The 55,568-nt window shown below is 68.7% G+C and carries 44 protein-coding genes and 14 pseudogenes (2 of these 58 running past the window's edge); 36 read left to right on the top strand and 22 right to left on the bottom strand.

Going from position 1 to position 55,568, the window contains the following annotated elements:
- Together ABFB10_RS01810 and mazG are read right to left on the bottom strand one after the other, a co-directional pair.
- Positions 1–923, bottom strand: a pseudogene (locus ABFB10_RS01810) (Fe(3+) ABC transporter substrate-binding protein); it reaches 87 nt to the left of the window's first position.
- 120 nt (positions 924–1,043) lie between these two features.
- Positions 1,044–1,856 (bottom strand): nucleoside triphosphate pyrophosphohydrolase, encoded by an 813-nt coding sequence (mazG, locus tag ABFB10_RS01805; protein ID WP_347165082.1) that lies wholly within the window; start codon positions 1,854–1,856, stop codon positions 1,044–1,046.
- Between the two features lie 337 nt (positions 1,857–2,193).
- Here mazG and ABFB10_RS01800 point away from each other — a divergent pair.
- From ABFB10_RS01800 to ABFB10_RS01775, 6 genes and pseudogenes are all read left to right on the top strand, one after another.
- Positions 2,194–3,355 (top strand): annotated as a pseudogene (locus ABFB10_RS01800) (M20 aminoacylase family protein).
- An 86-nt stretch (positions 3,356–3,441) separates the two neighbouring features.
- A complete protein-coding gene (gene speB, locus ABFB10_RS01795; RefSeq protein ID WP_347165080.1) occupies positions 3,442–4,401 on the top strand; it encodes an agmatinase in 960 nt (319 codons plus the stop codon).
- Positions 4,402–4,672: 271 nt separating this feature from the next.
- Positions 4,673–5,095 carry a DUF1499 domain-containing protein gene (locus ABFB10_RS01790; RefSeq protein ID WP_347167909.1) on the top strand — a complete coding sequence of 141 codons (423 nt, stop codon included), beginning with the start codon at positions 4,673–4,675 and terminating at the stop codon, positions 5,093–5,095.
- Positions 5,096–5,125: 30 nt separating this feature from the next.
- Positions 5,126–6,175, top strand: coding sequence for a peptide chain release factor 1 (prfA, locus tag ABFB10_RS01785; protein ID WP_347165079.1), 1,050 nt, complete (start codon positions 5,126–5,128; stop codon positions 6,173–6,175).
- A 72-nt stretch (positions 6,176–6,247) separates the two neighbouring features.
- Positions 6,248–7,090: a peptide chain release factor N(5)-glutamine methyltransferase gene (gene prmC, locus ABFB10_RS01780; RefSeq protein WP_347165078.1), complete on the top strand. Its 843-nt coding sequence runs from the start codon at positions 6,248–6,250 to the stop codon at positions 7,088–7,090.
- A gap of 260 nt (positions 7,091–7,350) precedes the next feature.
- Complete coding sequence (locus tag ABFB10_RS01775) at positions 7,351–8,052, top strand: DUF4167 domain-containing protein (protein ID WP_347165077.1); 702 nt, start codon at positions 7,351–7,353, stop codon at positions 8,050–8,052.
- A gap of 77 nt (positions 8,053–8,129) precedes the next feature.
- Here the strand turns inward: ABFB10_RS01775 and rsmA are convergent.
- The 7 genes and pseudogenes from rsmA to lptF form a co-directional block, all read right to left on the bottom strand.
- Positions 8,130–8,964: pseudogene (gene rsmA, locus ABFB10_RS01770) on the bottom strand (16S rRNA (adenine(1518)-N(6)/adenine(1519)-N(6))-dimethyltransferase RsmA).
- On the bottom strand, positions 8,961–9,932 hold the full coding sequence (gene pdxA / locus ABFB10_RS01765; protein ID WP_347165076.1) for a 4-hydroxythreonine-4-phosphate dehydrogenase PdxA: 972 nt from the start codon (positions 9,930–9,932) through the stop codon (positions 8,961–8,963). The pseudogene rsmA and the gene pdxA overlap by 4 nt, the downstream one beginning before the upstream one ends.
- Positions 9,929–11,155, bottom strand: coding sequence for a peptidylprolyl isomerase (locus tag ABFB10_RS01760; RefSeq protein ID WP_347165075.1), 1,227 nt, complete (start codon positions 11,153–11,155; stop codon positions 9,929–9,931). Before ABFB10_RS01760 ends, pdxA begins: the two co-directional genes overlap by 4 nt.
- The gene (gene lptD, locus ABFB10_RS01755; RefSeq protein ID WP_347165074.1) at positions 11,143–11,718 is read right to left on the bottom strand and encodes an LPS assembly protein LptD; all 576 of its coding nucleotides are present in this window, start codon (positions 11,716–11,718) and stop codon (positions 11,143–11,145) included. Before lptD ends, ABFB10_RS01760 begins: the two co-directional genes overlap by 13 nt.
- The gene (locus ABFB10_RS01750) at positions 11,682–13,319 is read right to left on the bottom strand and encodes an LPS-assembly protein LptD (RefSeq protein WP_347165072.1); all 1,638 of its coding nucleotides are present in this window, start codon (positions 13,317–13,319) and stop codon (positions 11,682–11,684) included. The genes lptD and ABFB10_RS01750 overlap by 37 nt, the downstream gene beginning before the upstream one ends.
- Positions 13,316–14,409 (bottom strand): annotated as a pseudogene (gene lptG, locus ABFB10_RS01745) (LPS export ABC transporter permease LptG). The gene ABFB10_RS01750 and the pseudogene lptG overlap by 4 nt, the downstream one beginning before the upstream one ends.
- On the bottom strand, positions 14,406–15,542 hold the full coding sequence (gene lptF / locus ABFB10_RS01740) for an LPS export ABC transporter permease LptF (RefSeq protein WP_347165071.1): 1,137 nt from the start codon (positions 15,540–15,542) through the stop codon (positions 14,406–14,408). The pseudogene lptG and the gene lptF overlap by 4 nt, the downstream one beginning before the upstream one ends.
- Before the next feature lie 256 nt (positions 15,543–15,798).
- Here lptF and ABFB10_RS01735 point away from each other — a divergent pair, with 256 nt between their 5' ends.
- Together ABFB10_RS01735 and ABFB10_RS01730 are read left to right on the top strand one after the other, a co-directional pair.
- Positions 15,799–17,265 (top strand): leucyl aminopeptidase, encoded by a 1,467-nt coding sequence (locus ABFB10_RS01735; RefSeq protein ID WP_347165070.1) that lies wholly within the window; start codon positions 15,799–15,801, stop codon positions 17,263–17,265.
- 5 nt (positions 17,266–17,270) lie between these two features.
- Entirely contained in the window at positions 17,271–17,732 is a 462-nt protein-coding gene (locus ABFB10_RS01730; RefSeq protein ID WP_347165068.1) for a DNA polymerase III subunit chi, read from the top strand.
- Positions 17,733–17,794: 62 nt separating this feature from the next.
- Here the strand turns inward: ABFB10_RS01730 and ABFB10_RS01725 are convergent, their stop codons facing one another.
- From ABFB10_RS01725 to ABFB10_RS01715, 3 genes and pseudogenes are all read right to left on the bottom strand, one after another.
- Positions 17,795–18,376, bottom strand: a complete 582-nt coding sequence (locus tag ABFB10_RS01725; RefSeq protein WP_347165067.1) for a retropepsin-like aspartic protease family protein — start codon at positions 18,374–18,376, stop codon at positions 17,795–17,797.
- Positions 18,377–18,445: 69 nt separating this feature from the next.
- Positions 18,446–19,069 (bottom strand): MarC family protein, encoded by a 624-nt coding sequence (locus ABFB10_RS01720; RefSeq protein WP_347165065.1) that lies wholly within the window; start codon positions 19,067–19,069, stop codon positions 18,446–18,448.
- 267 nt (positions 19,070–19,336) lie between these two features.
- Positions 19,337–21,185, bottom strand: a pseudogene (locus tag ABFB10_RS01715) (ABC-F family ATP-binding cassette domain-containing protein).
- A gap of 390 nt (positions 21,186–21,575) precedes the next feature.
- Between ABFB10_RS01715 and ndk the strand changes: the two are divergent.
- Positions 21,576–21,998: a nucleoside-diphosphate kinase gene (ndk, locus tag ABFB10_RS01710; protein ID WP_347165064.1), complete on the top strand. Its 423-nt coding sequence runs from the start codon at positions 21,576–21,578 to the stop codon at positions 21,996–21,998.
- Positions 21,999–22,362: 364 nt separating this feature from the next.
- Here ndk and ABFB10_RS01705 read toward each other — a convergent pair whose 3' ends face one another.
- Positions 22,363–23,550 (bottom strand): pyridoxal phosphate-dependent aminotransferase, encoded by a 1,188-nt coding sequence (locus tag ABFB10_RS01705; protein ID WP_347165063.1) that lies wholly within the window; start codon positions 23,548–23,550, stop codon positions 22,363–22,365.
- A 271-nt stretch (positions 23,551–23,821) separates the two neighbouring features.
- Here ABFB10_RS01705 and ABFB10_RS01700 point away from each other — a divergent pair, with 271 nt between their 5' ends.
- The 19 genes and pseudogenes from ABFB10_RS01700 to ABFB10_RS01610 all read left to right on the top strand — a co-directional run bounded on the left by ABFB10_RS01700 (position 23,822) and on the right by ABFB10_RS01610 (position 40,568).
- A complete protein-coding gene (locus ABFB10_RS01700) occupies positions 23,822–24,187 on the top strand; it encodes a hypothetical protein (RefSeq protein ID WP_206564565.1) in 366 nt (121 codons plus the stop codon).
- A complete protein-coding gene (locus ABFB10_RS01695; RefSeq protein ID WP_347167908.1) occupies positions 24,090–25,469 on the top strand; it encodes a DNA-packaging protein in 1,380 nt (459 codons plus the stop codon). Before ABFB10_RS01700 ends, ABFB10_RS01695 begins: the two co-directional genes overlap by 98 nt.
- 167 nt (positions 25,470–25,636) lie before the next feature.
- Positions 25,637–26,840 (top strand): annotated as a pseudogene (locus tag ABFB10_RS01690) (phage portal protein).
- 1 nt (position 26,841) lies between these two features.
- Entirely contained in the window at positions 26,842–27,060 is a 219-nt protein-coding gene (locus tag ABFB10_RS01685) for a GTA head formation protein, RCAP_rcc01685 family (RefSeq protein ID WP_347167907.1), read from the top strand.
- A gap of 80 nt (positions 27,061–27,140) precedes the next feature.
- Positions 27,141–27,683, top strand: a complete 543-nt coding sequence (locus tag ABFB10_RS01680) for an HK97 family phage prohead protease (RefSeq protein ID WP_347165061.1) — start codon at positions 27,141–27,143, stop codon at positions 27,681–27,683.
- A gap of 30 nt (positions 27,684–27,713) precedes the next feature.
- The gene (locus ABFB10_RS01675; protein ID WP_347165059.1) at positions 27,714–28,892 is read left to right on the top strand and encodes a phage major capsid protein; all 1,179 of its coding nucleotides are present in this window, start codon (positions 27,714–27,716) and stop codon (positions 28,890–28,892) included.
- Positions 28,893–29,041: 149 nt separating this feature from the next.
- A pseudogene (locus ABFB10_RS01670) lies at positions 29,042–29,636 on the top strand (head-tail connector protein).
- Positions 29,633–29,971, top strand: coding sequence for a head-tail adaptor protein (locus ABFB10_RS01665; RefSeq protein WP_347165058.1), 339 nt, complete (start codon positions 29,633–29,635; stop codon positions 29,969–29,971). Before ABFB10_RS01670 ends, ABFB10_RS01665 begins: the two are co-directional and overlap by 4 nt.
- Positions 29,968–30,384, top strand: a complete 417-nt coding sequence (locus ABFB10_RS01660) for a DUF3168 domain-containing protein (RefSeq protein ID WP_347165057.1) — start codon at positions 29,968–29,970, stop codon at positions 30,382–30,384. Before ABFB10_RS01665 ends, ABFB10_RS01660 begins: the two co-directional genes overlap by 4 nt.
- Positions 30,385–30,453: 69 nt before the next feature.
- Positions 30,454–30,877: pseudogene (locus ABFB10_RS01655) on the top strand (phage major tail protein, TP901-1 family).
- On the top strand, positions 30,877–31,218 hold the full coding sequence (locus tag ABFB10_RS01650) for a gene transfer agent family protein (RefSeq protein ID WP_347167906.1): 342 nt from the start codon (positions 30,877–30,879) through the stop codon (positions 31,216–31,218). Before ABFB10_RS01655 ends, ABFB10_RS01650 begins: the two are co-directional and overlap by 1 nt.
- Positions 31,205–31,411, top strand: a complete 207-nt coding sequence (locus ABFB10_RS01645) for a rcc01693 family protein (protein ID WP_347165056.1) — start codon at positions 31,205–31,207, stop codon at positions 31,409–31,411. Before ABFB10_RS01650 ends, ABFB10_RS01645 begins: the two co-directional genes overlap by 14 nt.
- A pseudogene (locus ABFB10_RS01640) lies at positions 31,408–31,978 on the top strand (phage tail tape measure protein). Before ABFB10_RS01645 ends, ABFB10_RS01640 begins: the two are co-directional and overlap by 4 nt.
- A 13-nt stretch (positions 31,979–31,991) precedes the next feature.
- Positions 31,992–32,624, top strand: coding sequence for a phage distal tail protein, Rcc01695 family (locus ABFB10_RS01635; protein WP_347165055.1), 633 nt, complete (start codon positions 31,992–31,994; stop codon positions 32,622–32,624).
- On the top strand, positions 32,624–33,508 hold the full coding sequence (locus tag ABFB10_RS01630) for a DUF2163 domain-containing protein (RefSeq protein WP_347165054.1): 885 nt from the start codon (positions 32,624–32,626) through the stop codon (positions 33,506–33,508). Before ABFB10_RS01635 ends, ABFB10_RS01630 begins: the two co-directional genes overlap by 1 nt.
- Positions 33,505–33,936 (top strand): NlpC/P60 family protein, encoded by a 432-nt coding sequence (locus tag ABFB10_RS01625; protein WP_347165053.1) that lies wholly within the window; start codon positions 33,505–33,507, stop codon positions 33,934–33,936. The genes ABFB10_RS01630 and ABFB10_RS01625 overlap by 4 nt, the downstream gene beginning before the upstream one ends.
- A 3-nt stretch (positions 33,937–33,939) precedes the next feature.
- Positions 33,940–37,922, top strand: a pseudogene (locus ABFB10_RS01620) (baseplate multidomain protein megatron).
- Between the two features lie 362 nt (positions 37,923–38,284).
- Positions 38,285–39,094: a serine O-acetyltransferase gene (cysE, locus tag ABFB10_RS01615; protein ID WP_347165052.1), complete on the top strand. Its 810-nt coding sequence runs from the start codon at positions 38,285–38,287 to the stop codon at positions 39,092–39,094.
- A 67-nt stretch (positions 39,095–39,161) separates the two neighbouring features.
- Complete coding sequence (locus ABFB10_RS01610) at positions 39,162–40,568, top strand: hypothetical protein (RefSeq protein ID WP_347165051.1); 1,407 nt, start codon at positions 39,162–39,164, stop codon at positions 40,566–40,568.
- A gap of 43 nt (positions 40,569–40,611) precedes the next feature.
- On the opposite strand, the pseudogene ABFB10_RS01605 reads toward ABFB10_RS01610, so the two are convergent.
- The 4 genes and pseudogenes from ABFB10_RS01605 to pdhA form a co-directional block, all read right to left on the bottom strand.
- A pseudogene (locus ABFB10_RS01605) lies at positions 40,612–41,932 on the bottom strand (pyruvate dehydrogenase complex dihydrolipoamide acetyltransferase).
- Between the two features lie 321 nt (positions 41,933–42,253).
- A complete protein-coding gene (locus ABFB10_RS01600) occupies positions 42,254–42,505 on the bottom strand; it encodes a hypothetical protein (protein WP_347165050.1) in 252 nt (83 codons plus the stop codon).
- A pseudogene (locus ABFB10_RS01595) lies at positions 42,502–43,870 on the bottom strand (pyruvate dehydrogenase complex E1 component subunit beta). The gene ABFB10_RS01600 and the pseudogene ABFB10_RS01595 overlap by 4 nt, the downstream one beginning before the upstream one ends.
- Positions 43,871–44,102: 232 nt before the next feature.
- The gene (pdhA, locus tag ABFB10_RS01590; RefSeq protein ID WP_347165049.1) at positions 44,103–45,089 is read right to left on the bottom strand and encodes a pyruvate dehydrogenase (acetyl-transferring) E1 component subunit alpha; all 987 of its coding nucleotides are present in this window, start codon (positions 45,087–45,089) and stop codon (positions 44,103–44,105) included.
- A 209-nt stretch (positions 45,090–45,298) separates the two neighbouring features.
- Here pdhA and ABFB10_RS01585 point away from each other — a divergent pair, with 209 nt between their 5' ends.
- Complete coding sequence (locus tag ABFB10_RS01585) at positions 45,299–45,685, top strand: DUF6924 domain-containing protein (RefSeq protein WP_347165048.1); 387 nt, start codon at positions 45,299–45,301, stop codon at positions 45,683–45,685.
- Between the two features lie 34 nt (positions 45,686–45,719).
- Here ABFB10_RS01585 and ABFB10_RS01580 read toward each other — a convergent pair whose 3' ends face one another.
- Positions 45,720–46,022 carry an FtsB family cell division protein gene (locus ABFB10_RS01580; RefSeq protein WP_347165047.1) on the bottom strand — a complete coding sequence of 101 codons (303 nt, stop codon included), beginning with the start codon at positions 46,020–46,022 and terminating at the stop codon, positions 45,720–45,722.
- A 193-nt stretch (positions 46,023–46,215) separates the two neighbouring features.
- Here ABFB10_RS01580 and ABFB10_RS01575 point away from each other — a divergent pair, with 193 nt between their 5' ends.
- Both ABFB10_RS01575 and ABFB10_RS01570 read left to right on the top strand, forming a co-directional pair.
- Complete coding sequence (locus ABFB10_RS01575) at positions 46,216–46,551, top strand: hypothetical protein (protein ID WP_347165046.1); 336 nt, start codon at positions 46,216–46,218, stop codon at positions 46,549–46,551.
- Complete coding sequence (locus ABFB10_RS01570) at positions 46,523–47,233, top strand: alpha/beta hydrolase (protein WP_347165045.1); 711 nt, start codon at positions 46,523–46,525, stop codon at positions 47,231–47,233. The genes ABFB10_RS01575 and ABFB10_RS01570 overlap by 29 nt, the downstream gene beginning before the upstream one ends.
- Before the next feature lie 66 nt (positions 47,234–47,299).
- Here the strand turns inward: ABFB10_RS01570 and ABFB10_RS01565 are convergent, their stop codons facing one another.
- Both ABFB10_RS01565 and pgk read right to left on the bottom strand, forming a co-directional pair.
- Positions 47,300–48,292 (bottom strand): phosphoglycerate kinase, encoded by a 993-nt coding sequence (locus ABFB10_RS01565; protein ID WP_430523036.1) that lies wholly within the window; start codon positions 48,290–48,292, stop codon positions 47,300–47,302.
- Positions 48,265–48,521 (bottom strand): annotated as a pseudogene (gene pgk, locus ABFB10_RS23920) (phosphoglycerate kinase); the annotation flags it as partial. The pseudogene pgk and the gene ABFB10_RS01565, both read right to left, overlap by 28 nt.
- Before the next feature lie 123 nt (positions 48,522–48,644).
- Between pgk and ABFB10_RS01560 the strand changes: the two are divergent.
- The 3 genes from ABFB10_RS01560 to ABFB10_RS01550 all read left to right on the top strand — a co-directional run bounded on the left by ABFB10_RS01560 (position 48,645) and on the right by ABFB10_RS01550 (position 50,858).
- Positions 48,645–49,151, top strand: a complete 507-nt coding sequence (locus ABFB10_RS01560) for a peptidylprolyl isomerase (protein WP_347165044.1) — start codon at positions 48,645–48,647, stop codon at positions 49,149–49,151.
- On the top strand, positions 49,144–49,710 hold the full coding sequence (locus tag ABFB10_RS01555; protein WP_347165043.1) for a peptidylprolyl isomerase: 567 nt from the start codon (positions 49,144–49,146) through the stop codon (positions 49,708–49,710). The genes ABFB10_RS01560 and ABFB10_RS01555 overlap by 8 nt, the downstream gene beginning before the upstream one ends.
- Before the next feature lie 185 nt (positions 49,711–49,895).
- Positions 49,896–50,858 (top strand): DUF3179 domain-containing protein, encoded by a 963-nt coding sequence (locus tag ABFB10_RS01550; protein WP_347165042.1) that lies wholly within the window; start codon positions 49,896–49,898, stop codon positions 50,856–50,858.
- A gap of 449 nt (positions 50,859–51,307) precedes the next feature.
- Here ABFB10_RS01550 and tyrS read toward each other — a convergent pair.
- Positions 51,308–52,560 (bottom strand): annotated as a pseudogene (gene tyrS, locus ABFB10_RS01545) (tyrosine--tRNA ligase).
- 97 nt (positions 52,561–52,657) lie between these two features.
- Between tyrS and ABFB10_RS01540 the strand changes: the two are divergent.
- Positions 52,658–53,713 carry an anhydro-N-acetylmuramic acid kinase gene (locus tag ABFB10_RS01540; protein WP_347167905.1) on the top strand — a complete coding sequence of 352 codons (1,056 nt, stop codon included), beginning with the start codon at positions 52,658–52,660 and terminating at the stop codon, positions 53,711–53,713.
- 310 nt (positions 53,714–54,023) lie between these two features.
- Here the strand turns inward: ABFB10_RS01540 and moaA are convergent, their stop codons facing one another.
- Positions 54,024–55,031 carry a GTP 3',8-cyclase MoaA gene (moaA, locus tag ABFB10_RS01535; protein WP_347165041.1) on the bottom strand — a complete coding sequence of 336 codons (1,008 nt, stop codon included), beginning with the start codon at positions 55,029–55,031 and terminating at the stop codon, positions 54,024–54,026.
- A gap of 122 nt (positions 55,032–55,153) precedes the next feature.
- On the opposite strand from moaA, the gene ABFB10_RS01530 reads away from it, so the two are divergent.
- On the top strand, positions 55,154–55,568 hold the 5' portion of the coding sequence (locus ABFB10_RS01530) for a hypothetical protein (protein WP_347165040.1). Its footprint extends 83 nt past the window's final position; only the first 415 of its 498 coding nucleotides appear in the window; the start codon lies at positions 55,154–55,156; its stop codon lies beyond the right edge, outside the window.

Here is a 55,568-nt window from a genome sequence, read left to right as displayed (position 1 = left end):
CGAAGCTGCCCCAGCCCTTCACCAGGTCGATGGCCTCGGAGCCGGGCGCGATCGGGTATTCGTAGTTCGCTTCGGCGTAGATCTCCTGTGCCTCGGGCGAGGACAGGAATTCCATCATCTTCAGCGCGTTCTCGCGGTTCGGCGCATTCGCCGTCATCGCCACACCCGAGATGTTCACATGGGTGCCGCCCTCTTCGAAGGTCGGGAACAGGACGTTGACGCTGTCGGCCCATGCCTTCTGCTCCTCGTCCTCCAGCATCTTGCCCATGTAGTAGGTGTTGCCGAGCGAGATATCGCATTCGCCGGCCCAGATCGCCTTGACCTGCGCGCGGTCGTTGCCCTGCGGTTTGCGGGCGAGGTTGGACTTCACGCCTTCCAGCCATGCCTTGGTGGCTTCTTCGCCGTGGTGGTGCAGAACCGCCGAGACCAGTGCGACATTATAGGGATGCGTGCCCGAGCGGGTGCAGATGCGGCCCTGCCACTTCGGATCGGCGAGATCCTCGTAGGAGGTCACCTCGGCCGGGTCGACGCGCTCTTTCGAGGCATAGACGATGCGCGCGCGGGTGGTCAGGCCCCACCAGTGACCGTCGGGATCGTGGTACTGCGCGGGCACGTTTTCGCTGAGGGTTTCGCTTTCGACCGACTGGGTCAGCCCGGCGTCGACCACGGCGAAGAGGCGCGAGATATCGACGGTAAAGACCAGGTCGAGCCGGCGAGCGGCTGCCCTCGGCCTGAAGCCGCTCGACCATGCCGTCGTCGAGGTGGGCAACATTGACCGTGATGCCGGTCGCCTCGGTGAAGGCGTCGGTCAGCGGTGCCAGCAGCTCGGGCTGGCGGTAGGAGTACAGGTTGACCTCTCCTTCGGCCAGCGCCGGGGCGGCCAGGGCCGTCAGGGTAAGGGCGGTGGTAGCGCGCAGGAACATGGGATCTCCTCTCGTGTCCATGTGACTTCGCGCGCAATTAATCCGAGTAAAACACTCTGGTCAATGGCTGAGTAATTCTATCGGAAAAGGGGTGCCGCGCGGCCCGAAGATCAACTTACCCTAGCGGCGCTTCTCCAGGGCCTTGGCGGCGTCCCAAAGCGCATCCATCTCTGCCAGGGAACTGTCCTTCGGATGCTTGCCCACGGCATCGAGGGCGTCTTCTATATATCTGAACCGGCGCGTGAATTTTGCGTTCGCGGCGCGCAGCGCGGCCTCGGGGTCGATCTTCAGGTGACGGGCGAGGTTGGCCATGACAAAGAGCAGGTCGCCGAATTCCTCGAAGCGCTCATCCGCATCCGGAGCCTGCCGCAGCTCGTCCATTTCCTCGCGCAGCTTGTCCATGACCTCGTCGGTGCTTGGCCAGTCAAAGCCCACCCGCGCGGCGCGATTCTGCAGCTTGACGGCGCGCAGCAGCGCCGGCAGCCCCAGCGCCACGCCGTCCAGCACGCCGGTCTCGGCCTTGCGGGCGCGCTCGGCGGCCTTGATCGTTTCCCAGTCGCGGGTCTGCTGCTCCGGGGACTTGTCGCGGCTTTCTTCGCCGAAGACATGCGGGTGCCGCGCCACCATCTTGTCGGACATGGTGTCGGCCACATCCGCGATGTCGAAGAGCCCCCGTTCCGCCGCCATCTGGGCGTGAAAGACCGACTGGAACAGCAGGTCGCCCAATTCTCCCTTCAACTCGTCCCAGGCCTGCCGGTCGATGGCGTCGGCGACCTCGTAGGCCTCCTCGATGGTATAGGGGGCGACAGAGGCGAAATCCTGCTCGATGTCCCAGGGACAGCCGGTCTCGGGATCGCGCAGGCGGCGCATGATCTCGACCAGACGGGGCAGGCCGCCCCCGGGGTCGTGAACCAGTCGATCGGATTCGGTCATGGACATGTCCTCCTGCTTGGCGGTGCCACGGTCCTCTCCGATCCCGAGAGCGGAGTCCAGCAAAGGACCGGCCCGACCCGACGGAGGCGCGCAGCGAAAAGACCGTTCGAGCGCCACTGACCCTTCTTCTCTGGTCCAAAAATACCTCGGGGTTTGGGGCAGAGCCCCATCCGGGGGCGTCATTGTCGCGCCATTGGTCCGAGAGACAATGGCGACGGGCCTTGCCCCCAAGAGCAAATGAGCGCCGAAGGCGCTCTGCCGGGGCGGGCAGAGCGTGCGCCGGGGCTTGCGCAGGGGCGCTTATCCGCAGAGGCTGTACGCGACAAAGGAGATCCCCATGGCCATCGTGAATTCCATTGCCGCCAGCGCCGAAGAGATGACCGGCTGGCGCCACCACCTGCACCGCAATCCGGAACTGGGTCTCGACTGCTTCAAGACCGCGGCCTTTGTCGTCGACAGGCTGACGGACTTCGGCATCACCGAGATCCATCAGGGCATCGCGCGCTCGGGCGTGGTGGCGATCATCGAGGGGCGTGAGCCGGGGCGGACTATCGGCCTGCGCGCCGACATGGACGCGCTGCCGATGGAGGATCTTTCGGGCACCGACCATGCCTCGACCGTGCCCGGGCTGGCCCATACCTGCGGGCACGACGGCCATACCACGATGCTGCTGGGTGCCGCGAAATACCTGGCCGAGACGCGCAACTTCAAGGGTCGCGTGGCGCTGATCTTCCAGCCCGCCGAGGAAAACGAGGGCGGCGGGCGGATCATGGTCGAAGAGGGCATCATGGACCGTTTCGCCATCGAGGAGGTCTATGGCATCCACAATTCCCCGGGCCTGCCCGAGGGCACGCTGAACACCAACCCCGGCCCGCTGCTGGCGGGGGTGGACGAGTTCACCGTCACCATCACCGGCGTCGGCGGGCACGGTGCGCAGCCCCATGCGACCCGCGATCCGGTCGTGGCCGCGGCTTCGACCGTCATGGCGCTGCAGACGATCCTGTCGCGCAACGTCGATGCGCTCGACCGGGTGATCCTGAGCGTGACGCAGATCCACACCGGCAGCGCCATGAACATCGTGCCCGAGAGCGCCGTCCTGAACGGAACGGTGCGGTATTACGACAAGGCCGCGCAGCAGGGGGTCAAGGCCCGCATGGCCGAGGTCGTCGAGTTCCGAGGCCAAGAGCTTCGGCCAGAGCGCGGTGCTGGACTATGTCGAAGGCTATCCGCCGACGATCAACCATCCCGAACAGGCGGCCTTTGCCTGCGCGGTCGCGCGCGAGGTGCTGGGCGCCGACAAGGTGGATGCCGATACGCCGCCGATCATGCCGGGCGAGGATTTCGCCTATATGCTGCAGGCGCGCCCCGGCGCCTACCTGTTCCTCGGGCAGGGCGACACGCCGTCCTGCCATCATCCGCAATACGACTTCAACGACCGCATCGCGCCTATCGGCGCCAGCTTCTTCGCGCGGCTTGTCGAGAAGGCCCTGCCTTTGTAACGCTTGCGCCAGAGCACTGCCGGGCAGCGCCTTTTCCGGGCGCCGCCCGCCCACCCATCCCGGCACCCGGAAAAGGCCCCGCCCTCATGTCCCTCGAAGATGCCAAGCGCCAGATCGACCACGCCTTCACCCGCGACGACCTGAAGGGGCCGTCGTTCGAGAATGTCTTTGCCGGGGCCGCCTCTTTCCTCCGGCGCAGATACACCAAGGACCTGACCGGCGTGGATATCGCCGTGACCGGGCTGCCCTTCGACCAGGCGGTGACCAACCGGCCCGGCACGCGGCTGGGGCCGCGCGCGATCCGCGAGGCCTCGCTGTTGCAGACCATGGACAAGCCCTATGGCTGGGACTTCGACGTGCTGTCGGACTTCGCCATAGCCGATTACGGCGACATGGCCTTCGACTATGCCATGCCCGCAGAGGTGCCGGCGCGGATCGAGGCGCATGTGCGCGGCATTCTCGACGCGGGCGCGGCCTGCGTGGCGCTGGGGGGCGATCACTCGGTGACGCTCGGGGCGCTGAGGGCTCATGCCGCGGTCCACGGGCCGCTTTCGGTGATCCAGTTCGATGCCCATACCGACACATGGGCGGACGACGACCCGGGCCGCGTGGATCACGGCACCTTCCTGTACACGGCGGCGAAAGAGGGCATCGTGGTGCCCGAACGGTCGGTTCAGATCGGCATCCGCACCGACAACCCCGATACCATGGGCTTTCATATCCTCGACGCGCGGGAGGTCCATGCCGCCGGGCCCGAGCGGATCGCCGAGCAGGTGCATCGGATCGTCGGGCGCGCCGCCTGCTACATCACCTTCGACATCGACGCGCTGGACCCGGCCTTCGCGCCCGGCACCGGCACGCCGGTCTGGGGCGGGCTGACCAGCCATCAGGCGGCGGTGATGCTGCGGCGTCTGGCGGGGGTGAACATGGTCGGCGGCGACGTGGTCGAGGTCTCGCCGCCCTTCGACACCAGTGGCGCCACGGCCATCGCGGCGGCCCATGTCGCGACCGAGCTGCTGAGCATCTGGGCCTCGACCCGGCGCTGAGGCAGCCGCCGCAGGCCCGGGGTGCGCGGTGGCCTGCGCGGCGCGGATCGGCGAAATCCCGCCCGTCTGCCCGGGGTCCGGCGTCTCTGGCTCCGGCCCCTCCGGGATATGTCTTGAATAACCGGCTGATACCGCTCACCTCTCTGGGCATGCGCCTGCGGGGCGGGGCGGGACTCCCGCGCCCGCCTGCAAGGGTGCCTTTCACAATCGCGGCGATTCGTGGCATTCCTGCCCCGGAACCGCAGTCAGCCAGACAGGATATTCCGTGCGCATGGTCTTCTTCCTCATCCTCGCGATCGTCCTCGGCGGCCTGGCCCGGATCCGGCTTGCGCCCTCGGACCCCGCGGTCTGGAACGTCGATCCTCAGGTGACGGCGGATCAGGATCTGTCCAACGGCGTGCGGCGCCGGATCCCGGGCGGGACGGAGACGCTGCAGGCGCTGAACGCGATCATCCTTGCCACGCCGCGGACCGACGTGCTGGTGGGCAGGCCGGAGGATGCGCAGATCACCTATGTCACGCGGTCGAAGTGGATGGGCTTCCCCGACTACACGACCGTCAAGGCCGAGGATGGGGTCATCGAGCTTTATGCCCGGGCGCGCTTTGGCCAGTCGGACATGGGCGTGAACCACGAACGTGTCGAAAGCTGGCTGAAGGCCCTGCGCGCGCGCGAGGCTGCCGCCGAGGACGCTTGACGGCCCCGCGCCCATGCGCGATGGAACCTCATGATCCCGACAGACCGTTTGCAACAGATCAAGGAGCGCCTCGGATATGTCGAGGCGCGCATGTCCACAGGCGAGGGCGACATTGCCGCGCTGGGGCGTGAGTACGCCGAGCTGAAGCCCGTGGTGGCGCAGATCTCCGAGTGGGAGCGCCTGCGGGAGGATATCGCCGAGGCCGAGGCGATGCTGGCCGACCCCGAGATGAAGGCGCTGGCCGAGGAAGAGCTGCCGCAGCTGCGCGCCCGTCTGCCCGAGGCCGAACACGCGGTGCAGCTGGCGCTTCTGCCGAAGGACGCCGCCGACGCGCGCCCCGCGATGCTGGAGATCCGGCCCGGCACCGGCGGCGACGAGGCGGCGCTGTTCGCGTCGGATCTGGCGCGGATGTACCAGCGCTACGCCGAGGCGCGCGGCTGGCGCTGGGAGGTCGTGGAAGAGCAGCTGTCGGAACTGGGCGGCGTGCGCGACCTCGTGGTGCGGATCGTCGGAGAGAACGTCTTTGCCCGTCTGAAGTTCGAAAGCGGGGTGCACCGGGTCCAGCGGGTGCCCGAGACCGAAAGCGGCGGGCGCATCCACACCTCTGCCGCCACCGTGGCCGTGCTGCCCGAGGCCGAAGAACTCGATATCCGCATCGACCCGAACGAGATCCGCATCGACACCATGCGCTCCAGCGGCGCGGGCGGGCAGCATGTCAACACCACCGATTCCGCGGTGCGGATCACCCATATCCCCTCGGGGATCGTGGTGACCTCTTCCGAGAAGTCGCAGCACCGTAACCGCGAGATTGCCATGCAGGTGCTGCGCGCGCGTCTTTTCGACATGGAGCGGCAGAAGGCCGAGAGCGCGCGCTCTGCCGACCGCAAGGCGCAGGTCGGGTCCGGCGACCGGTCCGAGCGCATCCGCACCTATAACTTTCCGCAGGGGCGCATGACAGATCACCGCATCGGACTGACGCTCTACCGGCTGGAGCAGATCCTTCAGGGCGACCTCGACGAGATCGTCGATGCGCTGACGGCCGAACATCAGGCGGCACAGCTGGCGGAGATGCAGCTGTGACCCGGGCGGCGAAAATTTCTTCGAAGAAATTTGCCAAATTCCATGGATGGAATTTGCGCGGGGCAGGTGGCAATGCGGGGCTCTGACCTTCTGGCGCAAGGAACGGCGCGGCTGGCGGGCGAGGACATCCCCGATCCGGGCCGCGATGCCCGGCGGCTGCTGTCGCATGTGCTGAAGGTCCCGCCGGGACGCCTGACGCTGGTCCTTCCGGAACCGGTCGATCCCGAGCAGGAGCTTGTCTACCTGACCCTGATCGAGCGGCGCGCCGACCATGTGCCGGTCAGCCATCTGGTCGGACGGCGGATGTTCTACGGGCGCGACTTCCTCGTCACGCCCGAGGTTCTGGACCCGCGCCCCGAGACCGAGACGCTGATCGAGGTGGCACTGGCGCAACCCTTTTCCACGGTGCTGGACCCGGGCACCGGGTCGGGGTGCATCCTGCTGACGCTTTTGTCCGAGCGCGAGACGGCGGTGGGCATCGGTACGGACCTCAGCGCCGAGGCGCTGAACGTGGCCATGTGGAACCGCAACGCGCTGGGGCTGGAGTCGCGGGCCGCTCTGGAAGAGGGCAGCTGGTACGAGCCGCTGCGGGGCTCGACCGAGAGCTTCGACCTGATCGTGTCGAACCCGCCCTATATCGCGGTGAACGAGATGCCCTTCCTGACGCCGGAGGTGCGCGATCACGAGCCCCGGCTGGCCCTGACGGACGAGGCGGACGGGCTGACCGCCTATCACGCCATCCTCGAAGGCTATTCGTCCTGGCTGGCGCCGGGGGGCCGCCTGGTGGTCGAAATCGGCGCGGCGCAGGGCATGGCGGTGTCGCAGCTGTTTGCGCAGGCGGGCCTGCGCAAGGTGCGGGTGGTGCCCGATATCGACGGGCGCGATCGGGTTGTCACCGGGGTCGCGCCGCGCTGAGACCGCGCGCCGGGGCGAAAAAACCTGTGGGAAACTGGCGATTTCCCGCGTTAAATCGCCGGTTTCAACGGTTTCGACACGGATTTGGGCTTGTCTGAGGCATGTCCGTGTGCATATTCACTGTCAGTCGGGCAGTCGATGGGCAACACGCCGATCCGGCTCGACGCCAAGCCATACATCACGGTGACGGAACGAAATTTGGCGCCCCTGTGGCGCAGCCGCTCACCAAGCCGAAGAAAAAAGGCTGGATACCAGAAAACATGCGTTCATCCAAATCCCGCTCGCGGAACAAGAACAACCGTAACCGCAACTCACTGGGCAATGTCGTCAACCGCGTGTTCGACAGCAGCGGCCCCGAGGGCAAGGTGCGCGGTACGCCGCAGCAGATTATCGACAAGTACAACCAATTGGCCCGCGATGCCTCGCTGGGCAATGACAGGGTCGCGACCGAGAACTTCCAGCAGCATGCGGAGCATTACCTGCGCATGTTGAGCGAAGCACAGCGTGAGCAGGATCAGCGGCGCGAGCAGCAGGAGCGCGAGAACCGCGAGCGTCAGGCCCAGCGTGACCGCGATCGCAACCAGCGCGACCAGAACGACGGCGACCAGCGCCCGGACGAGGGTGATCAGCCCGAGGTCGGCACCAGCGCCCCCGAGGCGAAGGAAAAGGGCGAGCGCCAGCCTTCGCGCCGCCGCCAGCAACCCGCCGTGGACCCCTCGGATGCGCCGCAGCCGGACATCTTCGACATGGTTGGCGGGGACGACGACGGCTCTGGCCTTGTCGAAACGCCGGAGTCGCGGGCCGAGACCAAGCCCGCCGAAGAGACGAAGGACGAGGCGCCCAAGCCCGCGCCCAAGCCGCGCAAGCCGCGTGCCCCGCGCAAGCCGCGCCAGCCCAAGGCCGAGGCTTCGGAGGCGCCCGCCACCGAGACTCCTCAGAGCCCGGACGCCGCGGCAGAGTAACACCGCAGACCGAGATCGAAAGGCGCCGCCCGGGAAACCGTGGCGGCGCTTTGCGTTCTGGGAAACGGTCTATGGTGCTATTCGAAGGTCCGGGCGAGGGCGCAGAAGGCCTCCAGCGGGACGCGCTCGGCGCGCTCGGTGGGGGCGATGCCCGCCGTATGCAGCCGGTCCTCGATGTCGGGGGCGAGGCCCTTCAGCGCCGCCCGCAGCATCTTGCGCCGCTGGTTGAAGGCGGCGGCGACCACACGTTCCAGCAGCACTGGGCTGGGCGGGGAAGCGCGGCTCGGGCAGGGCAGTCAGGTGGACCACCGCCGAGGAGACCTTGGGTGGCGGGGTAAAGGCGCCGGGCGGCAGGGTCAGCGCGATGCGCGGGGTCGCGCGCCATTGCGACAGGATCGCGAGGCGGCCATAGGCCTTCGATCCCGGCTCGGCGGTGATGCGCTCTGCCACCTCTTTCTGGAACATCAGCGTGAGCGAGGACCAGAAGGGCGGCCATTCGGGCGGCGTCAGCCAGCGGATCAAGAGTTCGGTGCCGACGTTGTAGGGCAGGTTGGCGCAGATCGCGATGGGCGGCGTCAAATGTGCCAGCGCGTCGACCTCGAGCGCGTCGCCCTCGATGACCTGAAGGCGGCCCGGCGCGGCCTCGGCGATCTCGGCCAGCGCCGGCAGGCAGCGCGGGTCTTTCTCGATGGCCAGCACGCGGCGCGCGCCTTCCGACAGAAGCCCGCGCGTCAGGCCGCCGGGGCCGGGGCCGACTTCCAACACGTCCATGCCCGAGAGGTCGCCGGGAATGCGGGCGATGCGGGCGGTCAGGGTCAGATCCAGGAGGAAGTTCTGCCCTAGCGCCTTGCGCGCGGACAGCTGGTGCTTGGCGATGACCTCGCGCAGGGGCGGCAGGGTCTCGACGCTCATGACAGGCGCGCCGCCAGCCGCAGGGCGGCGATGGTCGAAGAGGGATTCGCCAGACCCTTGCCCGCGATGTCGAAGGCGGTGCCGTGGTCGGGCGAGGTGCGCACGAAAGGAAGGCCCAGCGTCACGTTCACCCCCTCGTCGAAATCCAGCGTCTTGATCGGGATCAGGGCCTGATCGTGGTACATGCAGACCGCCGCGTCGTATCCGGCGCGGGCGCGGTCGTGGAACATGGTGTCGGCGGGCAGGGGGCCGCGCAGGTCCATGCCCTCGGCGCGCAGGCGGTCGAGAACCGGGGCGATCACCGTCTCGTCCTCGTGGCCCATGCGCCCGCCTTCACCGGCGTGCGGGTTCAGCCCGGCCACCGCGATGCGGGGCGCGGCGATGCCGAACTGCTCTTGCAGGGCGCGGTGGGTGATGCGCAGGCGCTTTTCCAGCAGGGCGGGTGTCAGCGCGGCGGGGACGTCCGACAGCGGGATATGGATCGTGGCCGGCACCACCCGCAGCCGGTCGGAGGCCAGCATCATCACCACCTCCTCGGCGCCCGCGAGATGGGCGAGGTATTCCGTATGGCCCGGGTAGGCGAAGCCGCAGCCGTCCGCCAGCGCCTTCTTGTGGATCGGCAGGGTGCAGAGCGCCGCCGCCCGTCCCCCGGTCACCAGAGAGACGCCGCGCGCGATGGCCTCTACCACGCCCGCCGCATGGCTGGCGACCGGCGTGCCGGGCACGCGGGCGCCGGGCATGTCCAGCGGCAGGACGGGCAGGGCAGAGGCGGCCACCGTGACGGCCTCTTCCGGGTCGGTCAGGACCACATGCGGGACGGTGCCCGGCAGATGCGCCGGGTCGCCGATCCAGAAGAAGGGTACCGAGGCGCCCAGCCCCTGCCATGCGGCCTCGGCCAGTTCGGGGCCGATGCCTGCCGGTTCGCCGCAGCTGAGCGCGATGGCGCGGCGCGCGCCGGATGCCGTCATTGGTCGAGGATGCGGGCGTCGGCGCGCAGCTGCGCGAGGTAGCCGTCCGCCAGCGCGGTCAGGCGCTGGTTGCGCAGGCCCACGGTGATCCGCTCGCGGTCGGCTTCTTCGGCAATGGCACTGGTGCGCCCGCAGAGCATCAGGAAGACCAGTGTCTGGCCGTTCGCCCGTGTCAGCGCCGTGGAAACCTCGCCGGGGTCGAGCTTGGACAGTTCGTAGGCGATATCCGTGGGGATCTGGTCGATGGGCAGGGTGCCCCGGTCCAGAACGCTGGCCGGCTGGCCCTTGGCCACGCCATAGAGGTCGTCGCAGCGGTCGACCTTGCCCGCAAGCACCCGCGCCACGGCCAGTGTCTCTGCCGAACGCCCGCCCGCCATGTAGTAGGCGGCATATTCGATGGCCGAGACCTCGGGCGCGGTATAGGCGCCCTCCTCGATGTCGCGCAGCTGGAACAGCGCGATGGCGCCCTGCAGCGGGATCGGGTCGGTGACCTCTCCGGGGGCGAGACCCAGAACCAGCGGCTGCAGCGGCGGCGGCAGCTCTGTCAGGTCCTGCCGGGGCAGGCGCCCGCCGTTGCCGCGCGAGGCGGTGGCCGAGAAGCGCCGCGCCTGTTCCGAGAAGGCCGAGGTCGAGCGCAGCTGCGCGATGCGGTTGGCACGGTCGCGCACGGTGGTTTCCTGCTGCGGGGGCATCGGCATGATGATCTCGGACAGCAGAACGCGCACGCTGCTGCCGCCGCCCTGCCGGGAGATGGCGCGGTCGATCTCTGCCTCGTCGATGGAAGCCCGCGAGGCAAAGCGGGCGCGCACGACCTCGCGCCATGCCACGCCGGCGCTGACGAAGTCGCGGAAGGTTTCCTCGGCGACGCCGGAGGCGGCCAGCGCCTTCGTGAACTCGGCGCGTGTCAGGTTGGCGCGGCCTGCGAATTCCTCCATCCCGGCGGCGACGGCCTCTTCGTCGACGACCACGCCGTTGGCGCGGGCGGCCTGCATCCGCAGGCGGTCGTCGATCAACTGCTCGCGGGCCAGCTTGGTGACGTCGCCCGGCGCCCGCAGCACCGACAGCATGCGCTGCCGCTGCTCCAGTTCATAGCCTGTGATGACCTGATCGTTGACGATGATCGCGGGCGCGAAGAGGCCCTGCGCGGGCGCCGCCTGCGGCTGGGCGAGGACGGCGGCCATGGCCAGCGCGGCCGGGGCGAGGAGACGGGTCAGAAGGCGCATGTGCGTCGGTACTCCTTGGCACTGCCGCCGGTGCTAAAGCCTTTCAGCGCGACGGTCAGATCGAAATCGGTCGAGGGTTCGAGGTTCGAGGCGGACGCATAGTTGCGCCGCGCCGCGAACCCGACCTCGATGCATTCATTGCGGTATTGCAGGCCAAGGCCAAGGCGGTCAAGCCGCCGGTCGGCAAGGTCGTAGCGCGCCTCGGTCGAGGCCGCCCAGTGGCGGCTGACCTGATAGGTGCTGTCGAAGGTCCATTCCGACTGTCCGCTGGCGCGGTCCTCGTCGTTGTCGCGGACCAGAAGCAGGTAGGAGGCGTTCAGGTCGAGGCGGCTGTTGGACCAGCTGGCCAGCGCCTCTGCCTTGTTGAACCGGGCATCCTTGTCCAGCAGGCCCCGGGCACTGATGGTCAGCCCGAAGGGCGCCGAAAAGCGCCCGGCGATCAGCAGGTCCGACACGGTTTCGCGGCTGAGACCGGAGGACAGCGAGAATTCGGAGTCCTCTTCCGTGCGCCAGACCTGACCGAAGGTCAGGGCCGCGGTCCATCCCGCCGGGGCCTGATGCATCCAGCGCAGGCCCGCCGCCGGGTGGTGCCGCGTTCTCTGCGGTCGGGAGCCGGGAAGCGCGACAGCGACAGCAGGTTGGCCTCGTCGAAGTCGACGCGGGTGCTTTCGTCGTTGGGGTTGGCCTTGCGCTCGCCGCCGACCCAGCCAAGCTGGACCACCGGCTCCAGAAGGGTCCGGCCGCCGTCGAAGCCGCGCCGTTGCAGCGGCCAGCGCAGTTCCACCGCGGCGCCCGGCGTCAGGCTGGCGACATCGCGGTCCGAGGTCGCGTCCTGTTCGGTGATGAAACGGTCGGCCCAGAGATGCCCGGTGACCCCCATGCGCAGACCCGGCCCGACGGTCCAGCGGTCGCGCCAGCTGAGTTCGGCGTTCAGCCGCGCCACATCGCGACCGTCGACCTCGTCGTCGTCATCCGGTCCGTCGACGTCCAGCTTCGACCGGCGCAGGTGGCCGTGGGTCTCTGCGGACAACCGCAGCTCGCCGCCGATGGCGGCGGGGAAGAAACGCCGCTCGACGTAGTAGTCCAGCATGATCCGCGGCTGCGTGTCGTTGCTTTCGAGGTCGCGCAGCGTCTGGTAGTTGACGATGCTGGCCTGCATGAAGACGTCCCGTTTGACCCGCGTCACGGCGACCGAGCTGGCCAGCCGGTCCTTGGAGCTGATGCCGTAGTCGTTGAGGTAGGATTCGTCGCTGACCGAGGCGAGATCGAATTCCAGCTTGAAGTCGTCCGGCAGGTCGAAGCGCCCCTCGGCGAAGAGGTAGCCGCGCAGCGCCTCGGGCTGCAGCGTGTCCCGCGACAGCCCGCCGGTCAGCGTCAGGTCGCCGTAGCGGAAGGCGCGGCGATAGCGGAATTCCATCGTGCGGGTCTTGGGCGACAGGTAGGGGATCAGGGTCACGTCCTGATGGTCGCCGATGGGGATGAAATAGGGCACCTTCACGCCAAGCCCCAGCAGGGTGGTCGAGCGGAAGGTCGGGATCAGCAGGCCGCGCGCGCGCGCCAGCGTCGGGTCGGGCAGGCGGATGCGCGGGAAGTAGAAGACCGGCACCCGCCCGATGTGGAAGGTGGCATTGTCGAAGTAAAGCTGCTGCGCCTGCTGGTCGTGCACGACCCGCGCGGCGCGGATCTGCCAGAGCGGCACGCCGTTCGGCCCGCAGACCTGGCACGAGGTGGCGACGACGCGGCTGAGCTGCGTGTATCGGCCTTCGACCCGGCGGGCCTCGACCGAGGCCAGCTGAAGCTGCTGGTCCAGCACCATGCGCGCGCCCGTCAGGATGCCGTTTTCCAGCGCCTGATCCATTTCGGCGCGGTCGGCGGTCACCAGGTTGCCCGCCTCGTCCAGCACGCGGATCGGGCCTTCGATGACCAGCTGGTCGGCGCTGCCATCATAGGTGATCCGGGTGGCGATCAGGCGATACCCGCCTTGCAGGGCCTCGACGTTTCCGGTGGCCACCAGCCTGTCCTCGCCCTCGACGAAGAGGTCGTCGGCGACCAGAAGGGCGGGGCCGTCACCGGCGCCGTCGGTCGGCTGGGCCATGGCAGGCGCGGTGGCCAGTGCGAGGCAAAACGACAAAAGAGTCGCAAGGCGGCGGGTCAGACGCGTCATCCGTCCTCCATGTGCAGTACAAGCCCCAGCGCGAGCAGGACAGAGGCCACCGGTGGCACCCAGGCCGCGATTTGTGGTGCCAACTGGCCGTTCTCCCCCATGATCTGGGCGAAGTTTCGCACGTAATAAAGACCGAAGCCAAGCAGAACCGCCGACAGTACGGCCAGCCCCGTGCGCCCCAGTCGGGTGGGTCTCATGGTGAAGGCGGCGCCGATCAGCGTCATCGCCACAAGGAACAGCGGGCGGGCCATTTCCATGTTCAGCCAGACGATGTGCCGCCGCGCGGAAAAGCCGGAAGCGTCGAGGTCGGCGATGAAGGCGGGCAGGTCCCAGATGGCCACCGCAGAGGGCTTGCCGAAGCGGTCGCGAATGCTTTCCTGCGTCAGGGTCGAGGAAATTGCGAGGGTTTCGTGTTCCTGCGCCCCCAGTTCGGGGTTGAGGCCCGCCGCCAGCGGCCAGGCCTTGGCATTGGTCAGGATCCATTCGCCGCCCTGAAGCTCGGCCTCTTCCGCGAGGATGCGGGTCCTCGGGACCGCCTGCCGGGGCATAGGCGACAATCGAGACATCGAAGAGCCGCGTGGCCTCGGGGTTGGTGCGGGCGGCATGGATCACCGCCTGACCCTCTGGCCCGCCCTGCCGCAGCCAGAGCCCTTCCGGGCCGATCGACAGCGCCGCGGCATTGCCGGTCTGATAGGCCTCGCGCAGGTCGACATAGTGCTTGGAGGTCGCGGCCACGATGGGGTTCATCACCGCCACGACCAGCAGGCCCAGAAGGAAGGACACCAGCGCGGGCGAGGCCGGGGCCACCAGCCCCGACCGCCCCGCCGCCCGGGTCACGACCAGTTCCGAGGACCGCGCGAGGCCAAGGAACATCGCGATGGTCGCGAGGATCATCACCAGCGGGACGATCTCGTACAGGCCTTCGGGCAGTTTCAGCAGCACCAGGTGCAGCACCTGTCCGAAGCCCACGTTGTCGTAGCGGCTCGACCTCTTCGATCAGGTCCAGCAGGCCCCGGAACAGGGCGAAGACGGTAAGGATGCCGAGGAACAGCAGCAGGAAGCGCCGCGCGAAATAGAGATGCAGGGTCATGCGGCGATGCCCTCTGCCGGAGCGTGGCGCCGCGCCGGTCTGCCGCTGCGGCCCGCGTGCCACAGAAAGGCCGTGGCGATGGCGGCCCCGAAGAGGCTGGGCAGGTAGATCAGCGGCCAGAGCGCGCCATTGTCCTTCACCTGTCCCGTCACGCCGCTTTCCACCAGTTTCACCAGCACCAGCAGGAAGATGGCGAGAACGATCTGCTTCGTCACCCCGAAGCGCGAGAACCCGCCCGCGATCAGCGTGGAAAAGCCGATCAGCGGCGCGATCAGCGCCAGCAGCGGCAGCTGGAAGCGCATATGCGCCTCTTCGAGGACTTCGCCGGGGGTGTCGCCGATCTCTTCGGCGACCTGATGCGTGCGCATCAGAAGCTCTGGCGTGCCGATGTACTCGACCCGGCGGCGCTTGGCTGGGCCGGTCGTGATCAGCCCCGAGATGTCATAGGTCAGGTCGGCGAAATTCGTCGTCGACAGGCTGCCGGTCTCGCGGTCGACGGTCTGCGCCATGCCCGAGAGCATCACCAGTTTCGGTCCGTCGTCGTCGCGCAGCAGGTAGGCGCGTTCCGCCGTATAGGTGGTCTCGCGATCCGCCTGCCGGGCGTCGGTGAGGAAGACGTCCTGCAACTCGCCCTCGGTGGTGATGGCGCGGATGTAGAAGGTGACGCCGCGCGTCGGGTGCAGGAAGACGCCTTCGCGCAGCAGCCGTGCCGAGATCGACCCGGCGATTTCCTGCTCGCGCAGGCGCAGCTGCTCGATGCTCTTGGGGACCAGCACATGGGTCAGGATCGACAGGATCAGCCCGAGGATCAGCCCGAAGGCCAGAACCGGACGGGCCAGCCGCCGGGGCGAGAAGCCGGTGGCCTTGACCACGGTCAGCTCTGAATCGCCGGACAGGCGGTTGGTGACGTAGACCGCCGCGGCAAAGCCCGCCATGGGCAGCACCAGCGCGATGACGGCGGGCAGCGACAGCGCCGTGAATTCCAGCACGACGCCAGCGGTGTGACCGTCGGACACCAGACGGTCGAACAGGATCACCGCCCGGTTCACCCAGTAGACGGAGACCAGGACCAGGGCGAAGAAGCCGAACAACACCATCAGTTGCGACAGGACGTATCTGTCGAATCTCTGCAAAACGGCGGTCCCCCCAGACCATGCGGATCGGGGCGAGACTAGCGGATCGCACCGGGGGGATAAAGATGTGGCGGCGGCGCATCTTGTCCGGCGGGCAGGGGGCTCTGCCCCCGGCCCTTGCGGGCCTCCCCCGGGATATTTCCGGACAGAAGAAAACCCGGGGGAGCGTCCGGCGGGGCCGGGTGGTCCTGGCGGCTCTGGCCATTGTCCGGGGGCGCGTTACCTCTTGGCACGAACAAGCATATGGAGAGCCCCCATGACCGACCTGCGTGAGATCACCTTTGCCGATGTGGATATCGAGGCGCTGGCCGGGGCCACGGGCCGCGTGGCGGTGCTGATCCCGGCGGAGGGCACGCTGAGCCCCGCGGCGCGGCGTCTGAGCCGCCTGACCAAGGGCGCCCTGGCCCGCGCGGTCGAGAGCGAGGCCCGGGAGAAGCTCGAGGTCGGCGCGGTGCTGTCGCTGGCATGGCCCGCGGGTATGGCGGCCGAGGGTGTCGATATCGTGAAGCTGCCGCGCCGGCCTTCGGTCGCGGAGGCGCGCAGGGCGGGCGCGGCGCTGGCCAAGGCCGCCGGCAAGGCGGGCGTGACGCTGCTGGCGGAAGGCACGCGGCGGCCCGCGCAGATCGCGCTGGGGCTGGCGCTGAAGGGCTATGCCTTCACCGCGCGCAAGTCCGAACCTGCCGAGGGTCCGGCGGCTTCGGTTGTCATGTGCAAGGGCGCGGAGGAAGCGGGCGAGGCCTATGCCACCGCGCGAGCCGTGGCCGAGGGGGTCTTCTTCACCCGCGACCTGGTGTCGGAGCCGACCAACGTGCTGGGCACCGAGGAGTTCGCCGCGCGGCTGGAGGCGCTGCGCGAGACCGGGCTGGAGGTCGAGGTGCTGGAAGAGGATCGGCTGGCCGAGATGGGCATGGGCGCTTTGCTGGGTGTCGGCATGGGCTCGGCCATGCCCTCCAAGGTCGTGGTGATGCGCTGGAAGGGCGCCGAGGGGGCGCCTCTGGCGCTGATCGGCAAGGGCGTGGTCTTCGACACCGGCGGCATCTCGCTGAAGCCCGCCGCGGGCATGGAGGACATGACCATGGACATGGGCGGCGCGGGCGTGGTCTCGGGTGTGATGAAGACGCTGGCGCTGCGCAAGGCCAAGGCGCATGTGGTCGGCATGGTCGGCCTTGTCGAGAACATGCCCAGCGACCGCGCGCAGCGGCCCGGCGACATCGTGACCTCGATGAAGGGCGACACCATCGAGGTGATCAACACCGATGCCGAGGGGCGTTTGGTGCTGGCCGACGTGATGTGGCACGCGCAGCTTTCCGAGAAACCGGCGGCGATGATCGACCTCGCCACCCTGACCGGCGCCTGCATCATCGCGCTGGGGCACGAGAACGCGGCGGTGTTTTCCAACGACGACAGGCTGGCGGCGGATTTCCTGGCCGCCGCCGAGGCCGAGGGCGAGGGCGCGTGGCGTCTGCCGCTGGGCAAGGCCTATGACGACCAGCTGAAGTCGCAGAAGGCGGACGTGAAGAACGTCGGCGGGCGGCCCGCGGGAGCGATCACAGCGGCGCAGTTCCTGCAGCGTTTCGTCAAGGACGGCACGCCGTGGATCCACCTGGATATCGCGGGTGTGGCCCAGGTCTCTGCCGAGACCACCCTGTCGCCCAAGGGCGCCACGGGCTGGGGCGTCATGGCGCTGGACCGGCTGGTGCGCGACCGCTTCGAGCAGGACTGAGGCCCTTGGGCGCGGCCTACTTCTATCACCTGACGCGGCGTCCCATGCAGGAGACGCTGCGCGTGCTGCTGGAGCGCTCGGCACAGGCCGGCTGGCGGGTGGCGGTGCGCGGCACCGAGCCGGGGCGGATGGCCTGGCTGGACGAGGCGCTCTGGCAGGGCCCCGAGGAGGGGTTCCTGCCGCACGGGCTGGCGGGTGGGCCGCATGACGCCGATCAGCCGGTGCTTCTGTGCACCGAGGGGCAGGAGGCCGCGAACGATCCGGCCTGCCTGATGACCGTCGACGGCGCGCGGCTGCTGTCCGAGGAGGTCGACCGGCTGGAGCGGGTCTGCGTGCTGTTCGACGGCCACGACGAAAGCGCCCTGCAGGTGGCGCGCGGGCAGTGGACGGCGCTGAAGAAGGCGGGTTGTGCGGCGCAATACTGGTCGGAAGAATCGGGGCGCTGGGAAAAGAAGGCCGAGACCTGATCGGGACCCGGAAACTTCCAAAGTTTCCGGGCCGTTTTCTTTGCAAGAAAACGGCGCTGGTGTCAGCGTTGCAGGATCATCCGGTCGTTGGCGATTTCCACCCGGGCGAAGCGGTCTAGGTAGGTCATGCCCAGCAGCGAGGTCTCCATCTCGCCGCCGTTCACATAGGCGGGCATCCGTCTGTCGACGATGGGTCCGAGCGCCAGGCTGTCCAGCGTGACCGGAGCCGTCCGGACCGATCCGTTCGCGGTCATGGCGCTGGAGAGGAACACGAGGTCCCCGGTCGCCAGCCCGGCCCGCTGCGCGTCCCGCGCCGTCAGCACCACGGCGGAGGCGCCGGTGTCCACGACGAAGCGGGTCGGCGTGCCATTGACCTCCAGGGTGATGTAGTAATGGCCGTCCTCGGCGCGGGGCAGTTCGATGCGGCCCTCTTCTCCGAAGACTGATTGCCGTGGCAGGACGGTGCTGCGCACATCCTCCCACAGGCCAATGGCGGCAATGGTGCCGAAGAAGATCAACACCCAGGCCGCCATGTGCTGGGCCATCTTGTTCAGGTTCAGCCTGCCCCTGACCAGCAGCCAGGTCAGAAGCGCCGCCCCCAGCACGCTGAGGTAGATCAGGTTGCCGATCTGGTCTCCGGACATGGGCGGTCTCCTCGCAGGTCCCGTCAGATATAGGCCTCGGGCGGCGGAATGTCAGGGGCGGCGGGCCGCTCAGGCGCCGCTGGCCAACCCGAAGTCGCGCAACCCGTCCAGAACGAACTGGACCGACAGCGCGGCGAGCAGCATGCCCAGAAGGCGCGTGACGACATTGATGCCGGTCCGCCCGAGGCCGCGTTCGATCACGCCGGCGGAGAGGAACAGCAGCAGGGCCAGCATGAGGACGGCGGCCATGACGCCAAGCACGGCGGCCATGCCGAGCGCGCCCTCGGCCCGGCCCGCCAGCAGGATCATCGTGGCGATGGCTCCGGGTCCGGCGATCAGCGGGATGGCGATGGGAAAGACCGAGGGGTCGGGGAAGTCCTCCTCGTCGGCCTGATCCTCGCGGCGCTTGGTGCGGCGCTCGAACAGCATGTCGAGCGCGGTGAGGAACAGCAGGATGCCGCCTGCGATGCGGAAGGCGGGCATCGAGATGCCGATGAACCCCAGCACCGCTTCTCCGAAGAAGGCGAAGAGTGTCAGCAGGCTGCCCGCGATCAGCACCGCCCGCAGCGCCACCGCCCGGCGGTGCCGATCATCGGTGTCGGCGGTCAGCGCGATGAAGATGGGCGCGAGGCCTATCGGGTCGATCACCACGAAGAGCGTCGCGAAGGCGCCGATGAGGAAGGTCTGATCCATCCTGAATGGCTAGAACAGCTTTGACGCCCGCGCAATGCTTCCGGCGCCCTGGCCATGCCGGGGCGGGGTGCGGGGTGCGGGGGGCGTCGGGTCGGGCCGGACCGGGGGCCGCTGAGTTGAGGCGCAGGCCGGTCCGGCGGCATCGGGGCTGACGCCCGCGCGTCGAAGGGGCAGGGCGGGGGAGCTGCCGGGCGAAGGGGGGCCGGGCTGCGTGCCCTTTGCGCCCGGGTCGACCGGCGGCGCTGCCCCTTGTCCTGCCCGCCGGCTTCAGGCGGTCTCGGCCTTGTCGAGGTGTTCCTGTGCCGCCATCCAGAGGCCTTCGGCCTTGTGCAGCCCGTCCATGACCTCGGCGTATTTCTTGTTCCAGGTCGCGAGTTCGTTGGCCCGCCCGTCTTCGTAGAGCGCCGGGTCCGCCAGTTTCTGCGCCAGCTTCTCGCGCATTTCTTCGAGCTTTTCGACGCGGCCCTCGCATTTGCGCACCTCGGCGCGCAGCTCGAGGATGCGGTCGCGGGAGGGGCGCTTGGGCTTTTCCACGGGCTTGGCCGGTTTCGCGGGCGCGTCGGGAGAGAGAAGCAGGGCGCGATAGGCGTCGAGGTCGTCCTCGTAGGGCTTGACCGTGCCGTTGGAGACCAGCCAGAGCCGGTCGGCCACCATGGACAGCAGGTGCATGTCGTGGCTGACGAGGATCACCGCGCCGTTGTAGGCGGTCAGCGCCTCCATCAGCGCCTCGCGGCTTTCGATATCGAGGTGGTTGGTCGGCTCGTCGAGGATCAGCAGATGCGGCGCGTCCAGCGTGGCCAGAAGCAGCGAGAGGCGCGCCTTCTGCCCACCAGAAAGGCGCGCCACCTCGGTGTCGGCCTGCGCGGCCTGAAGGCCGAAGCCCGCGAGGCGGGCGCGCAGCTTGGCGGGCGGCGTGTCGGGGCGTTCGCGCTGCAGGTGCTGAAGCGGCGTCTCGTCCAGGTGCAGCTCGTCGACCTGATGCTGGGCGAAATAGCCGATGCGCAGCTTGGACGAGCGGCTCATCTGGCCGTCGAGCAGCGGCAGCCGGTCGGCCAGCAGCTTGGAGAGGGTGGATTTGCCCTGACCGTTCTTGCCCAGAAGCGCGATGCGGTCGTCCTGGTCGATGCGCAGGTTCAGGCGGTGCAGGACCGCCTTGCCGTCATAGCCCGTGGCGCCGCCGTCGATATTGATGATCGGCGGGGAAAGCTCGTCGGGCTGCGGGAAGGTGAAGACGCGCTTGGCCGCCTCTTCGGGGGCGGTGACCATGTCCATGCGCTCGATCATCTTCAGGCGTGCCTGCGCCTGCTTGGCCTTGGTGGCCTTGGCGCGGAAGCGGTCGACGAAGCTTTGCAGGTGATCGCGGCGGTCCTGCTGCTTTTTCGCCGTGGCGGCCTGCTGGGCGCGCTTTTCGGCGCGCAGCTTGACGAAGCCGTCGTAGGGCGTGCCGTAATAGGTCAGCTTGCGGTCCTCGAGGTGCAGGATGCTGCCCACGGCGCGGTTGAGAAGGCCGCGGTCGTGGCTGATGACGATCACCGTATGCGGGTATTTCGCAAGATAGGATTCCAGCCAGAGCGCGCCTTCGAGGTCGAGGTAGTTGGTCGGTTCGTCCAGAAGCAGCAGGTCGGGCTGGGCGAAGAGCACACCTGCCAGCGCCACGCGCATCCGCCAGCCGCCGGAATAGGCGGAGCAGGGATTCCTGTGTTCCTCGGGTTCAAAGCCCGAGGCCGCGCAGGATGGTGGAGGCGCGGGCCTCGGCGGACCATGCGTCGATGTCGGCCAGCCGTGTCTGGACCTCGGCCATGCGGTGGCCCTCGGCGGTTTCCGCCTCGGCCATCAGGGCGGCGCGTTCCGCGTCGGCGGCGAGCACCGTGTCGAGGATCGTGGTCTCGGAGGAGGGCACCTCCTGGCTGACGCCGCCGATGCGGGCGCGCGACGGCAGGTCGATCGAGCCGGTGTCGAGGGTGAGTTCGCCCCGGATGATCCGGAAGAGCGTGGTCTTGCCCGCGCCGTTTGGCCCCACGAGGCCGACCTTGTGGCCGGTGGGGATGGTGGCGGAGGCCTCTTCGAAGAGAGGGCGGCCCTCGACCGAGTAGCCTATGGACTGGATGCGCAACATGGAGGCGCTTTAGCAGAGGGTTTCGGGAGGGGCCAGTGGGGGTGCGCGACCGGAGCGTTGCCTGGGGCCGCGATTGCGCCGGACAGGGCCGGTGGAGCCGGGATTGCGGGACCGGGGCGGGACTGTTTGCTGGCGCAAAGGCGCCCGCCCGCCGGCCCCGGGTCACGCCGTATCGGTGTTTCGGGGCCGGCGACGGAGAGGGGGCTCTGCCCCCGCGCGCGGAGCGCGCCCCCGAGGTATTGGCAAGACCAGAGAAGTTGGTCGGGGGGATTGTTCCGGTCGGGCGCTGCGCGGGGAATGGCGTTGCGGGCTTTTCTTGAGCGCCGACCCGTGCTAGGCGGCGGCGCAGAATTCGGCCGGGGTGTTCCGGCCCCCATATTGGAGACTATCATGGCCCTCGAGCGCACCTTTTCGATCATCAAGCCCGATGCAACCCGCCGCAACCTGACCGGCAAGATCAATGCCAAGTTCGAGGAGGCGGGCCTGCGCATCATCGCGCAGAAGCGGATCCACCTGACCAAGGCCCAGGCGGGCGAGTTCTACAAGGTGCACGCGTCGCGTCCCTTCTATGACGAACTGTGCGAGTTCATGGCCTCGGCCCCGATCGTGGCACAGGTCCTGGAAGGCGAGGGCGCCATCCTGAAGAACCGCGAAGTCATGGGCGCGACCAACCCCGCCGATGCGGCGCCGGGCACGATCCGCGCAGAGTTCGCGGAATCGGTTGGCGAGAACTCGGTCCACGGATCGGACGCGCCGGATACCGCCAAGGAAGAGATCGCCTATTTCTTCTCGGGTCTCGAACTGGTCGGCTGAGGCCGGTCATGCGGGCCGTTCGGCCCACCCGGACGTGACAGACGCCGCCCCCGCCGGGGGCGGCGTTTTTCGTTGCCGGATGGCGCAGTGGGGCCTTGCGGCGCGCCCGGCGGGTGGGATGCGGCTTTGGCGAGGGTCCAAGGCCCTGCGGTGCGGCCCGGGTGTCGGACAGGATATGCGCATTGCAGCGAAGCACGGGGCGGTTTCCGGTACGGTTGGTGCGGGGGTGCGCAGATCGGGGCCGCCCGGACAGGGGGCGCGGAGAGGATGGTCCGGGCATGAGCACGGAGGCCGACGGGCTTTGTCGGGACGGTGGGCATCGCAGGGGCCGTTTGGCCGGGCATGAGCGCGCGGGGCGGGGGCCTCACGCGGCGTCGGCGTATTCCCGCGCGAAGGTGCAGAGGCAGCGGATCGCCCGGACAAGGCTGTCATCGTCGACGGTCAGGGCGACGCGGATATGCCCCGCGGCGGATTGGCCGAAGCTTTCGCCGGGCATCACCGCGATGCGGCGCGCGTCCAGAAGCGCCTCGGCGAAGGCACGGCCCGAGAGGCCAGTGCGGCGGATGTCCAGCATCAGGTACATGGCGCCCTGAGAGGGGATCGCGGTAACGGACTCGTGCCGCGCCAGTTCCTCGAGCACGCGGGCCCGGCGGCGCAGGAAGGGCGCGGAGACCGCCGCCTCGGGACCGTCTCCGGTGCGCAGGGCGAAGAGCGCCGCGTCCTGGATGAAGCCGGGGACACCGTAGGTGGTGTTTGTCGCGAGGTCGATCAGGCGCTCGATCACCGGTTCCGGTGCGACGATCCAGCCAATGCGCGAGCCGGTCATGGCGTGGCTTTTGGACATGGACCCCACGACCAGCGTGCGCTCCGCCATGCCCGGCAGGGCACGCGGCGAGAGATGCGCGCCTTCCCAGACCTGTGTGTCGTAGACCTCGTCCGAGATCAGCCAGAGGTCGCGGTGCTGGCAGGCGGCGGCGATGGCCTGCAGGCAGTCGGCGGGATAGACCGTGCCGGTCGGGTTGTTGGGCGTGTTGATCAGCAGGCTGCGGGCTTCGTGTTCGAAGGCCAGTTCCTCGATGGCCTGCGCCGAGGGCAGGAAGGCGTTTGCGGCCCGGGTTCGGACCGGCACCGCCACACCCGAGGCCGCGCGGATGGTGCCGGGATAGGTCGCATAGAAGGGATCGATGTAGAGCGCCGTGTCGCCGGGATCGAGAACCGCCAGATGCGCGGCAAAGAGCGCGGCCTGTCCGCCGGGGGTGATGAGCACATTGGCGGCGCCGGTGGGCACGCCGGTGCGGGCGGTGACGCGGGCGGCGATTTCCGCCCGCAGGGGCGCGATGCCCGGCACCATGGCATAGCCCGTATGGCCGCCCTGCGCGGAGGCATTCATCGCATCCAGAACGGCGCTGTCGGTGCGGATGTCGTGTTCCCCGATGGTCAGCTCTGTCACCTGCTCGCCTGCGGCGACAAGGGCCCGGGCGCGGTAGAAGACCTCCCACCCGTCGGAGCCGCCTTCGTTGAGCGAGGTGATGCGGGTCGACAGTTGCGGCATGGGCGAGCTCCTTTTCGCGCCAAGATGTGCCAGAGCCCTGAGGGAGCGGCAAGGCACCTTCCGCAGGGCTTAACGCGACGGACGCGGCGGTTAACGGCGTCGGGCCGCTGCGCGCGCGGGGATCAGGGCTCGTAAGGATTGCCCGGCCATTGTCCTGATCGTGCCGGAAAGGACGGGTCCGGCGGCGCAGAGGGGCGGCAGGCCCCCGTCACAGGACCGCGCCCCGTCCGGGCAGACCGGCACGTCAAACAGGCAACAAAGGTATCGAGCCATGAGCAGCACGATGGAACGGCGGCAGGTTCTTCTGACCGCCGAGCAGCAGATCGACCGTCTGGAAGAGAAGCGCGCCGAGATCGAAGAGACCCTGCGTGACCTGACGGAGGACATCCGGGACATCCAGGCCCGGCTGCGCAGCGGAGAGGTGGACCGTAAGGCAGAGGCCAGCAAGCCCCTGTCGGAACTGAAGTACTGGCTGAAGGCCATTCGCGAAACGGAGGCGGAGATCGATGCGATCCGAAGAAAAGACCTTGCAATCACAGATGCCTACGGGCTCGACCTTGACGCGGCACGCTTTGAGATCGGGTGCCGCCTTGCTCGCATCCGCCCCTGCTGCGGAGCAGAGGAGGTTCCTGAGTGAGCTGTCCCCGGGGGAGCGCATCGCGCTTCCCTACCTCTTCGAGTTCTGGGCGCATGACCACCAGTTGCCCCCGGAGGGAGACTGGCGGACCTGGGTGATCCTTGGCGGGCGCGGCGCGGGCAAGACCCGGGCCGGGGCCGAGTGGGTGCGGTCGATGGTCGAGGGCGCGCGACCGCTTGACCCCGGCCTCTGCACGCGGCTGGCGATCATCGGCGAGACCTTCGATCAGGCGCGCGAGGTCATGGTCTTCGGCGACAGCGGCATCATGGCCTGTTCGCCTCCCGACCGGCGGCCGGTCTGGCAGGCCACGCGGCGCTGCCTTGTCTGGCCGAACGGCGCCGAGGCGATGCTGTATTCCGCCAGCGATCCCGAGGCGCTGCGCGGGCCGCAGTTCGACGGCGCATGGGTGGACGAGCTGGCCAAGTGGAAGAAGGCCGGGGACACCTGGGACATGCTGCAGTTCGGGTTGCGGCTGGGCGCGCATCCGCGCGTCTGCGTGACCACGACGCCGCGCACCGTGAAGATCCTCGTGGACCTGCTGGCGCTGCCTTCGACGGTGGTGACGCGGGCCGCGACAGAGGTGAACGCCGCCAATCTGGCGCCGTCGTTTCTTGACGAGGTGCGGGCGCGATACGCGGGGACCTCGCTGGGGTTGCAGGAGCTGGACGGGGTGCTGCTGGAGCAGGTCGACGGTGCGCTCTGGCGGCGCGAGACCTTCGACGACCATCGCTTTGGCCGGGCGCCGGCCTTGTCGCGGATTGTCGTGGCGGTCGATCCTCCGGCGGGCGCGGGCAAGACCTCGGACGAATGCGGGATCGTCGTCGTGGGTGTCGTGACCGAGGGCAAGCCGCACGAGTGGCGCGGCTACGTGCTGGAGGATGCCAGCGTGCAGGGCGCTTCGCCCATGGGCTGGGCCGAGGCGGTGGTGCAGGCCGCGCGGCGCTGGGAGGCTGAACGCGTGGTTGCCGAGGTCAACCAGGGCGGGGCCATGGTCGAAACGGTGCTGCGGCAGGTCGACCCGATGCTGTCGGTGCGCAAGGTCCATGCCACGCGGTCCAAAAGCGCGCGGGCAGAGCCGGTGGCGGCTTTGTACGAGCAGGGGCGGGTCAGTCACGGGCCGGGGCTGGAGGCGCTGGAGGCGCAGATGTGCCTGATGACACAGGCGGGTTTCGAGGGCGCGGGCAGTCCGGACCGGGTCGATGCGCTGGTCTGGGGGCTGACCGAGGCGATGCTGGAGCGCGGTCGCACCGAGCAGTTGCCAAAGCTGCGCACGGTCGGGTGAAGGGCCGTTAACCAGGCTGGCCTAGGGTGCCTTTCAGACGCGGAGGTCCGCCTTCGCAAGCAGGCGATCAAGGACGAGGGACCGGCGGACCGGGGGGCGCAGGCGCTTTTCCGGGGGGCGGTCTGCGGCCCGGTGTTCCCGGGCGCGAAGGCAAAGGAGCGCAACGGATGGTATTCGACTTTCTGCGACGGACCGGCCCTGTCGAGGGTGCGCAGACCGGGGCTCCGCAGGTCAAGGCCTCGGCCACCGGGCGCGTGGTCGCGCATATGACCGGCGGTCGCGTCGCCTGGAGCCCGCGCGATACGGTTTCACTGACCGTGCAGGCCTTTGCGGGCAATCCGGTAGGGTTTCGCGCGGTCAAGCTGATCGCCGAGGCCGCGGCGGCGCTGCCGCTGGTGCTGCAGGACGAGGCGATGCGCTACGAGGCGCATCCGGTGCTGGCCCTGCTGGCGGCGCCGAACCCGGCGCAGGGGCGGGCCGACCTGTTGGAGGCGCTCTTCGGGCAGATCCTGCTGTCGGGCGACGGCTATATCGAGGCGGTCGCGGGCGATGCGGGCCTGCCGCTTGAGTTGCATGTGCTGCGGTCGGATCGCATGTCGGTGGTGCCCGGCGCGGATGGCTGGCCGGTGGCCTACGAATACGCCGTGGGGACGCGCAGGCATCGGTTCAATGTCACGGGACCGGTGTCTTCGATCTGCCACGTCAAGGCGTTCCACCCGCAGGACGACCATTACGGGCTGTCACCCCTGCAGGCCGCCGCGCAGGCGGTGGACGTGCACAACAGCGCCTCGCGCTGGTCGAAGGGGCTCTTGGACAATGCCGCGCGGCCTTCGGGGGCAATCGTCTGGACCGGGGCCGAGGGGCAGGGCCACCTGAGCCCCGCGCAATACGAGCGGCTGACCGCCGAGATGGAGGCCCATCATCAGGGCGCGCGCAATGCCGGGCGTGCCGATGTTGCTGGAAGGCGGGCTGGACTGGAAGCCCATGGGGTTCTCGCCCTCGGATATGGAGTTCCAGAAGACCAAGGAGGCGGCGGCGCGCGAGATCGCGGTGGCCTTCGGGGTGCCGCCGATGCTGCTGGGGATCCTCGGTGAGGCGACCTACACCAACTATGCCGAGGCGCACCGGGCCTTCTACCGCCAGACGGTGCTGCCGCTGGCCTCCAAGGTCACGGCAAGTATCGGGCGCTGGCTGTCGCAGTTCAGCGGCGATGCGGTTGTGCTGAAACCCGACCTCGATCAGGTGCCGGCGCTGGCCGCAGAGCGGGACGCGCAGTGGACCCGGGTCGTGGGTGCGGATTTCCTGACCGCCGCCGAGAAGCGCCGGATGCTGGGGCTGCCCGCGCTGGCCGGGGAGAGCGCGGGTGAGTGAGATGCGCCCCGAGTCCGAGGCCTTTGCCTGCGCGCCGGGGCTGCGGCTGGAGGCGCACGAGCGGCTCAGCAAGTTGCAGTTCGATGCGCTGGACCAGCGGTTCCGGCGGCTGGAGATGCTGATGGAACGGCTGGAGCGGCGGCTTTGGCTGACGGTCTACGGGGTTGCCGGGGTGATCCTGGCGGAGGCCTTTCAGGGTTTCCTGAACGCGGCGCCCTGAGCGGGGGCGGAATTTTCCGAAAATTCCGGGCCGGTTTCTTTGGAAGAAACCGGCGCCAGGAGCCAGCGAAAGGGACAGACATGGATCTGGAGCACAAGTTCTGCCGGTTCGGAGAGGCGGTCACCGTCCTCGAGGGCACCAAGATCGAGGGCTATGCCTCGCATTTCGGGGCCGCCGATCAGGGCAACGATATCGTTGGCAGGGGGGCCTATGCACGATCCCTGAAGCGCCTCGCGGAAGAGGGGCGCGCGGTCAAGATGCTCTGGCAGCACGACCCGGCCCTGCCCATCGGCGTCTGGGACGAGGTGCGCGAGGATGCGCGCGGGCTCTACGTCAGGGGCCGTATCCTCGACACCGTCGAAAAGGGTCGCGAGGCGGCGGCGCTGATCGCGGCGGGGGCCATCGACGGGCTGTCGATCGGCTATCGCACGGTGAAGGCCACGAAGAACGACAGGGGCCAGAGGCTCTTGGAGGAACTGGAGCTTTGGGAGGTGTCTCTGGTGACCTTCCCGATGCTGCCCAGTGCGCGGGTCGCGGCGAAGCGGGACACCCTCGCCGCGCCCGACCTGTGCCAATTGGCGGATGCCCTGGAGGACATGCGCCGGAACCTGGCGGGCGGCTGACGCGCGCCCCTCATGAGGGAAGGAACGACCATGAGCACAGCCGAGACCCAGTCTCGGACCGGGGAAGATGTGTCTCCGGTCTCTCGTGTGATTGCCGCGATGGCGGGACTGATCGGGGATTTCAAGGCCTTGCAGGCCGATCTTCAAGACAAGCTTCAGAAACAGGAAGAGCGACTGACCATGCTGGATCACAAATCCGCCCTGCGGGGCCGCCCGGCGCTGTCGACCCATGTCGAGGTCGAGGCCCCCCACAAGAAGGCCTTTGACGCCTATCTGCGCAGCGGCGATGACGACGGGCTGCGCGGGCTGACGCTGGATGGCAAATCGATGAACACCTCCGTCAATTCGGACGGCGGCTACCTCGTCGATCCAGAGACGGCGGAGATGATCAAGTCGACGCTGGCCTCGACCGCGTCGATCCGGGCGGTGGCGAGCGTGGTGAATGTCGAGGCTTCCTCCTTCGACGTGCTGATCGACCAGAACGACACCGGCGCGGGCTGGGCGGACGAGGCTGCGGCCACCGCCGAGACCGGGACGCCGACGATCGAGCGGATCTCGATCCCGCTCTACGAATTGAACGCCATGCCGAAAGTCAGCCAGCGTCTGCTGGACGACAGCGCCTTCGACGTCGAGGGCTGGCTGGCGGGTCGCATCGCGGACAAGTTCCTGCGCGCCGAGGCTGCGGCCTTTGTCGACGGGGACGGCATCGACAAGCCCCGGGGGTTTCTGGATCACACCACCGTCGCCAATGGCTTCTGGAGCTGGGGCAGTCTTGGCTATGTGACAACCGGCGCGGCGGCGGATCTGGGTGACGGCGACGCGCTGATCGACCTGGTCTACGCGCTGGGCGCCCAGTACCGGGCCGGGGCGACCTTCGTGATGAACTCGAAGACCGCCGGAGCCCTGCGCAAGCTGAAGGATGCCGACGGGCGGCACCTGTGGGCCGACGGTTTCGCGGCGGGCGAGCCGGCGCGTCTTCTGGGCTACGCGGTGCTGATCGCCGAGGACATGCCGGATGCGGGCGCCGATGCCTTCCCGGTTGCCTTCGGCGACTTCTCGGCCGGGTACACCATCGCCGAGCGGCCCGACGTGCGTGTGCTCCGCGACCCCTTCAGCGCCAAGCCGCATGTGCTGTTCTACGCCACCAAGCGCGTGGGCGGCGATGTCAGCGATTTTGCCGCGATCAAGCTGCTGCGCTGCGCCGTCTGAGCCTGACGGGCCGAACCGAGGGCGGGCCGGAGGGCCCGTCCGTCACCCCGGGCGCGCGGGTCCGGTGCCAGTGACCCCTTTGCCGGTGCAACCACGGGCGTCGCGCCTCCGGCCTGCCGGAGGATGGGTCAGGATTTCGGAGAAAAGACATGATGTTGGTGGAAGAAACCCCGGTGTCCGATGCGGCGCTTCCGGTCGACGCCCTGAAAGAGCACCTTCGGATGGGGACAGGCTTTGCCGGGGGTGACCTTCAGGATGGCGTGATGCTCTCTTTCCTGCGGGCGGCGCTTGCGGCCATCGAGGCGCGGACCGGCAAGGCGTTGATCGTGCGAAGCTTTCTTCTGTCGATGGACGACTGGCAGAACCGGGCAAGCCAGCGGCTGCCGATTGCGCCGGTCCGTTCGGTCACCGAGGTCGCCCTCGTCGATGTCCACGGGCAGGCCGGGCTGGTCGATCCTGCCGATTACCGCCTGAAGCCCGATGCCTTCGATCCGGCGCTGCGCGTCGATGCGCGCCGCTTTGCCCGCTGCGCCGCGTGGTGGCTCCGTCGAGTTGCGTTTCGAGGCGGGCTATGGCGAGGACTTCACTGCGGTTCCAGACGACCTGAAGCAGGCCGTCATGCTGCTGGCCGCGCATTACTATGAATACCGGCACGAGACGGCCCTGAGCGAGGGCTGCATGCCCTTCGGTGTCACCAGCCTGATCTCGCGCTATCGCCCGGTCCGCATGGGGCTGAACGGATGAGCCGGGTCACGCTGAACCGGCGGCTGGAGCTGGAGGCGCAACAGCGCACCGAGGACGGTGCCGGGGGCGCGCGGGTGCAATGGCAGAGGCTGGGAACGCTTTGGGCGGCGATACGCCCGCGCAGCGCGCGGATGGCCAGCGGAGAGACCGGGGCCGTGTCCCGCGCCGGGTTCAGGATCATCGTTCGGGGCGCGCCGCAGGGGGCTTCGCGGCGCCCGGGCCCCGGGCAGAGGTTCCGCATGGGCCAGCGTCTGTTTCGGATCGAGGCGGTGACGGAAATGGAGCCGGACGGTCTGTATCTGATCTGTGAATGCGAAGAGGAGGTCCTGCCATGAGCTATGCCATGTCGGCTTCGTTGCAGGCGGCGGTCTATGCCGCCTTGCAGGGCGATGCGCCACTTGGGGCACTGGTGGGCGATGCGATCTACGATGCCCTGCCCGGTGGCACGGTGCCGCCGCTGTATGTCGCGCTGGGTCCCGAGAAGGTGACCGAGGCCGGGGACGGAAGCGGGCCGGGCGCGCTGCATGAATTCGTCGTCTCGGTGGTGACCTCGGACAGCGGGTTCCACGCGGCCAAGGAAGCAGCTGGCGCGGTCAGCGATACGCTGCACGACGGCGCGCTGACGCTGGGTCGCGGGCGGCTGGTGGGCCTGTGGTTCCGCAAGGCAAGGGCCACGCGCGAGAGCGGCGGCCTGAGGCGGATCGACCTGACCTTCCGGGCCCGCCTTGAGGATACCGACCCGGCGTGACGGCGCCGGGCATCGAAACCGCCCGCCCGAGGCGCGGCGCACTGCAACCCGAACGAGTGGAGTGAGACAATGGGTGCTCAGAACGGCAAGGATCTTCTGGTCAAGGTCGACCTGACCGGCGACGGGATGTTCGAGACGATGGCGGGGCTGCGGGCCACGCGCATCAGCTTCAACGCCGAGCAGGTCGACGTGACCACGCTTGAAAGCCGAGGGCGGCTGGCGCGAGTTGCTGGCAGGGGCGGGCGTCAAGTCGGCTGCGATCAGCGGCTCGGGCGTGTTCCGCGATGCGGGCAGCGACGCGCGTGCCCGGCAGGTGTTCTTCGACGGCGAGACGCCGGAGTTCCGGGTGATCATCCCGGATTTCGGCACGGTCGAGGGGCGCTTTCAGGTGACCTCTCTGGACTATGCGGGCTCGCACAATGGCGAGGCGACCTACGAGGTCGCGCTGGCCTCGGCGGGGGCGCTGCAGTTCACGGCACAGCCGGTCGCGTGATGGCCAATCCGTGGCGCGGGGATGTGGCGCTGACCCTCGACGGTCAGCGCCGGGTGATGCGCCTGACGCTGGGCGCCTTGGCCGAACTGGAAGAGACGCTGGACAGCGGCACGTTGGTCGATCTGGTGCAGCGCTTCGAGGGCGGCGGGTTCGGCACGCGGGATGTGCTGGCGCTGATCGTCGCCGGGCTGCGGGGCGGCGGCTGGCAGGGCACGGCGCGCGATCTTCTGTGCGCCGAGATCGAGGGCGGGCCGATGGTGGCGGCGCGGGCGGCGGCAGAGCTGCTGGCGCGGGCCTTCATGCTGCCGGGTGATGCGGTGGGCGCTGATGGCGGGCTTTGACTGGCCGGTCCTGATGCGGGCCGGGATGCGCGGGCTGGGCCTGAACCCCCGGGCGTTCTGGGACCTGACCCCGGCGGAACTGCGGCTGATGCTGGGAGAGGAACGCGGCGCCGCGCCCATGGGCCGGGCGCGGCTGGATGAGTTGATGGCGGTCTTTCCGGACCGCCGGGACAGAAACGGAGATGAGCCATGAGCGACATCGACACCCTGGACGACCTCGACGCGCAGATCGACGCGCTGGAAAGCTCGCTGGGCGGGGCCGCCGGGATGGCGGCGCAGTTCGACGCCGAGATGCGGCGCATCCACGAGACCTTTTCGGCAACGGGTCGGGGCGCGTCGAAGCTGGAAAGCGTCCTCAGTCGCGGCGTGGCGCGGGCCATCGACGGGGCGGTGCTGGACGGAATGAAACTGTCGGACGCCGTGCAGACCGTGGCCCGGTCGATGATCGACGCGGCGTGGAAGGCGGCGGTGAAGCCGGTGGCGGGTCATGCCCTTCGCCAATGGCGGTGTGGTCAGTGGGCCGGTGACCTTTCCGATGCGGGGCGGCACCGGGCTGATGGGCGAGGCGGGCCCCGAGGCGATCATGCCCCTGACCCGTGGCGCCGACGGCAAGCTGGGCGTGCGGGCGGCGGGCGGCGGGCAGCCGGTGACCGTGGTGATGAATATCCAGACGCCGGACGCGCGGTCGTTCGAGCGCAGCCAGAGCCAGATCGCCGCCCGCATGAGCCAGGCGCTTGGCCGTGGCGCCCGCAACCGCTGACAGGAGGCATCAGATGGCGTTCCATGACGTGAGATTTCCCGCCGACCTGAGCTTTGGCTCTTTCGGCGGTCCCGAGCGGCGCACGGATATCGTGACGCTGACAAGCGGCTTTGAAGAGCGCAACACGCCGTGGCAGCATTCCCGGCGGCGCTACGATGCCGGGCTGGGGCTGCGGTCGCTCGACGATGTCGCCGCGCTGATCGACTTCTTCGAGGCGCGCAGCGGTCAATTGTACGGGTTTCGCTGGAAGGACTGGGCCGACTTCAAGTCGTGCAAACCCTCGGCCAGGATTGATGAGGGGGACCAGGTGATCGCCCGGGGCGATGGCGCCACCCGTGCCTTTCAACTGATCAAGACCTATCGTTCTGGCACCGTCTCATACGCGCGTCCGATCACCAAGCCGGTGTCCGGGACGGTCACGGCGGCGGTGCAGAACACGCCGATGCGCGAGGGCGTCCACTTCGAGATCGACCTGACGACCGGGGTGATCACCTTCAACGAGCCGCCACCCGAAAGCGTGGCGGTCACGGCGGGCTTCGAGTTCGACGTGCCGGTGCGGTTCGACACCGACCGGATCAACGTCTCTGTCGCCAGTTTCCGGGCCGGACAGGTTCCGGACGTGCCGGTGGTGGAGGTGCGGGTCTGATGGGACAGGAGGCATTGCACCGACATCTCGGGACCGGGATCGGGACCGTCGCGCGCGCCTGGTCGGTGACCCGGGTGGATGGTGTCCGCTACGGCTTTACCGATCACGACTGTCCGCTGAGTTTCGGGGGCATGACCTTCCGGGCAAACGCGGGGCTGACGGCCAAGGCGCTTCAGCAGGCCACGGGCCTGTCGGTGGACAATACCGAGGCCATGGGGGCGCTGACCGATGCCGCGATCCGCGAAGAGGATATCGCGGCGGGGCGCTTCGACGACGCCGAGGTGACGGCATGGCTGGTGAACTGGGCCGATGTGGAGGCCCGGCGCGTGATGTTTCGCGGCAGGATCGGCGAGATCCGCCGGGGCGCCGGGGCCTTTCACGCAGAGCTGCGCGGACTGACAGAGGCGCTGAACCGCCCGGTGGGCCGGGTCTACCAGCGCCCCTGTTCGGCGGTGCTGGGGGATGGCGCCTGCGCGGTTGACCTGAGCGCGCCGGGATACGTCTACGAAGGACCGCTGCTGGGGGTCGAGGACAATCGCGCCTTTCTGGCGGGCCCTCTGGCGGGCTTCGACGCGGGCTGGTTCCAGCGCGGGCGGCTGGAGGTTCTGAGCGGTGCGGCGCAGGGCCTTGCCGCGGCGATCAAACGCGACCGTACCCGCGCGGCGGGCGACCGTGTCATCGAGATCTGGGAGCCGCTGCGCGCAACGCCGACAGCCGGTGACGTGGTCCGCCTCACGGCGGGATGCGACAAGCGGTTCCAGACCTGCCGCTACAAGTTCGGCAATGTGCTGAACTTTCAGGGATTCCCGGACGTGCCGGAAGAGGACTGGATTGCGGTCTTTCCGGCGCAGGCCAAGGCTCTGGGCGGCGGGAGCCGGCGATGAGCGCGGTGGTCGCCGCCGCGCGCGGCTGGATCGGCACGCCCTACGTGCATCAGGCCAGCCTGCGGGGGGCGGGCTGCGATTGTCTGGGGCTGTTGCGCGGTGTCTGGCGCGAGGTACTGGGGCCGGAGCCGGAGGTCACCCCGGCCTACAGCATGGACTGGTCAGAGCCGCAGGGGGACGAGCGTCTGTGGCGCGCCGCGCTGGCGCATCTGGTCGCAAGACCGTTGGCGCGGGCGGCGCCGGGCGACGTCCTGCTGTTCCGCATGCGCGAGGGGTCGGTGGCCAAGCACGTCGGCATTCAGGCGCGCTGCGATGCGGTTCCCAGCTTTGTCCATGCCTATACCGGGCATGGTGTTGTCGAAAGCGCGCTGAGCGCGCCACTGGCGCGGCGGGTGGTGGCCCGTTTCGCCTTTCCAACCGGAGAATGAGCAATGGCGACGATCCTTCTTTCCGCCGCGGGTGCAGCCCTTGGCAGTTCGCTGGGCGGCTCTGTCCTTGGCCTGTCGATGACGGCGGTCGGACGGTTCATCGGGGCCACCATCGGGCGCAGCCTCGACCAGCGGCTGATGGGGCAGGGCTCTGAGGCGGTCGAGACCGGGCGCATCGAGCGCTTCCGCCTGTCGGGCGCCGGCGAGGGCGCGCCGATCTCGCAGGTCTACGGGCGGATGCGCCTTGGCGGGCATGTCATCTGGGCGTCGGAATTCACCGAGCATGTGGATGAAAGCGGCGGCGGCGGCGGTGGCAAGGGGGCGCCGAAACAGCCCAAGGTGCGGCAGTACAGCTATTCCGTAAGCCTTGCCATCGCCCTGTGCGAGGGCGAGATCACCAGCGTCCAGCGGGTCTGGGCCGACGGTGCAGAGGTCGCGATACGCGACCTGAACATGCGGGTCTACAAGGGCACCCGCGATCAGGCACCCGATCCGACGATCGAGGCGGTCGAGGGCATTGGCGCCGTGCCCGCCTATCGCGGCACCGCCTATGTGGTCTTCGAGGATCTGAACCTGGAGGTCTTCGGCAACCGCGTGCCGCAGTTCAGCTTCGAGGTCACGCGCCCCGATATGGGCGACGGCGATCTGCCCGCGCTGCTGAAAGGGGTGGCGATGATCCCCGGCACCGGCGAATATGCGCTTGCGACGGAGCCGGTCTACATGAGTTACATGGCCGGCCCGGAGGCGCCGCCACCCACGGACAGCCTTTGGACATTTGGCTCGGAGGTTCAGGCGGTCCGACAGACCTCGGGTCCGAAGGTGGCCAATATCAATACGCCCTCGGAAGAGCCGGATTTCAACACCGCGCTCGCGCAGTTGACCGAAGAGGCGCCGCACTGCGGGGCGGCCTCCCTGATCGTCAGCTGGTTCGGCGACGACCTGCGCTGCGGCGATTGCACGATCCGGCCCAAGGTCGAGCAGGCGGAGCACGATGGCGCCACCATGCCGTGGAGCGTCAGCGGGCTTTCCCGCGCAGAGGCCGGGCTTGTGCCGCGCGACGGCGAGCGGCCGGTCTATGGCGGGACGCCCGCCGATGCCTCGGTGATCCAGGCGATCCGGCGGATGCAGGCGCAGGGTCTGGCGGTTCTTTACTATCCCTTCATCCTGATGGACCAGATGGCGGGCAACGGGCTGACGGACCCGTGGAGCGGGGCCACGGATCAGCCGGTTCTGCCGTGGCGCGGTCGCATCTCGCTGAGCGTGGCGCCGGGGCGCGAGGGCTCTCCGGACCGGACCGCGCAGGCGGATGCGGAAGTCGCGGCCTTCTTCGGCACGGCCTCGGCCAGCGACTTCGCGATCGGTTCCGTCAGCGTCGGCTACAGCGGCCCGGACGAGTGGCGCTATCGGCGCTTCATCCTGCATCAGGCGGCCCTTTGCGCGGTCGCGGGCGGGGTGGATTCCTTCTGCATCGGGTCAGAGATGCGCGGTCTGACCCAGATCCGGGGGGCGGGGGCTTTGCCGCCGTGGCAGCCCTGCGCGACCTTGCGGCGGAGTGCCGGGCGATCCTCGGGCCGCAGGTGAAGATCGGTTATGCCGCCGACTGGACCGAGTATTTCGGATATCACCCGCAGGACGGCTCTGGCGACCTGTACTTCCACCTCGATCCGCTCTGGGCCGACGAGACCATCGATTTCGTGGGCATCGACAACTACATGCCGCTGTCCGACTGGCGCGATGGCGACGGCCATGCGGATGCCGGGTGGGGCGCGGTGCACAATATCGACTACCTGCGCGCCAATATCGAGGGCGGCGAAGGCTACGACTGGTATTATCCCTCGCCCGAGGCCTGCGCGGCGCAGCGCCGCGAACCGATCACCGATGGCGCTCATGACGAGCCATGGGTCTGGCGCTACAAGGACATCCGCAACTGGTGGGCGAACCGCCACCACGAACGCATCGGCGGACTCCGGCAGGCGGCGCCGACGGATTGGGAGCCGCAGGGCAAGCCGGTCTGGTTCACCGAACTTGGCTGCGCGGCGATCGACAAGGGCACCAATCAGCCGAACAAGTTCCTCGACCCCAAGTCCTCGGAATCCACTTTGCCCCGCTATTCAAACGGGATGCGAGACGAGACCATCCAGCGCCAGTACCTGCGCGCGATGCTGGGCTATTGGGGCGAGCCCGCGCACAACCCGCTGTCCGAGGTCTACGGCGGCCCTATGCTGGACATGAGTCGCGCCTTCGTCTGGGCCTGGGACGCGCGGCCCTATCCCTGGTTTCCGGGGCTGGGCGCCCTGTGGTCGGACGGCGGCAACTACCGGCGCGGTCATTGGCTGAACGGGCGGGTGTCGGGGCGGACGCTGGCCTCTGTGGTGACCGAGATCTGCCACCGCGTCGGGCTGAGCGATATCGACACCAGCCAGCTGCACGGTTTCGTGCGCGGCTATGTCGTGACCCACGTGCAGGACGCGCGGCGCTCTCTTCAGCCGCTGATGCTGGCGCATGGGTTCGACGCCATCGAGCGCGACGGTGTGCTGGTCTTCCGGATGCGCAGCGGGCGGGGGGCCGTGGACCTCGACCGGGCCGACCTTGCCGTGACCGAGGACATCGAAGGCGACCTGGCAGAGACCCGGGCCGGCGAGGCCGAAATGGCGGGCCGGGTGCGCGTGGGCTTCGTCCTTGCCGACGCGGACCATCAGGTGGTTTCGGAAGAGACCGTCTTGCCGGACGAGCGCACCCACGCGGTATCCGAGACCGGCCTTCAGATGGCGCTGACCCGGGCCGAGGGCCGCCAGACCGCAGAACGCTGGCTGGCCGAGGCGCGGGTGGCGCGCGACACGATGCGCTTTGCCCTGCCGCCCTCGCAACTGGCGCTGGGGGCGGGGGATATCGTGCGGCTGCCGTCCCGGTCGGGGCCGACGCTGGCCCGGATCGACAAGGTCGAGGTCATGGAGCATCAGGTCGTCGATGCCGTCCGCATCGAGCCGGATGTCTTCCAGCCCTCGCAGGTCGACGAGGCCGACGCCCTGCTTCGGCCCTTCGTGCCGGCGGTGCCGGTGACGCCGATCTTCCTCGACCTGCCCTTGCTGACCGGCGAGGAAGTCCCGCAGGCCCCGCATCTAGCCCTGACCGCAGAGCCATGGCCGGGCGCTGTCGCGGTCTATGCCTCTGCGGAGGATGCGAATTACGCGCTGAACACCCTTGTGCCGGGGCAATCGGTGGTCGGCGTGACCGAAAACAACCTGTATGCCGCGCCCCCGGGACGGATCGACCGGGGCGAGGCCGTACATGTCGTCCTGAACGGCGGCGCATTGCAAAGCATCTCGGACGCGGCGCTTCTGGCGGGCGGCAATGTCATGGCCATCGGCGACGGTAGCCCCGGCAACTGGGAGATCTTCCAGTTCCGCGACGCGCAGCTTCTGGCGCCGAACCAGTGGCTTCTGTCGCACCGGTTGCGGGGGCAGGCGGGCAGCGACGGGATCATGCCAGAGGTCTGGCCCGGCGGCTCTATCGTGGTTCTGATGAACGGGATGCCCGGGCAGATTGCCCTGAAGGCGACCGAGCGGCGGCTGAACCGCCACTATCGCATCGGTCCGGCCCGGCGGCCCTATGACGATCCAAGCTACATCCACCGGCAGGGCGCCTTTGACGGCAACGGGCTGCGACCCTACCGGCCCGCCCACCTGCGAGCCGAGGGCACGCCGGGCAGCGACCTTGGCCTGAGCTGGGTGCGGCGCACGCGCATCGAGGGCGACAGCTGGGACGGGCTGGAGGTGCCGCTGGGCGAGGAAAGCGAAAGCTACCTGGTGCGCGTTCAGCAGGGGGAGACGGTGATCCGCGAGACCACCACCGCGACGCCGATGTGGACCTATAGCGCTGCGGCGCAGGGGGACGACGCGATCAGCGGCGCCTTCGATATCCATGTCGCGCAGGTCTCGGCCAGCTACGGACCGGGTCCCTTCGCCCGCCTGACGCTGGGTGCATGAGACCAGCGCGGCGATGTCAGCGCCACGGTGCGGGCCTTGCGGGCCGAGGCGCCCGAGGCGCTGGCGCAGCGGCTGCTGACAGAGGCTCGGCGGCGGACAGGGACCGCCGCCACGCCTGCGCAATGCGGGCGGCGGCGCTTGCCCGCCCGCTTGCCGCCGAGCCCCGGCGTGACGCCCCTGACCACCCAGACCGTCAGTTCCCTGCAATCGAGGCGCCTTCGGCGCGTGCGGTAAGGACCGCCGCGCGGCCCGCACAGGGGGCCTGAACCATCTTCCGCCGCGATCCGGTCTATCACGGATTTGCGTTTCGGCCCGGGGCGACTATCTGCTAGGGTGCCCGGAACAACGGAAGGAAGCCCCCCATGGCCGAAACACGCGCGAAACTGGCCGAAGTCGACCCGGTCTGGGCCCGCATCATGCGGGAAGCCGAGGACGCCGTCAGAGCAGAGCCGCTGCTGGGCGGGATGGTGCATTACTCGATCCTGCACCATCCGACCATCGAGCGGGCGCTCAGCTACCGGATCTCCCTGAAACTCGCCAATGGCGAGATGTCTGAACAGATCATCCGCGAGATCTGCGACGAGGCCTATTCGGCGGAGCCGGAACTGTCCCTGAGCGCGCGCGCCGATATCGCCGCCACCTACGACCGCGACCCGGCCTGCCATCGCTTCCTGCAGCCGCTGCTGTTCTTCAAGGGCTTTCAGGCGGTGCAGGCCTACCGCGTGGCGCATTGGCTGTGGACCGAAGGCCGCCGCGACCTGTCGTATTTCTTCCAGATGCGGTCCTCGGAGGTTTTCGGCATCGACATCCATCCCGCCGCGCGCATCGGCAAGGGCATCATGATCGACCACGCGCACAGCATCGTCATCGGCGAGACGGCGGTGGTGGGCGACAACGTGTCGATGCTGCATTCGGTGACGCTGGGCGGGACCGGCAAGGAAGAGGAAGACCGCCATCCGAAGATCGGCAACGGCGTGCTGATCGGTGCCGGCGCCAAGGTGCTGGGCAATATCCAGATCGGCAGCTGTTCGCGCATCGCCGCCGGGTCCGTGGTGCTGAAGGACGTGCCGCCCTGCAAGACGGTGGCGGGCGTGCCCGCCAAGATCGTCGGCGAGGCGGGATGCGATCAGCCCTCGGTATCGATGGACCAGCTGCTCGGCTTTCAGACCTGACCTGTCACAGGGCGGTCGCCCGGTGCGCCGGGGGGCCGTGACGCCGCTTTGTCGGAAGGGTAGAGCCGTGCCATTCCAGAGCCTTGCAAGGCAGACCGCTGCCCTGTGCCTGCTGGCCCTGCCGGTCGTGGCGCAGGAGACGCTGGTGGTGACAACCGTCGCCGATTCCGGCGAGGGATCGCTGCGCGCGGCGCTGGAGCAGGCCTCGGGGCAGGAGGCGCCCGCGACCATCGTGATCTTCGCCGAGGGCGATATCGCCATCGAGGACACGCTGACCTACAGCGGGCAGGCCCCCCTGTCGCTGTTCGGGAACGCGACGCGGATCACCGCGCAGCGCGATGTGACGCTGCTGTCGCTGACCGGCGGCGCCGATCTCTACATGCGCAACATCCGTCTGGAAGGGCCGGGCGGCTGGGATCTGGAGAACCGCAGCGCCGGACCGGCGGGCAAGGGGCTGTTCGTCGCCCTGAGCGTCGACCAGACCGGCAGCCTGAGCGTCGAGCTCGAGAACGTGCAGGTCACCGGCACGGCAGGGCATGGCATCCATGTCACGGACTGCCTTCGGGCCGAGGATTGCGGGGCGGATGCGGGCGGCCAAGACGGTTCTGCCGCCTCGATCCTTCTGCGCATGAACGGGGCAGAGGTGCTGGGCGCCGGTCGCGGCGCCTTGGGGGCGGACGGCCTGCGGGTGGAGGAGCGCGGCGACGGCGGGATCACGCTGTTGCTGAACAATGTGCGCTTTGCCGAGAATGGCGGCAACGGCATCGCGCTGGACGAGGGGCAGGGCGGCGATGTGGTGCTGCGCTCGTCCGGGTCCGCCTTCGAGACAAACGGCGGCTATTGCGATCCGGACCGGCTGGCGCCCTTCCTGCCCGACCCGCCCGGGGCCAGCTTCGATCCCGGTGCGATGGCACGGGACGCCATCCCCGGCGCGGTCGGCGGCTCGCCGGAGGATGCCTGTTTCGAGCGCAGGGTGGCGTTGCACGGCGACGGGTCGGTGGCGGACTACGCCTTTGCCCTCAAGGCCGGTGACGGCGTCGAGATCCACGAGGCCGGGTCCGGCGCGATCCATGCGCTGATCGAGCGGGCCGGGGTGATCGGAAACTTCGGTGCGGGGCTGGATTTCGCCGAGACGGGCGGGGGCGACATCCGGTCCACCCTGATCGGCACCTTCGCGCGCGACAATGCGGGCGACGCCTACGGGCACCGCGAAACGGGACCGGGCGCGGTGACCGGCGCTTTGGCGGGCGCGGTGGCGGAGGGCAATGGCGGCCGGGGGTTTGTCTTCGCGGAAGAGGGCGCGGGCGATCTGACCGTGACGGGCTACCGGCTGCGCAGCCAGTACAACAACGGCGAGGGGCCGGGGGTGGAAGCGCTGCAGCTGGGGGCCGGAACCGGGGCCGTCACGCTTGGCCAGAGCCAGATCAGCGACGGCGTCGAGGGGGACGGTGTCGCGGTGACGCTGGACGAGTGACGCCGGGGCGGGCCGGTTTCGGGCTGGCGGGCGCGCTGTCGCCTCAGGCCAGCATGACCAGCGGATTTTCCAGGGCCTCGACGATGGCGGCCAGCAATTCCGCGCCGAGCGCGCCGTCGATGACCCGGTGATCGACGCTGAGCGTGGCGGTCATGACGGTCGCGACACCCAGGCCGCCGTCCTCTGTCACCACCGGCTTCTTCACCCCGGCGCCCACCGCCAGAATCGCCCCGTGGGGCGGGTTGATCACCGCGTCGAAGCTGTCGATCCCGAACATCCCGAGGTTCGAGATGGCAAAGCTGCCGCCCTGATACTCCTGCGGTGCCAGCTTGCGGTCGCGGGCGCGGGCGGCGAGGTCCTTCATCTCTGCCGAGAGGGCCGAGAGGCTCTTGGCCTGTGCATCGCGCAGAACCGGGGTGAAAAGCCCGCCCTCGACGGCGACCGCCACGGCCACGTCCGAAGGCTCCAGCTGCAGGATGCGGTCGCCCGCCCAGACGGCGTTGGCGGCGGGCACCTGTTGCAGCGCATGGGCGCAGGCCTTGATGATGAAGTCGTTGACGCTGAGCTTCACGCCGCGCGCGGCAAGGCCGGCATTCATCTGCGCCCGCAGGTCGAGCAGCGCGTCGAGACGGATGTCGCGGCGCAGGTAGAAATGCGGGATGGTCTGCTTGGCCTCGCTCAGACGGTCGGCGATGGTGCGGCGCATCCCGTCGAGCGCGATCTCGCGGTGCGGGCGGTCGGCATAGAGCCGCGCCACGTCCCCGGTGGCGGCTGGCCGGGAGGGGACGGGTGTCTGCACGGGCGCCTGCGGCGGGCTCTGCGTGGCGGCGGGGCGCGTTTCGGCGGTCTCGACATCGGCGCGGACGATGCGGCCGCGCGGGCCCGAGCCAGTCAGCGCCGAGAGATCGATGCCGCGATCCGCGGCGATGCGCCGGGCCAGCGGCGAGGCGAAGACCCGCGCGCCGTCCCGGCCCTGCGGGGCGGGGCGGGCGGCCTTCTCGCCGGCCCCCTGCGGGGCCACCTCGGCGAGCCGCGGTTGCCCCGGCGGCGGATGGCGCCGTGTCGGCCCCGGCGGCGGCAACCGGCGCGGCTGCGGCGCTGTCGAGATCCCCGGCGCGCTCGCCCTCGGCCAGAAGCAGGGCGATGGGCGTGTTGACCGCCACGCCCGCCGTGCCCTCGGGTACGAGGATCGCCCCCACCGTGCCCTCGTCCGCGGCCTCGAATTCCATCGTGGCCTTGTCGGTTTCGATCTCGGCGATCACGTCGCCGGAGGCGACGCTGTCGCCTTCCTTCACCAGCCAGCGGGACAGGGTGCCATCTTCCATGGTGGGCGAGAGCGCGGGCATCAGGATCTGGATCGGCATGGGTCGGCTTTCGTGGCGGGGTGGGGTGCGAGAGGCGCTGCCTCTCGCGCTCTCCGGGATATTTTCAGACAGAAGAAGGCAGGGCGGCGATGGAAGGCAGGGGCGTGACGTCATGGGGCGCGGGCGGGGGCTTTCCCTGCGCGCGGGGGCTTGCGGCGGGGGCGCGCCGTGCGGCGATGCCTTTGTCGGCCTGCGGTTGGCGGGGGTGGGGGCCGGGGCGCCGGTCGCCGGACATCAGGTCGTCCGGCACGGGTGCGGCGCCATGGGCGGCCTTTCCCCGGCAGGCGTGCTGCGCGATATCGCCACCCCGGACCTGCGGGGTCATGTCGCTGCCCCGGTCAGCTGGATGCGGTCGAAGGGGGCGGGGGGCGTGCGGCCCCGCGACAGGGTTTCGAGGGCCTGCGCGATCTCTGAGGCCTGCGCGGCGATCCATTCCTCGGCATCGGTCTGCGCGGTGCTGCCGGTCTGATCGGCCACCAGTTCGGCGGGGATCAGCCCGTGGGTTTCGCCGCCCCGCAGGGCCACGCGGTAGCCGCCCCTGCCGTCCGGGCCGTCGAGTTCGAGGGGGCTCATCTGTAGGTTACCTTTCTCACCGCCTCGATGACCTCGTCGGTGGTCACCAGCGCGTGTTTCTCGAGGTTGGCCGCATAGGGCATGGGCACGTCCTTGCCGGTCAGGTTGATCACCGGGGCGTCCAGCCAGTCGAAGGCCTGTTCCATCAGCACCGCCGAGATGTGGTTGCCGATGGCGCCGACCGGGAAGCCCTCTTCGATGGTGACACAACGGTTGGTCTTTTGCACGGAGGCGATCACCGTCGCGGTATCCATCGGGCGCAGGCTGCGCAGGTCGACGACCTCGGCGCTGATGCCCTCCGCCGCCAGTTTCTCTGCCGCTTCGAGCGCGTAGGTCATGCCGATGCCGAAGCTGACCAGCGTCACATCCGTGCCCTCGCGCCAGATCCGGGCCTTGCCGAAGGGCACGGTGTAATCGTCCAGCCGGGGGACCTCGAAGGAGCGGTACGTAGAGGATCTCGTTCTCGAGGAAGATCACCGGGTTGGGGTCGCGGATCGCCGATTTCAGCAGGCCCTTGGCGTCCGAGGCGGAATAGGGCATCGCCACCTTCAGGCCGGGGATGTGGCTGTACCAGGCGGCGTAGTCCTGGCTGTGCTGGGCGCCGACGCGGGCGGCGGCGCCGTTGGGGCCGCGAAAGACGATGGGACAGCCCATCTGGCCGCCGGACATATACAGCGTCTTGGCGGCGGAATTGATAATCTGGTCAATGGCCTGCATGGCGAAGTTGAAGGTCATGAACTCGACCACGGGCTTCAGCCCGCCGAAGGCCGCGCCGACGCCGATCCCGGCAAAGCCGTGTTCCGTGATCGGCGTGTCGATCACCCGGCGGGCGCCGAATTCGTCCAGCAGGCCCTGGCTGATCTTGTAGGCGCCCCGGTACTCGCCCACTTCTTCACCCATCAGGAAGACATCGCCGTCGGCCCGCATCTCCTCGGCCATGGCATCGCGCAGCGCCTCGCGGACGGTCTGCTTCTTGACCTTGGTGCCCTCGGGCCACTCCGGCTGCATGCGGGCGGGTTCGGGATGCGCCTCGGCCGCCGCCGGTGCGCTTTCCGAGGTCAGAGTCCTGTCGGCGGGCACCGGCTGCTGCGCGGGGCCGGAGGGCGCGGCCCGGGCGCTTTCGCCCTCTTCGACCAGCACGGCAATGGGGGTGTTCACCGCCACATTCGCCGTGCCTTCGGCCACCAGCAGGCGCCCGACGATGCCCTCGTCGACGGCTTCGAACTCCATCGTCGCCTTGTCGGTCTCGATCTCGGCGAGGATATCGCCAGAGGACACGCGGTCGCCCTCTTTCACCAGCCATTTCGCCAGGGTCCCTTCCTCCATCGTCGGAGAAAGTGCGGGCATTAGGATTTCTGTCGCCATATTAGGGGGTTACTCCGTAAAGCTCGCGCGGAACGCTGTCATCGCGGCAATCGGGCGAACGGCCCGTGCGCGCGTGTGGTCGCCCTTCGGGCCCGGGCCGGGCCGGTCGGTCGCCTTGGTGGCCGTGCAGGCCCCGGCCGCATCCTGCGCGGGGGCGGACAAGGGCGGCGTGGCAGGAAGAAGGGGCAGTCGGGTCACGGCAAACCTCCCGTCGGCGTGGGGGAAAGGGCGCTCAGGCCTCTGCGTAGATGTCGGTGTACAGTTCGTCGAGCGGCGGCTCGGGGCTTTCGCGGGCGAAATCGGCGGCCTCGGACACCACGGCCTTGATTTCCTTGTCGATGGCCTTGAGGTCGTCCTCGGACGCGTGTTTGCCCTGCAAGAGCATTTCGCGGACGTGGTCGATGGGATCGCGTTCCTCGCGCATCTTCTGCACCTCTTCACGGGTGCGGTACTTGGCCGGGTCGGACATGGAATGGCCGCGATAGCGGTAGGTCTTGACCTCGAGGATGTAGGGACCCTTGCCGGCGCGGCAGTGTTTGACCGCCTTTGCGCCCGCGTCGCGGACCGCAAGCACATCCATGCCGTCGACGATTTCCCCGGGAATGCCAAAGGCCTGGCCCCGGGTGTATAGGTCGGGCGTCGAGGTCGAGCGGGCCTGCGCCGTGCCCATGGCATACTGGTTGTTCTCGATCACGAAGATCACCGGCAGCTTCCACAGCGCGGCCATGTTGAAGGTCTCGTAGACCTGACCCTGATTCGCGGCGCCGTCGCCGAAATAGGTGAAGGTCACGCGATCGGTGCCGCGGTACTTGTCGGCAAAGGCCAGCCCCGCGCCCAGCGGCACCTGCGCGCCGACGATGCCATGGCCGCCGTAGAAGTCCTTCTCGCGGCTGAACATATGCATGCTGCCGCCCTTGCCCTTGGAATAGCCGCCCTCGCGACCCGTCAGTTCGGCCATGACGCCCTTGGGGTCCATGCCGCAGGCCAGCATGTGGCCGTGGTCACGGTACGAGGTGATGCGCTTGTCGCCCGCGTCCGCCGCGGCCTCGAGCCCGACGACAACCGCCTCCTGACCGATATACAGGTGGCAGAAGCCGCCGATCAGCCCCATGCCGTAGAGCTGCCCGGCCTTCTCTTCGAAGCGGCGGATCAGCAGCATGTCGCGATACCAGGCCCGAAGCGTGCCTACCGGGACATTGGATGCCTTGCGCGGCGCCATGGCCTCTCCTCCCAAGGAATGGTTTAGCGTTGAACGGTCCGGCAGAGCCTAGCGCGATGACATCGCGCCGTAAAGCGTCCGCAAGATTGTTTCACGCTGCACCTGCGAAGCTGCTTTTTATTTTTCGCGCGGCGGAAACCCCCGTGATCATCGCGCGTTCCCCGTGGCGAAACGCGCATTTGATGCGCACTTTATGAGTGAGTGATCCCATGGACGACGAGACGATCAAACTGATCCGCACCGACTACAGCGACGATACCGCGTGGGAGGCGCTGACAGAGGTGGCGACCCGCGAAAATGCCATCGGCTTTGCCGGGGAATTCGACCTTGTCGAGGACCCGGAGCTTGACGGGATGGAGCCTGTCGACCTGGCCGAGCGGTTCCCCGACGACGCGATCCTGCTGATCGCCGACGACCATGCCTTCAGCGACCAGACATGGCCGATCCTGTGCTACGATACCGAAAGCGACCGCGAGTTCCGGGTGCCGGCCAAGGACGCATGGGGCGTCGAAAGCAACCTCGGCACCGGCACGATGGATTTCGAAGACATGCTGGGCATGACCGACGAGGACGGCGTCTTCATGGTTCCGGCATAGGCCGGGCAGGGCGCTGCGGGCCGCCCGCGGCGCGTCAGTTCACCACGATCTCGTCGGTCCGCACGAGGCCCAGCACATCGCGGGCCTGCTGGTCCAGCAGGTCGAGGTCGAGGAACTCGTCCGACAGCCGGTGGGTCAGGTTCTCCAGCCGCGCGACCTCCTGGTTCACGGCGGCCAGTTCCGCCGTCAGCCTCTGGCCCTCGGACACGATCTCGGCCCGGCGGAACAGGCCAAAGTCGCCCTGCACGGCGGCGAAGGTGAAATAGGCGGTCAGCGTCAGCGTCAGCGTGAAGAAGACAAGGACGCCAAGGGTCGGGCGGGCTTTGCGGGTGGTCATGTCTCGGGCCTCGGTTGCGCCTCTTGCGTGGGCGCGTGGCGGCGATGGTCGCATGGCCGCAGGGCGGGGAAAAGGGGCCGCGATCCGCCCGGCTCGAATCCAGCTCGGTCAGCGTTGCATTCCTGCCAGTGCGAAGAGCGCGGCGGGGGAGAATGCCTCTGGTCAACGGGGGGCAGCGCTGTAGCATGCGCGCATGACTCGGCTTGCCATTCTCCTCTGCTGCCTGATGGTCCTGCCGGGCTGTGCCGCGCGTGGCGTCATGTCGGTCGTGCCGCCGGGCACCGGGACCGCCGGTGTGGTGCAGCCGGTTTTCGTCGCCTCGAACCGGCACGCGGCGTCGAACACGCCGAATGCGCTGGAGATGCTCTTCGGGCAGGATTTCGGCGACAGCCGCAATTTCAGGATGCACTATGCGCGGGTCGGGGTGTCGATCCCGCCCACCCATGCCGAGGGCCGTATCGAATGGCCCGGCAGCGCCCCCGGACCCGGCGCAGCATTTCGTGACCGTCGAGCAGACCCTCTACGATGACGCGCCAAGCTTTCTTGCGGCCTTGAAGGCGGCGGAGCCACCGGGCGCGACCGAGGTCGTGGTCTTCGTGCATGGCTTCAACGTCAACAATGCCGAGGCGGTCTACCGGCTGGCGCAGATCGCCCATGATTTCGAGGCGGGGGTGCCGGTGGTGACCTATTCATGGCCCTCCGCAGGCAGCCCGCGCGGCTACGTCTACGACCGCGACAGCGTGATCTTCTCGCGCGACGGGCTCGAATCGCTGCTGCGCATGCTGACCGAGGACAATCGCCGGGTGCTGCTGGTGGCCCATTCCATGGGCAGCCAGCTGGTGATGGAAACGCTGCGGCAGATCTCGATCTCGGGGCACAGGGCGCCGCTGGAGCGGATTTCGGGCGTGGCGCTGATCAGTCCCGACATCGACGAGGATGTCTTTGTGCAGCAGGCGCACCGGATCCGGCCCTTTCCGCAGCCCTTCGCGCTGATGGTGTCGCGGCAGGACCGGGCGCTGAACCTGTCGTCGTGGATCACCGGCACGCCGTCGCGGCTGGGGTCGATCAGCAACCCGGCGCGGCTGAGGGGTCTGCCGGTGCAGGTCATCGACCTGTCGGGCTATCGCGGCGGCGACCGGACGGGCCACAGCACCGCCTTCACCGCCCCGGCGGCGATCCAGTTGCTGAAGACCCTCGACGTCGGCGGCTAGGGGCCGGAAATCGCGACGATTTCCGGCGCAAATTCCGGGGCGGAATTTGCCCGCCCCGCCGCTGCTTCACAGTTCGTCGTCGGGCTCGGGCGCCTCGCCGGTGTCGAGGGCCGCGACGCCCGGCAGCTCCTTGCCCTCCATCCACTCGAGGAAGGCGCCCCCGGCGGTGGAGATGTAGGAGAAATCCGAGGCCACCCCGGCCTTGTTCAGCGCGGCCACCGTATCGCCACCGCCGGCGACAGAGACCAGCTTGCCCTGTTCGGTCAGCTCTGCCGCGTGTTTCGCGGCGGCATTGGTGGCGGTGTCGAAGGGCTCGATCTCGAAGGCGCCCAGCGGGCCGTTCCAGATCAGCGTCTTGGCGCGGTCGAAGGCCTGCGCCACATGCGCCACGCTGTCGGGACCGGCGTCGAGGATCATCGCGTCCGCCGGGCAGTCCTCGGCCCTGACCACCTCGCTTTCGGCGCCCGCCTTGAATTCGCGCGCCACCACGACATCGCGGGGCAGCAGCACCTCGCAGCCGGTTTCGGCGGCCTTGGCGGCAATCGCGCGGGCGGTCTCGGCCATGTCGTGCTCGCAGAGTGATTTGCCCACGTCCACGCCCTGTGCGGCGAGGAAGGTGTTCGCCATGCCGCCGCCGATCACCAGGATATCGACCTTCTCGACGAGGTTGCCCAGGAGGTCGAGCTTGGTCGAGACCTTGGCCCCGCCCACGACGGCCACCACCGGACGCTCGGGGGTGCCGAGCGCGCTTTCCAGCGCCTCCAGCTCTGCCTGCATCAGCCGCCCGGCACAGGCGGGCAGCAGATGCGCCAGCCCGGTGGTCGAGGCATGGGCGCGGTGCGCCGCCGAGAAGGCGTCGTTGCAGTAGACGTCGCCCAGCTCTGCCATGGCCTGCGCCAGCGCCGGGTCGTTCTTTTCCTCGCCCGCATGAAAACGGGTGTTTTCCAGCAGCGCAACCTGGTTCTCGCCCAGCCCGTCGATGACCGCCTGCGCGGCGGGACCGATGCAATCGGCGGCAAAGACCACCTCGACGCCCAGCACGGCCTCGAGCGCGGGGATCAGCGGTTGCAGGCTCATGTCGGCGCGGCGCTCGCCCTTGGGGCGGCTCGAAATGCGCTAGCAGGACGGGCTTGCCGGACTTGTCCAGAATGGTCTGGATGGTGGCGGCGATGCGCTCGATCCGGGTGGTGTCGGTGACGGTCCCGTTCTCGACGGGTACGTTGATGTCGACCCGGGTCAGCACGCGTTTGCCGTCGAGGTCCATGTCGTCGAGGGTCTTCCAGGCCATTGCGTTCTCCCGTCTGCGGTCCGTTCCCGAGGTCTGCCTTGAAGCGCGGCGCGCGTCAACGCCGTCTTGGCAAGGCGGCCCGCAGGGATTACCTGTGGGCGCGACATCCAATGGGAGAGACAGATGGCCGAGATCAAGGACCCCGAGAACACCATCGTGATGGAGCTGAAAGACGGCACCGTCACGATCGAACTGCTGCCCGACGTGGCGCCCAAACATGCCGAGCGCATGAAGGAGCTGGCCCGCGCCGGAGCCTATGACGGGGTGGTCTTTCACCGCGTGATCGACGGCTTCATGGCGCAGACCGGCGACGTCGAGCACGGCAATGCGGACAAGGAATTCAACATCCGCCGCGCCGGGACCGGCGGGTCGGAGCTGCCGGACCTGCCGGCGGAATTCTCCAAGCTGCCGCACGATCGCGGCACGCTGGGCGCCGCGCGCTCGCAGAACCCGAATTCGGCGAATTCGCAGTTCTTCATCAACTTCAAGGACAACCACTTCCTGAACGGGCAGTACACGGTCTATGGCCGCGTCGTGTCGGGCATGGAGCATGTGGATGCGATCACCCGGGGAGAGCCGCCCGCGAGCCCCGACAAGATGATCAGCGTCAAGGTGGCCGCCGATGCGTAACCTTCTGACCGCAGGCGCGCTTGCGCTGCTGGCCGGGCAGGCCGGGGCGGCGGGGCTGGAGATCACCGTCGCCGGTGAAGGCGGCGAGAAGGGCACCGTGAGCATCGACCTGCTCGAGGACGTGGCGCCCAAGCACGTCGAACAGCTGACCGCGCTGGCCTCGGACGGGGCCTATGACGGTGTGGTCTTCCACCGCGTGATCGAGGGCTTCATGGCCCAGACCGGCGACGTGCAGTATGGCGCGTCGGGCGCCGAGGGCTTCGACATGCGCCGCGCCGGCATGGGCGGTTCCGAGCGGCCCGACCTTCCGGCAGAGTTCTCGGACATCTCCTTCGACCGGGGCGTCGTGGGCATGGCGCGGTCGCAGAACCCGAACTCGGGCAACTCGCAGTTCTTCATCATGTTCGAACCCGGTCCCTTCCTGAACGGCCAGTACACGGTCGTGGGACGGGTCACCGAGGGCATGGATGTGGTGGACCAGATCAAGCTGGGCGAGGGCCGCAACGGCGAAGTCATGGGCGAGCCCGACCGCATGGTCAGCGTGACCGTCACCGACTGACGGGCGGGGCCGATCCGGCGGTCCCAGCTGGCGCCGGGGCAGGGTGATCGGCCCTCCTCCTGTCCTCCTCCCGGACCCGGGAGGTGGGGCCCCATTCAGGCCGACCCCGACACCCGGGCGTCGGTCTTTTTTGTGGCCGCAACGGGCGCGGCGCGGCAGACTGTCCGGGCAAGGGGGAGCTTCGCATGCGCTTTGTGACGATGTTTGTAGGCCTGTGGCTGGCCGGGGCGGTCTGGGCCGAACCGTCCCTCTGGCGCGACGAATGGTCCGAGACGGATTTCGAGCGGACCACGGTGGAGAACTGGGCCGAGATCATCTCGGGCGGGCCGCCAAGGGACGGCATACCCGCGCTGTCCGATCCGCAATTCATCGAGGTGCCGGCGGAAAGCCGCATTGCCCCGGGCGAGCCGGTGATCGCGGTCGAGATCGCGGGCCAGCGCCCGCGTGCCTATCCGATCCGATACCTGATCTGGCACGAGATCGTGAACGACCAGATCGGCCCGATTCCTGTGGCCGTGACCTTCTGCCCGCTGTGCAACTCTGCCCTGACCTTCGACAGGCGGGTCGGCGGGCGGGTGCTGAGCTTCGGTGTCTCGGGCAAGCTGCGCAACTCGGACATGATCATGTACGACCGCGAGACGCAAAGCTGGTGGCAGCAGGCGGTGGGCACCGGGATCGTCGGGCAGATGACGGGCGAGGGGCTGGAGTTGCTGCCAAGCTGGATGGAAAGCTGGGAGGCCTTCGCGGCCCGGCACCCGCAGGGGCTGGTGATGGCCGAACCGCCGTGGAACCGCCCCTATGGCCGCAACCCCTACGCCGGTTACGATTCGTCGAAGCGGCCCTTTCTGTATTCCGGAGAGATGCCGCCCAATGGCGTGCCGCCGCTGGTGCGTGTCGTGCGGGTCGGCGACCGCGCCTGGCCGATGACCCGGCTGGCAAAGGCGGGGGTGCTGCGCGAGGCCGGGCTAGCGCTGTCGTGGGTGCCCGGTCAGGCCTCTGCCCTGGATGCGGGAACGATCGCGGCGGGGCGGGACGTCGGCTCTGTCCGGGTGCGCGACGGAAAGGGGCGCGACGTGCCGCATGACGTGCTTTTTGCCTTTGCCTTCCACGCCTTCTGGCCGGACGGGACGTGGATGCTGGGCGAATAGGCGGGGCGTTCCGGGGCGTCTGGCCCTGTCGTCGCGATCCCGCTTGCAGGGGCGGTGCGGGCCGGTCAGCGGCGTTGAGCCGGGGACTGGCCCGGCACCGCAGGTCCCTGTGCCGGGCTTCGAAGACCGTGGTCTTGTCCGGATTGGCGGCGCCGAAGGCGGTGGCTTGCGGCAGGGGAATGGGCAGCGAGTCGTTCATCGGCAGCCATTAACGGAATAGAAAGTTTCGATTCGTTTAATGGCGGCATGAAAACCCTGATCCGAACCCCCGCAAGACCCCCTGCCGTGGCCCGGGCACTGGACCCGCCGCGCCCGACCGGCGCTGCCGCGCTGCTGCTGGCCCCGGCGCTGTCTGTGCCCTTTGCCGTTCTGGTGGCGATACAGGCGCTGCTGTAAGGCCGCCGCCCGGCATGGAATGGACCGCGCGACCTGTCGCGCGGCCCAAGGCCTTACCCGGCTAGCTTCACCAGCGCGTGGCGCTTCTTGCCCGCGCTCAGCTTGATCGGCGCCGCCGGGCGCCCGCATCCAGCACCAGCCCGGCGTCGGTCAGGGGGGCGTCGTCCATGCGTGCCCCGTTCTCGGCGATCAGGCGCTTGGCCTCCTTGCCGGATTTCGCAAGGCCCGAGCGCACCAGCACCTGCACGATGGAGATGCCTTCTGCCAGATCCGCCGCCGTCAGTTCCAGCGTCGGAAGGTCGTCGCCCACGCCGCCCTTCTCGAAGACCTCGCGGGCGGTCGCCTCTGCCGCTGCCGCCGCCTCTGCGCCGTGGCACAGGGTCGTGACCTCGTTGGCCAGGATGATCTTGGCGCCGTTGATCTCCGAGCCTTCCAGCGCGCCCAGACGGTCGCATTCCTCGATCGGAAGCTCGGTATACAGCTTCAGGAAGCGGCCCACGTCCGCGTCGGTGGTGTTGCGCCAGAACTGCCAGAACTCGTAGGGGCTGAGCATGTCGGCGTTCAGCCACATGGCGCCGCCCTGCGACTTGCCCATCTTGCGCCCGTCCGAGGTGGTCAGAAGCGGCGAGGTCAGCCCGTAGATCTCGTGATCCAGCACCCGGCGCGTCAGGTCGATGCCGTTGACGATATTGCCCCACTGGTCGCTGCCGCCCATCTGCAGAACACAGTCATACCGGCGGTTCAGCTCAAGGAAATCATAGGCTTGCAGGATCATGTAGTTGAATTCGAGGAAGGACAGAGACTGCTCGCGGTCCAGCCGCGACTTCACGGATTCGAAGGACAGCATCCGGTTGACCGAGAAATGCCGCCCGATGTCGCGCAGGAAGTCGAGGTAGTTCAACCCGTCCAGCCACTCGGCATTGTTCAGCATCAGGGCCGCCGAGGGCGCGTCGCCGTAGGTGAGGTATTTGGCAAAGACCTGCTTCATCCCGGCGATATTCGCGTCGATCTGCTCGGGGCCGAGCAGCGGGCGCTCGTCCGAGCGGAACGACGGGTCGCCGACCTTGGTCGTGCCGCCGCCCATCAGGGTGATCGGCCGGTGCCCGGTCTTCTGCAGCCAGCGCAGCATCATGATGTTCAGCAGGTGGCCGACATGCAGCGACTGCGCGGTGGCGTCATAGCCGATGTAGGCGGTCACCACCCCCGTCGACAGGGCCTCGTCCAGCGCCTGATAATCGGTGCAATCGGCGAGGTAGCCGCGCTCCATCATGATGCGCATGAAGTCCGATTTGGGATGGTAGGTCATAGCCGGCCTCTCTTATACTGCGCGCCGAGCTATAAGAAGAAGCGGGGCAAAGGTGAAGGGCAAGATCGCGGCAGGCCCGGTCCGGGCGTTGGGAGCGATGTCGGGGACCTCTCTGGACGGCGTCGACGCCGCCGAGATCGTGACCGACGGGCTGCGCATCCTCGAATTCGGCGCAAGCGGATACCGGCCCTACAGCGATGCGGAACGGGCCACCCTGCGCGCTGTGCTGGGCCGCTGGCCGGGCGCGGGGCTGGAGGCGGCGGCGCGGGTCGTGCACGAGGCTCATGCCGACCTGATGGCCGGCTTTCCCGAGGCCGAGATGCTGGGCTTTCACGGCCAGACGCTGGCGCATGAGCCCCAGGGCCGCGGCACCCACCAACTGGGCGACGGCGCGGTGCTGGCCGAGGCTCTGGGGCGCCCGGTGGTCTGGGATTTCCGCTCTGCCGACGTGGCGCTGGGGGGCGAGGGCGCGCCGCTGGCGCCTTTCTTCCACTTCGCCTGCGCCAAGTGGATCGGGGCCGAGGCGCCGCTGGCCTTCCTCAACCTCGGCGGCGTGGGCAACCTGACATGGGTGGACCCGCGCCACGCGACGCCAGAGGCCGAAGGCGCGCTGCTGGCCTTCGACACCGGGCCGGCGAATGCGCCGATCAACGACCTCGTAGCCCTGCGGCTGGGGCTGGACTGCGACCGCGACGGCGCGCTGGCCCGGCAGGGCCGTGTGGAAGACGGCGCGCTGGAGCTGTTCCTGGACGAGCAGTACTTCCGCCGGATGCCGCCCAAGTCGCTGGACCGGGACGACTTTTCCCTCATGCTGGACCTTGTGCGAGAGCTTTCGGACGCCGATGCGGCGGCGACCATGACCGCCATGGCGGCGGCGGCGGTGATGCAGGGGATGGAGCATTGCCCCGTTGCCCCCGACCGCCTGCTGGTGACCGGCGGCGGGCGCCACAACCTGGTGATGATGGAGATGCTGGCGGTGGGCCTCGACTGCCCGGTCCTGCCGGTGGAGGCCGTGGGCCTCGACGGAGACATGCTGGAAGCGCAGGCCTTCGCCTATCTCGCTGTGCGCGTGGCGCATGGCCTGCCGACCTCCTGCCCGGGCACGACCGGCGTCGCCGCCCGGGTCGGCGGTGGGCAGATCAGCCGTCCCTGATCGACCGCCCCGCGTGCGGATGCCGGCGGAGCCTCCGGCGGGGATATTTCAGGACAGAAGAAGACAGGGGCTGCGCAGACATTCGGGCGTGGAGCGCAGGGAGATGAGCGGACGAAGCCCGCACGGCCAGGCCGAGGCGGGCTTCGGGATCAGCCTGGGCTTCTCCTGTCACGGCCATCGGCGTCCCCGCCTGTACCGCATCCGCAGGTTGCCCGTTCTTGGTTAAGAAATGGTGGACGATCGCGTTTTCTTCTGTCCGGAAATATCCCGGGGGAGGCCGCAGGCCGGGGGCAGCGCCCCCAGCCCCGTCTCAACCTCCGGTGTGGCTCATGTGGCGCGACACGCGGCCGTCCACGCTCTGGCGCGAGTAGTCGAAGTCGTGCCCTTTGGGCTTGTGGGAAATCGCGTCGCGGATGGCGGCTTCCAGCGGGGTGTCGTCGCCCGGGTGGTTGCGCAGCGCCGCGCGCAGGTCGGCGTTGTCCTCTTGCCCGAGGCACATGAACAGCTCGCCCGTGCAGGTCAGGCGCACGCGGTTGCAGCTTTCGCAGAAATTATGCGTGAGCGGAGTGATGAAACCCACCTTCTGCCCTGTCTCTTCCAGCCGAACGTAGCGGGCCGGGCCGCCGGTGCTTTCGGGCAGGTCGGTCAGCGTGTAGTGCTTGGCGAGCCGCGCGCGCAGGTCGGTCAGCTTCCAGTACTGGTCCAGCCGGTCCTCGTTGCCGATGTCGCCCATCGGCATGACCTCGATCCAGGTCAGGTCGATGCCGCGATCCGCGCACCATTCGGTCATCGACAGCAACTCGTCCTCGTTGAAGCCCTTCAGTGCCACGGCGTTCAGCTTGACCCGCATCCCTGCGTGCTGCGCCGCGTCGATGCCCTTCAGCACCTGCGGCAGGCGGCCCCAGCGCGTGATCTCGGCGAATTTCGCCTCGTCCAGCGTGTCGAGCGAGATATTGACGCGCCGCACACCGGCATCCCAGAGCGGCCCGGCAAAGCGTTCCAGCTGCGAGCCGTTGGTGGTCAGCGTCAGTTCCTTCAGCGTGCCGGCGTCCAGATGCCGGGTCATCGACTGGAAGAACCGCATGATGTCCCGGCGGACCAGCGGCTCGCCGCCGGTGATGCGCAGCTTTTCCACCCCCAGCCGCACGAAGGTCGAACACATGCGGTCCAGCTCTTCGAGCGTCAGCAGTTCCTTCTTGGGCAGAAAGGTCATGTTTTCCGACATGCAGTAGACGCAGCGGAAGTCGCAGCGGTCCGTGACGGAGACCCGAAGGTAGGAAATCGGGCGGGCGAAGGGGTCGATCAGCGGTGCGGTCATGTCCAAGATGTAGCTGTGGGCGGAATTTCGAGCAAGAGTGCGCGCGGAATTGTCATATGTCAGGCCCGACCTTAGGGTGAGGTGCAAACTCAGGGGTACGAGATATGAGAGCAGCGGTTGCAATGGTGGCGGTCCTCGCGGTGGCGGGCTGCGGCGAAAAAGGGCTTTTCACGGGGCAGGGACCGTTCGGGAAAGCGCCCGAGGCGGCATCTGCGCAGGCGGCCCCTGCGGCGGAGGCCGGGCAGGCTGCGCCCGCGACGGCGGCGGTAAAGCCGCCCGCGGGGGCGCGCACGGTCGAACAGTTCGACACGACCACCCCGGAAGAGCGTGTCGCCGCCGCTGCCGCCCCGGTGGAACCGGCGGGCGAGCGCAGCCTCGGGACCACCGTGGCAAGCCTTGGCGAGGTGGCAGAGGCCGGGTTCTGGCTGAAGACCCCGCTGGTGACCGAGCGGACAAGGGGCCGGGTGCTCAACCCCGCCAGCGGCAAGTCGGCGCAGGTCGACCTGATCCCCATCGACGGGCCGGCCAGCGCGGGCA

Origin of the sequence: Ponticoccus litoralis (assembly GCF_039769985.1) — a bacterium.
GTDB classification, from domain to species: domain Bacteria; phylum Pseudomonadota; class Alphaproteobacteria; order Rhodobacterales; family Rhodobacteraceae; genus Ponticoccus; species Ponticoccus litoralis.
This window is presented reverse-complemented; position numbering and strand designations above follow the sequence as displayed.

What these genes read in the sequence shown, in the direction of transcription:
- mazG (WP_347165082.1), bottom strand. Translation starts at nt 1,856, where the DNA reads ATGACCGAATCCGATCGACTGGTTCACGACCCCGGGGGCGGCCTGCCC.
- speB (WP_347165080.1), top strand. Translation starts at nt 3,442, where the DNA reads ATGTCCCTCGAAGATGCCAAGCGCCAGATCGACCACGCCTTCACCCGC.
- ABFB10_RS01790 (WP_347167909.1), top strand. Translation starts at nt 4,673, where the DNA reads ATGGTCTTCTTCCTCATCCTCGCGATCGTCCTCGGCGGCCTGGCCCGG.
- prfA (WP_347165079.1), top strand. Translation starts at nt 5,126, where the DNA reads ATGATCCCGACAGACCGTTTGCAACAGATCAAGGAGCGCCTCGGATAT.
- prmC (WP_347165078.1), top strand. Translation starts at nt 6,248, where the DNA reads ATGCGGGGCTCTGACCTTCTGGCGCAAGGAACGGCGCGGCTGGCGGGC.
- ABFB10_RS01775 (WP_347165077.1), top strand. Translation starts at nt 7,351, where the DNA reads ATGCGTTCATCCAAATCCCGCTCGCGGAACAAGAACAACCGTAACCGC.
- pdxA (WP_347165076.1), bottom strand. Translation starts at nt 9,932, where the DNA reads ATGACGGCATCCGGCGCGCGCCGCGCCATCGCGCTCAGCTGCGGCGAA.
- ABFB10_RS01760 (WP_347165075.1), bottom strand. Translation starts at nt 11,155, where the DNA reads ATGCGCCTTCTGACCCGTCTCCTCGCCCCGGCCGCGCTGGCCATGGCC.
- lptD (WP_347165074.1), bottom strand. Translation starts at nt 11,718, where the DNA reads ATGCATCAGGCCCCGGCGGGATGGACCGCGGCCCTGACCTTCGGTCAG.
- ABFB10_RS01750 (WP_347165072.1), bottom strand. Translation starts at nt 13,319, where the DNA reads ATGACGCGTCTGACCCGCCGCCTTGCGACTCTTTTGTCGTTTTGCCTC.
- ABFB10_RS01735 (WP_347165070.1), top strand. Translation starts at nt 15,799, where the DNA reads ATGACCGACCTGCGTGAGATCACCTTTGCCGATGTGGATATCGAGGCG.
- ABFB10_RS01725 (WP_347165067.1), bottom strand. Translation starts at nt 18,376, where the DNA reads ATGTCCGGAGACCAGATCGGCAACCTGATCTACCTCAGCGTGCTGGGG.
- ABFB10_RS01720 (WP_347165065.1), bottom strand. Translation starts at nt 19,069, where the DNA reads ATGGATCAGACCTTCCTCATCGGCGCCTTCGCGACGCTCTTCGTGGTG.
- ndk (WP_347165064.1), top strand. Translation starts at nt 21,576, where the DNA reads ATGGCCCTCGAGCGCACCTTTTCGATCATCAAGCCCGATGCAACCCGC.
- ABFB10_RS01705 (WP_347165063.1), bottom strand. Translation starts at nt 23,550, where the DNA reads ATGCCGCAACTGTCGACCCGCATCACCTCGCTCAACGAAGGCGGCTCC.
- ABFB10_RS01700 (WP_206564565.1), top strand. Translation starts at nt 23,822, where the DNA reads ATGAGCAGCACGATGGAACGGCGGCAGGTTCTTCTGACCGCCGAGCAG.
- ABFB10_RS01695 (WP_347167908.1), top strand. Translation starts at nt 24,090, where the DNA reads ATGCCTACGGGCTCGACCTTGACGCGGCACGCTTTGAGATCGGGTGCC.
- ABFB10_RS01685 (WP_347167907.1), top strand. Translation starts at nt 26,842, where the DNA reads ATGCGCCCCGAGTCCGAGGCCTTTGCCTGCGCGCCGGGGCTGCGGCTG.
- ABFB10_RS01680 (WP_347165061.1), top strand. Translation starts at nt 27,141, where the DNA reads ATGGATCTGGAGCACAAGTTCTGCCGGTTCGGAGAGGCGGTCACCGTC.
- ABFB10_RS01675 (WP_347165059.1), top strand. Translation starts at nt 27,714, where the DNA reads ATGAGCACAGCCGAGACCCAGTCTCGGACCGGGGAAGATGTGTCTCCG.
- ABFB10_RS01665 (WP_347165058.1), top strand. Translation starts at nt 29,633, where the DNA reads ATGAGCCGGGTCACGCTGAACCGGCGGCTGGAGCTGGAGGCGCAACAG.
- ABFB10_RS01660 (WP_347165057.1), top strand. Translation starts at nt 29,968, where the DNA reads ATGAGCTATGCCATGTCGGCTTCGTTGCAGGCGGCGGTCTATGCCGCC.
- ABFB10_RS01650 (WP_347167906.1), top strand. Translation starts at nt 30,877, where the DNA reads ATGGCCAATCCGTGGCGCGGGGATGTGGCGCTGACCCTCGACGGTCAG.
- ABFB10_RS01645 (WP_347165056.1), top strand. Translation starts at nt 31,205, where the DNA reads ATGGCGGGCTTTGACTGGCCGGTCCTGATGCGGGCCGGGATGCGCGGG.
- ABFB10_RS01635 (WP_347165055.1), top strand. Translation starts at nt 31,992, where the DNA reads ATGGCGTTCCATGACGTGAGATTTCCCGCCGACCTGAGCTTTGGCTCT.
- ABFB10_RS01630 (WP_347165054.1), top strand. Translation starts at nt 32,624, where the DNA reads ATGGGACAGGAGGCATTGCACCGACATCTCGGGACCGGGATCGGGACC.
- ABFB10_RS01625 (WP_347165053.1), top strand. Translation starts at nt 33,505, where the DNA reads ATGAGCGCGGTGGTCGCCGCCGCGCGCGGCTGGATCGGCACGCCCTAC.
- cysE (WP_347165052.1), top strand. Translation starts at nt 38,285, where the DNA reads ATGGCCGAAACACGCGCGAAACTGGCCGAAGTCGACCCGGTCTGGGCC.
- ABFB10_RS01600 (WP_347165050.1), bottom strand. Translation starts at nt 42,505, where the DNA reads ATGAGCCCCCTCGAACTCGACGGCCCGGACGGCAGGGGCGGCTACCGC.
- pdhA (WP_347165049.1), bottom strand. Translation starts at nt 45,089, where the DNA reads ATGGCGCCGCGCAAGGCATCCAATGTCCCGGTAGGCACGCTTCGGGCC.
- ABFB10_RS01585 (WP_347165048.1), top strand. Translation starts at nt 45,299, where the DNA reads ATGGACGACGAGACGATCAAACTGATCCGCACCGACTACAGCGACGAT.
- ABFB10_RS01580 (WP_347165047.1), bottom strand. Translation starts at nt 46,022, where the DNA reads ATGACCACCCGCAAAGCCCGCCCGACCCTTGGCGTCCTTGTCTTCTTC.
- ABFB10_RS01575 (WP_347165046.1), top strand. Translation starts at nt 46,216, where the DNA reads ATGACTCGGCTTGCCATTCTCCTCTGCTGCCTGATGGTCCTGCCGGGC.
- ABFB10_RS01560 (WP_347165044.1), top strand. Translation starts at nt 48,645, where the DNA reads ATGGCCGAGATCAAGGACCCCGAGAACACCATCGTGATGGAGCTGAAA.
- ABFB10_RS01555 (WP_347165043.1), top strand. Translation starts at nt 49,144, where the DNA reads ATGCGTAACCTTCTGACCGCAGGCGCGCTTGCGCTGCTGGCCGGGCAG.
- ABFB10_RS01550 (WP_347165042.1), top strand. Translation starts at nt 49,896, where the DNA reads ATGCGCTTTGTGACGATGTTTGTAGGCCTGTGGCTGGCCGGGGCGGTC.
- ABFB10_RS01540 (WP_347167905.1), top strand. Translation starts at nt 52,658, where the DNA reads ATGTCGGGGACCTCTCTGGACGGCGTCGACGCCGCCGAGATCGTGACC.
- moaA (WP_347165041.1), bottom strand. Translation starts at nt 55,031, where the DNA reads ATGACCGCACCGCTGATCGACCCCTTCGCCCGCCCGATTTCCTACCTT.